The 57,671-nt window shown below is 48.8% G+C and carries 50 protein-coding genes, 1 tRNA gene and 3 pseudogenes (1 of these 54 running past the window's edge); 47 read left to right on the top strand and 7 right to left on the bottom strand.

The window, feature by feature from the left end; translation table 11 throughout:
- Positions 1-9: 9 nt before the first annotated feature.
- Positions 10-468, bottom strand: coding sequence for a PH domain-containing protein (locus EV209_RS02985; protein ID WP_130432902.1), 459 nt, complete (start codon positions 466-468; stop codon positions 10-12).
- 261 nt (positions 469-729) lie between these two features.
- Between EV209_RS02985 and ftsH the strand changes: the two genes are divergently transcribed.
- Positions 730-2,733 carry an ATP-dependent zinc metalloprotease FtsH gene (gene ftsH, locus EV209_RS02980; RefSeq protein WP_330520726.1) on the top strand — a complete coding sequence of 668 codons (2,004 nt, stop codon included), beginning with the start codon at positions 730-732 and terminating at the stop codon, positions 2,731-2,733.
- 141 nt (positions 2,734-2,874) lie between these two features.
- Positions 2,875-3,870: an HD domain-containing protein gene (locus EV209_RS02975; RefSeq protein ID WP_130432898.1), complete on the top strand. Its 996-nt coding sequence runs from the start codon at positions 2,875-2,877 to the stop codon at positions 3,868-3,870.
- Positions 3,871-3,892: 22 nt separating this feature from the next.
- On the opposite strand, the gene EV209_RS02970 is transcribed toward EV209_RS02975, so the two are convergent.
- Positions 3,893-5,143, bottom strand: coding sequence for an MFS transporter (locus tag EV209_RS02970; protein ID WP_130432896.1), 1,251 nt, complete (start codon positions 5,141-5,143; stop codon positions 3,893-3,895).
- 108 nt (positions 5,144-5,251) lie between these two features.
- Here EV209_RS02970 and uvrC point away from each other — a divergent pair, with 108 nt between their 5' ends.
- The 23 genes and pseudogenes from uvrC to EV209_RS17050 form a co-directional block, all read left to right on the top strand.
- Complete coding sequence (gene uvrC / locus EV209_RS02965; RefSeq protein WP_130432894.1) at positions 5,252-7,099, top strand: excinuclease ABC subunit UvrC; 1,848 nt, start codon at positions 5,252-5,254, stop codon at positions 7,097-7,099.
- Between the two features lie 72 nt (positions 7,100-7,171).
- Positions 7,172-8,113, top strand: a complete 942-nt coding sequence (gene hprK / locus EV209_RS02960) for an HPr(Ser) kinase/phosphatase (RefSeq protein ID WP_130432892.1) — start codon at positions 7,172-7,174, stop codon at positions 8,111-8,113.
- 2 nt (positions 8,114-8,115) lie between these two features.
- Positions 8,116-9,027, top strand: coding sequence for a UDP-N-acetylmuramate dehydrogenase (gene murB / locus EV209_RS02955; RefSeq protein WP_130432890.1), 912 nt, complete (start codon positions 8,116-8,118; stop codon positions 9,025-9,027).
- A 10-nt stretch (positions 9,028-9,037) separates the two neighbouring features.
- Positions 9,038-9,919, top strand: coding sequence for an RNase adapter RapZ (gene rapZ / locus EV209_RS02950; protein ID WP_130432888.1), 882 nt, complete (start codon positions 9,038-9,040; stop codon positions 9,917-9,919).
- 9 nt (positions 9,920-9,928) lie between these two features.
- Positions 9,929-10,867, top strand: a complete 939-nt coding sequence (gene whiA, locus EV209_RS02945) for a DNA-binding protein WhiA (protein ID WP_130432886.1) — start codon at positions 9,929-9,931, stop codon at positions 10,865-10,867.
- An 11-nt stretch (positions 10,868-10,878) separates the two neighbouring features.
- The gene (locus EV209_RS02940) at positions 10,879-11,133 is read left to right on the top strand and encodes an HPr family phosphocarrier protein (RefSeq protein ID WP_130432884.1); all 255 of its coding nucleotides are present in this window, start codon (positions 10,879-10,881) and stop codon (positions 11,131-11,133) included.
- Positions 11,134-11,206: 73 nt separating this feature from the next.
- Positions 11,207-14,695, top strand: coding sequence for a DNA polymerase III subunit alpha (locus EV209_RS02935; RefSeq protein WP_130432882.1), 3,489 nt, complete (start codon positions 11,207-11,209; stop codon positions 14,693-14,695).
- A 54-nt stretch (positions 14,696-14,749) separates the two neighbouring features.
- A complete protein-coding gene (gene pfkA / locus EV209_RS02930; RefSeq protein WP_130432880.1) occupies positions 14,750-15,724 on the top strand; it encodes a 6-phosphofructokinase in 975 nt (324 codons plus the stop codon).
- A gap of 23 nt (positions 15,725-15,747) precedes the next feature.
- Positions 15,748-17,148, top strand: coding sequence for a TrkH family potassium uptake protein (locus EV209_RS02925; RefSeq protein ID WP_130432879.1), 1,401 nt, complete (start codon positions 15,748-15,750; stop codon positions 17,146-17,148).
- Between the two features lie 17 nt (positions 17,149-17,165).
- Positions 17,166-17,813: a potassium channel family protein gene (locus EV209_RS02920; protein WP_130432877.1), complete on the top strand. Its 648-nt coding sequence runs from the start codon at positions 17,166-17,168 to the stop codon at positions 17,811-17,813.
- A complete protein-coding gene (locus tag EV209_RS02915; RefSeq protein ID WP_130432875.1) occupies positions 17,810-18,586 on the top strand; it encodes a TrmH family RNA methyltransferase in 777 nt (258 codons plus the stop codon). The genes EV209_RS02920 and EV209_RS02915 overlap by 4 nt, the downstream gene beginning before the upstream one ends.
- Before the next feature lie 211 nt (positions 18,587-18,797).
- Entirely contained in the window at positions 18,798-20,231 is a 1,434-nt protein-coding gene (locus tag EV209_RS02910) for a cell wall hydrolase (protein WP_130432873.1), read from the top strand.
- 180 nt (positions 20,232-20,411) lie between these two features.
- Positions 20,412-21,401 (top strand): ornithine carbamoyltransferase, encoded by a 990-nt coding sequence (gene argF, locus EV209_RS02905; RefSeq protein ID WP_130432871.1) that lies wholly within the window; start codon positions 20,412-20,414, stop codon positions 21,399-21,401.
- Between the two features lie 8 nt (positions 21,402-21,409).
- Positions 21,410-21,706, top strand: a complete 297-nt coding sequence (locus EV209_RS02900; RefSeq protein ID WP_130432869.1) for a DUF6637 family protein — start codon at positions 21,410-21,412, stop codon at positions 21,704-21,706.
- A gap of 1 nt (position 21,707) precedes the next feature.
- Positions 21,708-22,682 (top strand): biotin--[acetyl-CoA-carboxylase] ligase, encoded by a 975-nt coding sequence (locus EV209_RS02895; protein ID WP_130432867.1) that lies wholly within the window; start codon positions 21,708-21,710, stop codon positions 22,680-22,682.
- Positions 22,683-22,728: 46 nt separating this feature from the next.
- Positions 22,729-23,070 (top strand): DUF6145 family protein, encoded by a 342-nt coding sequence (locus tag EV209_RS02890; protein WP_130432865.1) that lies wholly within the window; start codon positions 22,729-22,731, stop codon positions 23,068-23,070.
- A complete protein-coding gene (gene dusB, locus EV209_RS02885; protein WP_130432863.1) occupies positions 23,067-24,056 on the top strand; it encodes a tRNA dihydrouridine synthase DusB in 990 nt (329 codons plus the stop codon). Before EV209_RS02890 ends, dusB begins: the two co-directional genes overlap by 4 nt.
- Before the next feature lie 99 nt (positions 24,057-24,155).
- Complete coding sequence (gene greA, locus EV209_RS02880; protein ID WP_130432862.1) at positions 24,156-24,641, top strand: transcription elongation factor GreA; 486 nt, start codon at positions 24,156-24,158, stop codon at positions 24,639-24,641.
- A 17-nt stretch (positions 24,642-24,658) separates the two neighbouring features.
- Positions 24,659-26,599: a lysine--tRNA ligase gene (gene lysS, locus EV209_RS02875; RefSeq protein WP_130432860.1), complete on the top strand. Its 1,941-nt coding sequence runs from the start codon at positions 24,659-24,661 to the stop codon at positions 26,597-26,599.
- Positions 26,600-27,081: 482 nt separating this feature from the next.
- Entirely contained in the window at positions 27,082-27,276 is a 195-nt protein-coding gene (locus EV209_RS17055) for a hypothetical protein (RefSeq protein WP_330520704.1), read from the top strand.
- A gap of 51 nt (positions 27,277-27,327) precedes the next feature.
- Positions 27,328-27,792 carry a VOC family protein gene (locus EV209_RS02865; protein WP_130432858.1) on the top strand — a complete coding sequence of 155 codons (465 nt, stop codon included), beginning with the start codon at positions 27,328-27,330 and terminating at the stop codon, positions 27,790-27,792.
- A gap of 152 nt (positions 27,793-27,944) precedes the next feature.
- A complete protein-coding gene (locus EV209_RS02860; RefSeq protein WP_130432856.1) occupies positions 27,945-28,697 on the top strand; it encodes an inositol monophosphatase family protein in 753 nt (250 codons plus the stop codon).
- A 36-nt stretch (positions 28,698-28,733) separates the two neighbouring features.
- A pseudogene (locus EV209_RS17050) lies at positions 28,734-28,965 on the top strand (DUF3795 domain-containing protein); the annotation flags it as partial.
- Positions 28,966-29,146: 181 nt separating this feature from the next.
- On the opposite strand, the gene EV209_RS02850 reads toward EV209_RS17050, so the two are convergent.
- On the bottom strand, positions 29,147-30,610 hold the full coding sequence (locus EV209_RS02850) for a GntR family transcriptional regulator (RefSeq protein WP_130432852.1): 1,464 nt from the start codon (positions 30,608-30,610) through the stop codon (positions 29,147-29,149).
- Positions 30,611-30,952: 342 nt separating this feature from the next.
- Between EV209_RS02850 and EV209_RS02845 the strand changes: the two genes are divergently transcribed.
- The 14 genes and pseudogenes from EV209_RS02845 to EV209_RS02780 all read left to right on the top strand — a co-directional run bounded on the left by EV209_RS02845 (position 30,953) and on the right by EV209_RS02780 (position 43,158).
- Positions 30,953-31,315, top strand: coding sequence for an Hpt domain-containing protein (locus EV209_RS02845; RefSeq protein ID WP_130432850.1), 363 nt, complete (start codon positions 30,953-30,955; stop codon positions 31,313-31,315).
- A 5-nt stretch (positions 31,316-31,320) separates the two neighbouring features.
- Positions 31,321-33,879 carry a hybrid sensor histidine kinase/response regulator gene (locus EV209_RS02840; RefSeq protein WP_130432848.1) on the top strand — a complete coding sequence of 853 codons (2,559 nt, stop codon included), beginning with the start codon at positions 31,321-31,323 and terminating at the stop codon, positions 33,877-33,879.
- Positions 33,880-33,914: 35 nt separating this feature from the next.
- A pseudogene (locus EV209_RS17045) lies at positions 33,915-34,049 on the top strand (GNAT family N-acetyltransferase); the annotation flags it as partial.
- 92 nt (positions 34,050-34,141) lie between these two features.
- Positions 34,142-34,372: a winged helix-turn-helix domain-containing protein gene (locus tag EV209_RS02830; RefSeq protein WP_130432846.1), complete on the top strand. Its 231-nt coding sequence runs from the start codon at positions 34,142-34,144 to the stop codon at positions 34,370-34,372.
- Between the two features lie 205 nt (positions 34,373-34,577).
- A complete protein-coding gene (vanR-D, locus tag EV209_RS02825; protein ID WP_130432844.1) occupies positions 34,578-35,276 on the top strand; it encodes a vancomycin resistance response regulator transcription factor VanR-D in 699 nt (232 codons plus the stop codon).
- Complete coding sequence (gene vanS / locus EV209_RS02820) at positions 35,266-36,411, top strand: vancomycin resistance histidine kinase VanS (protein ID WP_130432842.1); 1,146 nt, start codon at positions 35,266-35,268, stop codon at positions 36,409-36,411. Before vanR-D ends, vanS begins: the two co-directional genes overlap by 11 nt.
- A gap of 124 nt (positions 36,412-36,535) precedes the next feature.
- Complete coding sequence (vanY-D, locus tag EV209_RS02815; protein WP_130432840.1) at positions 36,536-37,588, top strand: transpeptidase-like D-Ala-D-Ala carboxypeptidase VanY-D; 1,053 nt, start codon at positions 36,536-36,538, stop codon at positions 37,586-37,588.
- Between the two features lies 1 nt (position 37,589).
- Positions 37,590-37,730, top strand: a pseudogene (locus EV209_RS02810) (NAD(P)-dependent oxidoreductase); the annotation flags it as partial.
- Between the two features lie 339 nt (positions 37,731-38,069).
- Entirely contained in the window at positions 38,070-38,798 is a 729-nt protein-coding gene (locus EV209_RS02805; RefSeq protein WP_165388792.1) for a sce7726 family protein, read from the top strand.
- Positions 38,792-39,457 (top strand): hypothetical protein, encoded by a 666-nt coding sequence (locus EV209_RS02800; protein ID WP_130432836.1) that lies wholly within the window; start codon positions 38,792-38,794, stop codon positions 39,455-39,457. Before EV209_RS02805 ends, EV209_RS02800 begins: the two co-directional genes overlap by 7 nt.
- 200 nt (positions 39,458-39,657) lie before the next feature.
- Positions 39,658-40,104 (top strand): Hsp20/alpha crystallin family protein, encoded by a 447-nt coding sequence (locus EV209_RS02795; protein WP_130432834.1) that lies wholly within the window; start codon positions 39,658-39,660, stop codon positions 40,102-40,104.
- Between the two features lie 299 nt (positions 40,105-40,403).
- On the top strand, positions 40,404-41,243 hold the full coding sequence (locus tag EV209_RS02790; RefSeq protein ID WP_130432832.1) for a helix-turn-helix domain-containing protein: 840 nt from the start codon (positions 40,404-40,406) through the stop codon (positions 41,241-41,243).
- Positions 41,233-42,126: a DMT family transporter gene (locus tag EV209_RS02785; RefSeq protein ID WP_130432831.1), complete on the top strand. Its 894-nt coding sequence runs from the start codon at positions 41,233-41,235 to the stop codon at positions 42,124-42,126. The genes EV209_RS02790 and EV209_RS02785 overlap by 11 nt, the downstream gene beginning before the upstream one ends.
- Before the next feature lie 84 nt (positions 42,127-42,210).
- Positions 42,211-43,158, top strand: coding sequence for an L-lactate dehydrogenase (locus EV209_RS02780; protein WP_130432829.1), 948 nt, complete (start codon positions 42,211-42,213; stop codon positions 43,156-43,158).
- 648 nt (positions 43,159-43,806) lie between these two features.
- Here EV209_RS02780 and EV209_RS02775 read toward each other — a convergent pair.
- Positions 43,807-43,879, bottom strand: a tRNA-Ala gene (locus tag EV209_RS02775).
- Between the two features lie 205 nt (positions 43,880-44,084).
- On the opposite strand from EV209_RS02775, the gene EV209_RS02770 reads away from it, so the two are divergent.
- A complete protein-coding gene (locus EV209_RS02770; protein WP_165388791.1) occupies positions 44,085-45,557 on the top strand; it encodes a UDP-N-acetylmuramoyl-L-alanyl-D-glutamate--2,6-diaminopimelate ligase in 1,473 nt (490 codons plus the stop codon).
- 122 nt (positions 45,558-45,679) lie between these two features.
- Positions 45,680-47,017 (top strand): tagaturonate reductase, encoded by a 1,338-nt coding sequence (locus tag EV209_RS02765; protein WP_130432826.1) that lies wholly within the window; start codon positions 45,680-45,682, stop codon positions 47,015-47,017.
- Positions 47,018-47,114: 97 nt separating this feature from the next.
- Here EV209_RS02765 and EV209_RS02760 read toward each other — a convergent pair whose 3' ends face one another.
- Positions 47,115-48,524 (bottom strand): L-fucose/L-arabinose isomerase family protein, encoded by a 1,410-nt coding sequence (locus tag EV209_RS02760; protein WP_130432824.1) that lies wholly within the window; start codon positions 48,522-48,524, stop codon positions 47,115-47,117.
- Positions 48,525-48,744: 220 nt separating this feature from the next.
- On the opposite strand from EV209_RS02760, the gene EV209_RS02755 reads away from it, so the two are divergent.
- Genes EV209_RS02755 through EV209_RS02740 form a run of 4 tightly spaced genes read left to right on the top strand, consistent with a single transcriptional unit; the run spans position 48,745 to position 53,041 of the window.
- Positions 48,745-49,566, top strand: coding sequence for a transketolase (locus EV209_RS02755; protein ID WP_334295313.1), 822 nt, complete (start codon positions 48,745-48,747; stop codon positions 49,564-49,566).
- A gap of 1 nt (position 49,567) precedes the next feature.
- The gene (locus EV209_RS02750; RefSeq protein ID WP_130432821.1) at positions 49,568-50,509 is read left to right on the top strand and encodes a transketolase family protein; all 942 of its coding nucleotides are present in this window, start codon (positions 49,568-49,570) and stop codon (positions 50,507-50,509) included.
- A gap of 13 nt (positions 50,510-50,522) precedes the next feature.
- Positions 50,523-52,007 (top strand): glycerol kinase GlpK, encoded by a 1,485-nt coding sequence (gene glpK, locus EV209_RS02745; protein WP_130432819.1) that lies wholly within the window; start codon positions 50,523-50,525, stop codon positions 52,005-52,007.
- A gap of 11 nt (positions 52,008-52,018) precedes the next feature.
- A complete protein-coding gene (locus EV209_RS02740; protein ID WP_130432817.1) occupies positions 52,019-53,041 on the top strand; it encodes a LacI family DNA-binding transcriptional regulator in 1,023 nt (340 codons plus the stop codon).
- An 84-nt stretch (positions 53,042-53,125) separates the two neighbouring features.
- Here the strand turns inward: EV209_RS02740 and EV209_RS02735 are convergent, their stop codons facing one another.
- Positions 53,126-53,833, bottom strand: coding sequence for a zinc ribbon domain-containing protein (locus tag EV209_RS02735; RefSeq protein ID WP_130432815.1), 708 nt, complete (start codon positions 53,831-53,833; stop codon positions 53,126-53,128).
- A 218-nt stretch (positions 53,834-54,051) separates the two neighbouring features.
- On the opposite strand from EV209_RS02735, the gene cysK reads away from it, so the two are divergent.
- Positions 54,052-54,996 carry a cysteine synthase A gene (gene cysK / locus EV209_RS02730; protein WP_130434137.1) on the top strand — a complete coding sequence of 315 codons (945 nt, stop codon included), beginning with the start codon at positions 54,052-54,054 and terminating at the stop codon, positions 54,994-54,996.
- 2 nt (positions 54,997-54,998) lie between these two features.
- Here cysK and rho read toward each other — a convergent pair whose 3' ends face one another.
- Positions 54,999-56,777, bottom strand: coding sequence for a transcription termination factor Rho (gene rho / locus EV209_RS02725; protein WP_130432813.1), 1,779 nt, complete (start codon positions 56,775-56,777; stop codon positions 54,999-55,001).
- A 270-nt stretch (positions 56,778-57,047) separates the two neighbouring features.
- Here rho and EV209_RS02720 point away from each other — a divergent pair, with 270 nt between their 5' ends.
- Positions 57,048-57,671, top strand: the 5' portion of a protein-coding gene (locus EV209_RS02720) for an asparaginase (protein WP_130432811.1). 402 nt of this gene lie beyond the right edge of the window; only the first 624 of its 1,026 coding nucleotides appear in the window; the start codon lies at positions 57,048-57,050; the stop codon falls past the right edge of the window.

Genomic DNA, 57,671 nt, shown 5'->3' with positions numbered 1-57,671 from the left:
TCTTCCTGACTACAGGGTCAGATCTTCATCGGCATCGCCGCCGCCTTCATCATAACCGTAGCCATCGTCATGGGCATGGCCGGCGGAACCATAGAATTCTTTGCCGACCACCCGTTTTTTGCTGCGGGCCTGTTCGATCATATCAGAAAGCATGCGGTTAACATTCCTGCAGTTTTTAATATTGATCAGTTTTACATCCTTTGAGGTGTCTACTTTCGTGCAAAGAACGATGGTGCCGGTCCCGAAAATTTTCTGGCCCAGAGTCCTGGTCATTGTAATATCCACGATCCGGTAGAGCAGGACTTCGTCATGCTTGGTATTCAGCAGTCCGCGGTCCTCGTAGAGACGATCCTGATCCAGAGAATACTTCGTGAAACTCCAGGGAAACCACATAAAGTGTTTCCTGTCTTTCCATATATACGTGCTTTCAGGCGATTTACTGCCGCCCCCAGACTTCTGATGATCCATTTTTCCCTCCTGGTGTATCAATTCTGCATGCTGTTTTACTAAAGTGATTATACATAAAAAACAGCGCGCATGCAAGGGTTTCAGGAAAAATCTTGTTTACGGATCCCTTGAGGCCAGGCGGTTCCCAGGATTTATTTCAAAAATCTTTATACAAAATTTACAAATTACAGAAAACAGCCACTTGATTTCTGCCGGAACACTCTTTATAATGGAATATCATGTCCCTTTTGGGGCAGAATGGAAAAAGAATGGAGGGATAGCTTGAATACCCCAAATCAAAACAATAATAAAAACAATCCTAATAACGGAAATCCTCATAAATTTCCGGGCGGTCAGACTGCAATTCTGCTGATCGTGGCTGCCATTGTGATGCTGGTTCTGGTATCACTGATGGGCCGTTTCTGGTCTTCATCTACTAATAAAGAGATTACATTCAATGAACTGATCAGGATGGTGGACGAAGACGAGGTGGACCAGGTGGCGCTGACCAGCACAAAATATCAGGTCAAGCCAAAGTCTCAGATGATGTTCATGCAGATCACCTACTATACCGGAAGAACAGAAGCCTTTGATGATATCCTGATTCCGAAACTGATGGATAAAAATATCCCGGTGAATAAGGAGGAGGAGAGCAATGGCTTCGGCATTATGGATTTCCTGCTGTTTTATGGACTGCCGATAGGCCTGCTTTTTGGTTTTCTTTACCTGATGATGCGCCGCGCCAACAGTGGAGGCGGCGTGATGGGCGTGGGCAAGAGCAACGCTAAGGTCTATATCCAGAAGGAGACCGGCGTGACTTTTAAGGATGTTGCCGGACAGGACGAGGCGAAGGAGTCCCTGACGGAGATCGTGGATTTTCTGCACAATCCCGGAAAATATACGAGAATCGGAGCAAAGCTGCCCAAGGGCGCTCTGCTGGTGGGCCCTCCCGGAACGGGTAAAACTCTGCTGGCTAAGGCTGTGGCCGGTGAAGCAAGAGTTCCCTTTTTCTCTTTGTCCGGTTCCGATTTTGTGGAAATGTTTGTGGGCGTGGGCGCATCCCGCGTGCGTGACCTTTTCAAACAGGCGCAGCAGAACGCGCCGTGTATTATATTTATTGATGAAATTGATGCAATCGGAAAGAGCCGTGACAGCCGTTATGGCGGGGGCAATGACGAAAGGGAACAGACCCTGAACCAGCTGCTGGCGGAGATGGACGGTTTTGATACCTCCAAAGGCATCCTGATCCTGGCTGCTACAAACCGTCCTGAGATCCTGGACCCCGCTCTGCTCCGCCCCGGCCGTTTTGACCGCAGGATTATTGTGGATAAGCCTGATCTGAAAGGGCGGGTGAATACCCTGAAGGTGCATTCCAAAGACGTGCTGATGGATGATACGGTGGATCTGGAAGCGATCGCTCTGGCAACTTCCGGTGCAGTGGGTTCTGATCTGGCGAATATGATCAATGAAGCCGCCATCAATGCGGTGAAAAACGGTCGCCATGTGGTATCCCAGGCAGATTTGCTGGAAGCCGTGGAGACTGTGCTTGTAGGAAAGGAAAAGAAAGACCGCATCATGAGCGCCGAGGAGCGCCGGATTGTTTCTTACCACGAGGTTGGCCATGCGCTGATCAGCGCGCTGCAGAAGGACACAGAGCCGGTGCAGAAGATCACCATTGTGCCCCGTACTATGGGCGCCTTGGGATATGTGATGCATACCCCGGAAGAAGAGAAGTTCCTGAACACGGAAAGCGAACTGAGATCCATGCTGGTGATGGCTCTGGCCGGCCGCGCTGCGGAGGAAATTGTGTTTGGCAATGTGACCACCGGCGCGGCGAATGATATCGAAAAGGCCACTTCTATAGCCAGGGCGATGGTCACCCAGTACGGGATGTCCCAACGGTTCGGGCTGATGGGATTGGAAACCATTGAGAACCAGTACCTGACCGGGCGCACTGTGATGAACTGCGGCGACGCCACTGCTGCAGAAGTGGACCAGGAAGTCATGCGAATGCTGAAATCCGCTTACGAAGAAGCGAAGCGCCTGCTTTCAGATAACCGGGGGACCATGGACCGGATCGCCGCGTTCCTGATTGAGAAGGAAACCATAACCGGCAAGGAGTTTATGAGGATATTCCATGAGGTCCAGAAGGAAGAACACCCTGATAAATATCTGACGCAGGAGACCGGGGAGACTGCCGCGCTGCCTGAAATGGAAGGCAGGGAAGAAGCGCAGGGGAACGCTTCGGAAAACCTGTCCGGAGATTTCCATCTTGGAAACAGCTGACTGCTGCCCCGGCTGAAAAATACTGTAAAAATTGACAGGCCTGTTCCGTATCCGTGAGGATATGCGGAACAGGCTATTTCATAGGAAACTGCGTTCCCTACGCAGCAAACCCCTCCATTTTATGAGATGAGGTGAGACAATTTGTATACTTCCATTTATTCTACTGAACTTCCGCCTGTGCTGCGGAAAATGGCTTCCGTGCCGGAAATGCTGCGGCTAAAGGATGTGGGGATGCACTGCGGGTGTGAATACACATCGCTGCCTGTCTACAGCAGTGCCCTGGAATATTCCAGGTATATACACAGCCTGGGAGTGGCCGGGATTGTCTGGAATTTTACAGGAGACATCAAGCAGGCGGCGGCAGGCCTTTTTCACGATATTGCCACGCCGGTATTTGCCCACACCATTGATTTTATGAATGACGACCATATGAAACAGGAATCCACGGAAAGCAGGACCAGGGCGATCATTGAGAATTCCCCGGAGATCAGGAAGCTGCTTCAGGACTGCGGGGCGCAGGTGGAGGATGTGGACGATTATCACAAATATCCGATAGCAGACAATGATACGCCGATGCTGTCCGCAGACAGGCTGGAATATACTCTGGGAAACGCCAGCCTTGTTTTTCGCTGTCCCCTACAGGAGATCAGGGATATTTATAAGGATCTGGTAGTTTCGGAAAATGAATTTGGCACTGAGGAGCTTTGTTTCCGCACCATGGAAACAGCAAAGCTGTTTACAAAGATATCGCTGCGGAACTCCTGGTGGTTTGTATCTGATGAGGAACGGTTTGCCATGCAGTTTTTAGCGGACCTTATGCGGGCCGCTATCCAAAAACAGGCAGTGGATCCGGAAGCCCTGTATCTTACAGAAAAAGAAGTGATCCAGAAGATGTGCCGGGACGATGCTGTCCGCAGGCTTTGGGAAGAATTCGTTCATATTAAGGGGGTGGGTGTTTCGGGCGGGAAGCTTTCAGACCGGTACTGCGTCAAAGTTCCTGCCAAAAAACGTTACATTAATCCCCTAGTCCTGACCGGAGATACGCCAAAAAGAGCTGCGGACGCCGACCAGGGCATCCGCAGCGAAATGCAGGCTTTTTTGGAGGACAGTTATGACAGGTGGCTGTACTGCTGCTGAACAGATGAGTGGAGCTTCTGAACTACATTGCCGCGGCCCGCTCTTTGGGCCTGTGCATCATGATCCAGAAACAGATCACTCCGGCCAGCAGCACGCCGCAATTCACGAAGACAGTGGCGCGGACGCTGAAAACTTCAATCAGCACGCCGGACACTGCCGTGCCTGCCGCATTGCCCAGGTTGCCGGCGATGTTGTAGCAGGTCTGTCCCTTGATTTTGTTCTCTTCGGGGATATTTGTATTGATATAGTAAACTGATGCAGGCAGGGACAGGGCGTAGGTGATCATCTGGAAGGTCTGCAGCCCGGCCAGCAGCCAGGCGTTGGTCGCCATGCCCACCAGCAGCCACCGGATCAGGTGAAAGACGGAAGAGGCAAAGAGCAGCTTCTCCATGCTGTACCGCCGGGACAGACGGGGGAAAATGATCGCCATCATAGGCATTTCAATGAACGCGCTGACGAACATGGCAAACCCCAGGACGGTGTTGTCCCCTCCGGCATTGGAAATCAAGGTGGCCATAAAATTACTGCATGGACAAAAACCCAGGCAGATGATAAAATTAGCAATCAGCAGCCAGCGGTATTGAGGCTGGTTCCTGAGCATTTTCAGGATGCTTCCCTGTCGCGGCATGACCTGGTAATGGCGCATAGATGGCTTTGCACTGTCCTCTGTCCCGGCCGGAATGCTGCGGAAGGTGAGAAAGGTCACTACGGAAACCACATACAGGGCCAGAACAACGCCATGCACTGTCACCACAATGTCAGCGCCCAGCATGTCGATGGCCCGGCCCAGCAGCACGCAGGTAAACGCGTAGCAGACAGAGCCGGTAGCCCTGCAGGCGCTGTAGTTCATTGGCACGCCCAGATTGATGAACTGCAGGGCCAGCGAGTCCATCAGAGAGACGATGGAGCACTCTGTCAGCCCCAGAATCAGGAACAGCGCCATCATCCCGGCAAAATCCGGAGAGGAAAACTGCAGCACGCCGTTGGCACAGATACTGACGCCCATCACAACAGCAATGATGTACTTCAGAGGCAGCTGCTTATACCGGTCTCCCAGATACGCATAAAACAGCTGGGCCAGCACTGCCATGCCGGTGCGGAAGGCGTTGATATATCCGATTTGCGCGGTGGAGAAGCCTCTGGCGTCCAGAAAAACGACCAGAAAGGCGTACATGGAGGCTGAAGCGATCCAATAAAGTCCCTGGATCGACGCATAATGGATGTTCAGTCTGGTGGTAAGGTGCATTTTGCCCTTGTATCTGGATCGCTTCATGGCGTCCTCCTTGAGACTTTAGAATTTGCCCATATTATAGCAAAAACATGCTGAATTACAATAGAAAAATTACTTCTTTTGTGTAATTAAATTGAAAGAGGAAATGGTATGGAATTTGATATTCAGGAAGAACTGAAAAAGCTGCCGGACTCCCCGGGCGTATATCTGATGCACGACGCGGACGACACGATTATCTATGTGGGAAAAGCCATCAGCCTGAAAAACCGGGTGCGCCAGTATTTCCAGAACAGCAGGGATAAAACGCCGAAAATTCGGAAAATGGTTTCTAAAATCCACCGTTTTGAATACATCATCACCGATTCGGAGATGGAGGCCCTGGTGCTGGAATGCAATCTGATCAAAGAGCATTCGCCCAAATATAATACCATGCTGAAAGACGACAAAGGATATCCTTATATCCGGGTCACCGTGGATGAGGCTTTTCCGAGAGTGCAGCTGGCCAGGACCATGAAGAAAGACAAATCCAGGTATTTTGGCCCCTATCCCAGCGCGGGAGCGGTAAAAGATACCCTTGATCTTCTGCGCAAGCTGTTCCAGATCCGGACCTGCAGCAGGGTGCTGCCCAGGGATGCGGGAAAGGACCGTCCCTGCCTGAATTACCATATCGGGCAGTGCTGCGCGCCCTGCCAGGGGACTGTATCAGAAGAGGAATACCGCCAATCGGTGGAGCAGATCCTGGATTTCCTGAACGGGAAATATGAGAAGCTGCTGAAGCTGCTGCAGGAGCGGATGGAAAAGGCGTCTGAAGATATGGATTTTGAGACGGCCATCCGTTACCGGGAGCTGATCCGCAGCGTCAAGGTCATTTCCCAGAAACAGAAAGCTACAGACAGCTCGTCCCAGGGAGACCGGGATGTGATCGCCATGGCCAGCCAGGGGCCGGACGCGGTGGTGCAGGTGTTTTTTGTGCGGGAAGGCCGGCTCATCGGCCGGGACCATTTCCACCTCTCTGTGGCGGAAGGGGATTCTCCTGCAGAGATCCTGGGGAGCTTTGTAAAACAGTTTTATGCGGGCACTCCCTTTCTGCCCAGAGAACTTTTTTTGCAGCATGAGATCGCGGAGCAGGAGGCAATCGGCGCCTGGCTGTCCGGAAAGCGGGGACATAAAGTGCAGATTACTGTTCCCAAGAAGGGGCAGAAGGAGCGGCTGGTGGAGCTGGCCGCCCGCAATGCGGAGCTGGTGCTGAACCAGGATAAAGAGAAAATCAAACGGGAAGAAGCGAAGACAATCGGAGCCATGCGCCAAATCGAGAACTGGCTTGGGCTGGCCGGGCTCTGCCGTGTGGAAGCTTACGATATTTCCAATATCAGCGGGTTTGAATCCGTGGGATCTATGGTCGTCTATGAAAACGGGCGGCCAAAGCGCAGCGATTACCGTAAGTTCAGGATCAAGTGGGTCAAGGGGGCCAATGATTATGCCTCCATGGAGGAAGTACTGACGCGCCGTTTTTCCAGAGGCCTTTCAGAGGAAAACCAGGGCTTTGACCGTCTGCCTGACCTGATCATGATGGACGGAGGCAGGGGACAGGTAAATATCGCTTTGGACGTCCTGGGGAAGATGGGCCTGAGGATTCCTGTGTGCGGCATGGTGAAGGATGACCGGCACAGAACAAGGGGGCTGTATTATAATAATGTAGAACTGCCTGTGGATACGCACAGCGAGGGATTCCGGCTCATCACCAGAATCCAGGATGAAGCGCACCGGTTTGCAATCGAGTATCACCGCAGCCTGCGGGGAAAAAAGAATGTGCATTCTGTGCTGGATGATATTCCCGGAATCGGGCCCAAGCGCCGGAATGCGCTGATGCGGTCCTTCGACAGCCTGGAAGACATCCGCAGCGCTTCCGTAGAGGAACTGGCGCAGATAGAGGGGATGAACGAGGCTTCGGCCAGGGCCGTGGCGGATTTTTTCCGGATTGATACTTTACAGGAATGAGGATTTAAGATATACTTTTGATAATTGTACAGTACGCTGAAGCATATATTAACACATAAAAGGAGCGGGAAAATGAAGGGAGTACCAGTAAGCAGTCTGATTGAAAAGATGAATCTGGATAATCTGACCCGGGAAATTAATGCGGATAAGATCAGGATCGTTCATCCGGATATCAACCGTCCTGCACTGCAGCTGACGGGGTTTTACGATCATTTTGATAATGAACGTGTGCAGATTATCGGATATGTGGAGTACGCATATATCAATAAGCTGAGCAGAGAGGAGAAAATCCGTACTTTTGACAAGCTGCTGAGCAGCAAGATTCCCTGCCTGGTCTGGAGCCGGAGCCATAAGCCGGATGAGGACATTCTGACGCTGGCCAGAAAGTACGGCGTGCCGATTCTGATGTCCGACAAAACCACTTCTGACCTGATGGCGGAAATCATCCGCTGGCTGAAGGTGGAGCTGGCGCCCACCATTTCCATCCATGGCGTTCTGGTGGATGTGTACGGCGAGGGCGTGCTCATCATGGGAGAGAGCGGGATCGGCAAGAGCGAGGCTGCGCTGGAGCTGATCAAGCGGGGACACCGTCTGGTGACAGACGACGTGGTGGAGATCCGTAAAGTCAGCGACGACACCCTGGTGGGGACAGCGCCTGATATCACCCGGCATTTCATCGAATTGCGCGGCGTAGGCATTATTGACGTCAAGACACTGTTCGGCGTGGAAAGTGTAAAGAACACCCAGGCCATCGATATGGTGGTGAAGCTGGAGGACTGGAATAAAGATAAAGAATACGACAGGCTGGGGCTGGAAGAGCAGTATACTGAACTGCTGGGCAATAAAATAGTGTGTCATTCTATTCCTATCCGTCCGGGCAGAAACCTGGCGATCATTGTGGAGTCTGCGGCGGTAAACTACCGCCAGAAAAAAATGGGGTATAATGCGGCCAGAGAGCTGTACAACCGTGTGCAGCAGAACCTGGCGAAAAGAATGAAGGAAGACGAGGAATAGGGATGTCAGATTTTTCAGAAAAGCTCATTACTTTACTGGGAGAGGAAAATCTGTGTACTGATGAGCCGCTGTCCGCCCACACCAGCTTTCAGGTGGGCGGGCCTGCGGATTACTGGGTTTCTCCTGAAAACGCGGAGCAGCTGGCCGGGGTGATGGCGCTGTGCAGGGAGGAAAGTACGCCCTGGTATGTGTTTGGCAGAGGGAGCAATGTTCTGGTGAGCGACGAAGGATTCCGCGGAGTGGCGATCAGCCTGAAAAAGGGATTTTCATCCTGCCGGGCGGAAGGAAACCTGGTATACGCCGGAGCCGGAGCCGGCCTGGGAGCGGTGGCAGCCGCAGCGCTGCAGCACGGACTGTCCGGTTTTGAGTTCGCGGCTGGAATCCCGGGCAGTATGGGCGGGGCAATGGTGATGAATGCCGGAGCATATGGAGGAGAGCTGAAAGATGTGCTGACGGGAGCAACGGTGCTGACGCCGGAAGGAGAACTGCTCAGTCTGACCGGGGAGGAGATGGAGCTGGGGTACAGAACCAGCTGTATTCAGAAAAAAGGATATATCGGGCTGGAGGCCCGGATCAGCCTGGAACCGGGAAATCCCGAAGAAATCCGGGCCAGGATGGATGAGCTGGCCGACAGGAGGAAGAGCAAGCAGCCATTGGAATATCCAAGCGCTGGGAGCACCTTTAAGCGCCCGTCCGGGTATTTCGCTGGCAAACTGATTGAAGAAGCGGGGTTGCGAGGGTTTCGTGTGGGCGGCGCCCAGGTATCAGAAAAACACTGCGGATTTGTGATCAACCGGGATCATGCCACTGCGTCTGAAATTCTGGAACTATGCCGGCAGGTGCAAAACAGAGTGAAGGAACATTCCGGAGTGGAACTGGAGCTGGAGGTCCGGCTTTTGGGCTTCGGACAATGATGGAGAAATCATGAGATTTGTTGTCGTTACGGGAATGAGCGGCGCGGGGAAGAGCACTGCGCTGAAAATGCTGGAGGATATGGGGTATTACTGCGTGGATAATCTGCCCATTTCTCTGATCCTGAATATGGCGGAATTAACCTTTGATCAGGATTCCGCTATAACCAGGGTGGCTCTGGGGATCGATATCCGAAACGGGAAGGCTCTTTCAGAATTGGAAAAGGTGCTGGAGGAAATGCCCCGCCGGCACTATGACTATGAGATTCTGTTTCTGGACGCTGCGGACGCCTGCCTGGTGAAACGGTATAAAGAAACCAGAAGATCCCACCCCCTGTCCGGGCAGGGCAGAGTGGAGGACGGAATTTTCCAGGAGCGCAGAAAGCTGGAATTCCTGCGGGAGCAGGCGGACTATGTAATTGATACCAGCAAGCTTTTGACCAGGGAACTGAGGCCTGAACTGGAGAAAATTTTCATTCAGGGCCGGGAGTTTCAGAGCCTGTTTGTTACAGTGCTTTCTTTTGGATTTAAGCATGGGATTCCCGAAGATTCAGATCTTGTTTTTGATGTGCGTTTTCTCCCAAACCCATATTATGTAGAAGAGCTGCGCCCTCTGACAGGGAATGACGCGGCGGTGCGGAATTATGTAATGCAGTTTGATATGGCAAAAATTTTTCGCGATAAACTGGTGGATATGGTCCGTTTTTTGCTGCCTAATTATGTGCGGGAAGGGAAAAACCAGCTGGTGATCAGCATTGGCTGTACAGGCGGGAGGCACCGTTCTGTTACACTGGCTAATGCGCTGTATGAAGCGCTTTCCGACGGAGAGGCTTCTTATGGATTAAAACTGGAACACCGGGATATAGACCGGGACGTCCATATAAAGAAAAACTGAGGTGAGGGCATGTCATTTTCAAGCCGTGTCAAAGAAGAGCTGTCCCGCCAGATGAGCCAGGCCAGGCATTGCAGAATTGCAGAACTGGCTGCAATGGTGAGCTGCTGCGGGCATGGCTTTCAGTCAGATCGCGGAGAGATCTGCCTTCGGATACAGACAGAAAATATTACAGTTGCAAGAAAGTGCTTTACTTTGCTGCACAAAACGTTTAATATAAATACTGATATATCTGTGAAAAGAAACGCATACCTGAAAAAGAACAGGATTTATACGCTTTGGATTCGTGACGGCGCAGAGGCGCGCCTGGTGATGCAGGCGCTGAAGCTGAAAGAAGCGCCGGACGCCGGCGGAGAACTTCTGGCGGAGAGCCTCATCGTGCAGCAGCCCTGCTGCCGCAGGGCATTTATCCGGGGCGCGTTTCTGGCTTCCGGTTCCATCAGCGATCCGGAAAAGTTTTATCATCTGGAGATGGTGGCTTCCAGCCAGATGAAAGCAGAGCAGCTGAGGGATATTGTGAATACTTTTGCAATGGAGGCTAAGATTGTTACACGCAAAAAATATTTTGTGGTCTATCTGAAAGAGGGAAACCAGATTGTTGATTTACTGAACATTATGGAAGCATATGTTTCCTTAATGGAGCTGGAAAATGTGCGTATCCTGAAAGAAATGCGCAATTCCATCAACAGGCAGGTGAATTGTGAAACTGCCAACATTCATAAAACTGTTTCAGCAGCCGTGTCCCAGATAGAAGCGATCGAATATATCCGGGATATGATCGGGCTGGATGGGCTTCCTGAAGGACTGGAGGAGATCGCCAGAATCCGCCTGGAGCAGCCGGAAGCGACCCTGAAAGAGCTGGGGGCTGCATTAGATCCGCCGGTAGGGAAGTCGGGGGTCAATCATCGTTTGCGCAAGCTAAAGACAATCGCGGACAGTTTGCGAAAATAAGGAGGAGAATTATGATTACAAAAAAAGTCAAAGTGGAAATGACCGCATGCGCGGACCCTACGCCGGTCGCCATGCTGGTGCAGGTTGCCAGCCAGTATAAAAGCAAGATTTATCTGGAATGCGACAATAAGAAAGTGAATGCAAAGAGCATCATGGGGATGATGTCTCTGGCGCTGGGTACAGGAGATCATGTGACATTAATTGCCGAGGGGACAGATGAAGGAGAAGCGCTGGACAAGATTGAATCATATCTGATCGGTGCATAATTGATACATAGAGGGGCAGAAACCGGCCGGATTGGCCGGTTTTTGCCGTTACAATACAGGAAAGGATAAAAGAATGGCGTTTACACATCTGCATGTGCATACAGAGTACAGCCTGCTGGACGGTTCCTGCAAAATCAAAGAATTGGCCGCCCGGGTGAAAGAACTGGGCATGGACAGCCTGGCAATTACGGATCATGGCGTGATGTACGGGGTCATTGATTTCTACAGGGCCTGCCGGGAAGAGGGGATCAAGCCTGTCCTGGGATGCGAGGTCTATGTGGCGCCGGGCTCCAGGTTTGACCGGGAACCTGGGGGAAGCGGAGACGACAGGTATTATCATCTGGTGCTGCTGGCAGAAAATGACACAGGATATCACAATCTGATGAAGCTGGTGTCCAGAGGATTCCTGGATGGTTTCTATTATAAACCCAGGGTGGATCTGGAATCCCTGCAGGAATTTCATGAAGGCATTATTGCTCTGTCTGCCTGTCTGGCGGGCGAGGTACAGCGAAGCCTTGCCAGAGGCAGGTATGAGGAAGGAAAAAATGCGGCGCTGCGTTACCAGGATATATTCGGAAAGGGGAATTTTTTCCTGGAGCTGCAGGATCACGGCCTGCCGGATCAGCGAACCGTGAATATGGGGCTTTTGCGCATGAGCGAGGAGACCGGAATAGAGCTGGTGGCTACAAATGATATTCATTATATTAAGGCAGAAGACGCAGCAGCCCATGATGTGCTGCTGTGCATCCAGACAAATAAAAAAGTCAGTGATGAAAACAGGATGCGGTATGAAGGGGGGCAATTCTACTGTAAATCTGAGGAAGAAATGCGCGGGCTTTTCCCTTATGCCCTGCAGGCGCTGGAAAATACCCACAAAATTGCGGAGCGCTGTAATGTTGAGATCGAATTCGGCGTTACAAAGCTGCCCAGATTTGACGTGCCGGAAGGATTTACTGCCTGGGAATATCTGTGCCGTCTCTGTGAAGAGGGGCTATCCAGACGATATCCCGGCCGGGAAGAGGAGCTGCGGCCAAGGCTGGAATATGAGCTGAACACCATTAAAAATATGGGTTATGTGGATTATTTTCTGATTGTCTGGGATTTTATCCATTTTGCCAGGGAACATGATATTATTGTGGGGCCTGGCCGGGGCTCAGCGGCAGGAAGCGTGGTTTCTTATTGTCTGGAAATTACAAGCATTGATCCCATGCAGTACCAGCTGCTGTTTGAACGTTTCCTGAATCCGGAACGTGTTTCCATGCCGGACATAGATATTGACTTCTGCTTTGAACGGAGGCAGGAAGTCATAGACTATGTGGTGGAGAAGTACGGCAAGGACCGGGTGGTGCAGATTGTTACCTTTGGAACTCTGGCTGCCCGGGGTGTGATCCGGGATGTGGGACGGGCGCTGGATCTCCCCTACGCCCTTTGCGATACTGTGGCTAAAATGGTGCCAATGGAGCTGAATATCACCATTGACCGGGCCCTGAAAGTGAACCCGGAGTTTAAGTCAGCTTATGAGACGGATGAACAGGTGCGCAATCTGGTGGATATGGCCAGGAAGCTGGAGGGCCTCCCGAGGCATACTTCCATGCACGCCGCAGGCGTGGTGATCAGCCAGGCGGCGGTGGACGAATATGTCCCTCTGTCCCGAGGGACAGACGGAGCGGTGACCACGCAGTTTACCATGACGACTCTGGAAGAGCTGGGGCTTCTGAAAATGGACTTTTTGGGGCTGCGCACGCTGACTGTGATTCAGAATGCCGTGCGTCTGGTCAGTAAGAGCAAAGGAATTGCTCTGGATATAGAAAAAATTGATATGAACGATCCCGAAGTACTGGCGTCTATCGGTACCGGAAGGACCGAAGGAGTGTTCCAGCTGGAAAGTTCCGGCATGAAAAGCTTTATGAAGGAACTGAAGCCGGAGAGTTTGGAAGATATCATCGCCGGGATCTCCCTGTACAGGCCTGGCCCCATGGATTTTATCCCGAAATATCTGAAAGGGAAAAATGACAAAGGTTCCATTTCCTACGACTGCCCGCAGCTGGAACCGATTCTGGAACCTACCCATGGCTGCATTGTGTACCAGGAGCAGGTGATGCAGATTGTGCGCGATCTGGCAGGATATACCCTGGGCAGAAGTGATCTGGTCCGCCGGGCGATGTCCAAAAAGAAAGCCTCCGTTATGGCGAAGGAACGGCAGAATTTTGTTTACGGCAATCCCGAGGAGGGCGTTCCGGGCTGCATCAGCAGGGGAATTGATGAAAAAACAGCGGATCTCATTTTTGATGAGATGACGGATTTTGCCAAATATGCATTCAACAAGTCCCATGCGGCTGCATATGCCGTAGTGTCATATGAGACTGCTTTTCTGAAATATTATTATCCGGTGGAATACATGGCCGCGCTGATGACTTCAGTGATGGATAATGTGGGCAAGGTTTCGGAATATATTCTGACTTGCCGCCAGATGGGAATATCTATATTGCCTCCGGATATTAATGAGGGGGAAAGCGGGTTTTCCGTGTCCGGCGGGGCGATCCGTTACGGCTTGTCCGCGATCAAAAGCATCGGCAGGAACGTGATCGACGCCATTGTGGAGGAACGGGAGGCCAGGGGTCCCTATACCAGCCTGAAAGATTTTATTAGCCGCCTGTCAAACAAGGAAGTGAACAAACGGACTCTGGAAAATTTTATCAAGGCCGGAGCTCTGGACGGGCTGGGCGGGACCAGACGCCAGAAGATGATGGTTTACGTGATGGTGATGGATGAAGTGGCCAGAGAGAAAAAAGAAGCTGTCACGGGGCAGATGAGCCTGTTTGATTTTGTAGAAGCAGAAGATATGGGGGTGAAGGATACAGAATATCCTGATGTAGGTGAATTTGATCGCCGGGATCTGCTGGCATTTGAAAAAGAAGTGCTGGGGATTTACGTCAGCGGGCACCCCCTGGAAGAGGACGCGGCTGTAATTCAAAAACATGTGACAGCGTTCAGCAGCGCTTTTCATGTGGAAGAAGAAACAGGGGAGGCGGAATTGAAGGACGGAACCAGGGCCACAGTGGGGGGGATCCTGTCCGCCAAGACCATAAAAACTACAAAAACCAATAAAATGATGGCGTTTATCACCATAGAGGATATGACGGGCACTGTGGAAGCGCTGCTGTTTCCAAAAGATTACGAGCGTCTGAGAGACGTGCTGACGCCGGACACGAAGGTACTGGTCCAGGGCCGGGTGAGTATTGGAGATGAGGAGCAGGGGAAACTGATCGCAGACCAGGTCATCCCTTTCGAGGCCCTGCCCAGGGAACTGTGGCTGCAGTTCGAAGACATGGAATCTTTCCGGGACATGGAGGAAAAGCTCTATGAGCTGTTGGCCCCCTATGACGGAACAGATGAAGTGGTAATTTACCTGAAAAAACAGAAGGCATATAAAAAGCTTCCGCCCAGCAGAAATGTTAAGGTCTGTGCGCAGTTAAAAGAAGCGGTCTGCGGATGGCTTGGGGCTGAGAATGTCAAAATTGTTGAAAAAAAGACTATTGAAATGCAGCGTAAAATGCATTAAAATAGTCGGGAAGCACATAACAGTAAAAAGCATGAATCCGAACGGAGGCGTACCATGACTAAAAAGATAAAGACAATCGGTGTATTGACAAGCGGCGGTGATGCGCCCGGAATGAATGCGGCGATCCGCGCAGTTGTGCGGACCGCATTGACAAAGGGCTTAAATGTAAAAGGAATCATGAGAGGATACGCGGGACTTCTGAAAGAAGAGATTATTGATATGAACGGGACCAGCGTGTCTGACATTATCCAGAGAGGGGGCACCATCCTGTATACAGCGCGGTGCGAGGAATTCCGCCATGAGGAAGGGCAGAAGCTGGGTGCGGAGATCTGCAGGAAGCATGGCATCGACGGCCTGGTCGTGATCGGCGGTGACGGTTCCTTTAACGGTGCCTGCAAGCTGGCAAATCTGGGGATCAATACCATCGGACTGCCGGGCACCATTGATCTGGACATTGCCTGTACTGATTATACGATAGGATTTGATACCGCGGTGAACACAGCGATTGAAGCCATCGATAAGGTCAGGGATACCTCCACTTCCCATGAGCGCTGCAGCATCATTGAGGTGATGGGGCGCCATGCGGGATATATCGCCTTGTGGTGCGGCATTGCCAACGGAGCGGAAGATATTCTGCTGCCTGAGCGTTACGATCATGACGAGCAGACGCTGATTAATCATATTATAGAAAACAGAAAACGCGGGAAGAAGCACCATATCATCATTAACGCAGAAGGAATCGGGCATTCTGCAGCAATGGCAAAGCGCATCGAAGCAGCTACCGGCGTTGAAACAAGAGCTACAATCCTGGGACATATGCAGCGAGGCGGCACGCCTACGGCGAAAGACAGGGTATATGCGTCTATCATGGGCGCCAAAGCCGTTGATCTTCTGCTGGAGGGAAAGAGCAACCGGGTTGTGGCGTATAATCATGGCGATTTCGTGGATTTTGATATCAACGAAGCCCTGGCTATGAAGAAGGATATTCCGGAATACCAGTTCAATGTGAGCAAATGGCTGGTGCGCTGAGGTAAAAATCAGGAGAATAAATTATGCTGGATAATAAGGGAGCGGGCCCTCTGGGGAAACGCAGAGTGCTGTTCAGCTCCACACAGATCATCGCTCTGGGATTCCTGGGGGTGATATTCCTGGGTTCCCTGCTGCTGTCTCTGCCGGTTGCGGCAGCCAGCGGACAGGGGACTTCTTATATAGACGCCTTTTTTACGTCCACCACCAGCGTGTGTGTGACGGGGCTAACAACTGTGACCACGGCGGCGCATTGGAGCTTGTTTGGCAAGATCGTGATTCTATGCCTGATTCAGCTGGGCGGATTGGGTATCGCAACAGTATCCATTTCCTTTCTGGTGCTGCTGGGCCGCAGAATCACCATGAAAGAACGCCAGCTGATCCAGGAGACTTATAATCTGGATTCCATGGAAGGGATGGTGCGGCTGGTATACCGGATTCTGAAAGGCACCGCTGTGGTGGAAGGAATCGGCGCAGTATGCTGTTCTTTTGTCTTTATTCCCGAGTTTGGATTTTGGGATGGAATTTGGAAATCTGTGTTTCACGCAGTCTCATCATTCTGTAATGCAGGATTGGATGTTTTCGGTGAAACCAGCATGGCTGCCTATTCGGGAAATCCATGGCTGATGGCAGTCACCATGGCGCTGATCATCCTCGGCGGCATAGGTTTTCCTGTCTGGTGGGATGTGATCCATATTTGGCGCAGAAGAAAAACAGATATCCGCTGCAGGAAACATCCATTTCGTTCTCTGGGCCTTCATGCAAAAGTTGCGCTGACCACCACCGGAATACTGCTGGTTGGGGGGACGGTTCTGTTCTGGATTTTTGAATTCCAAAATCCGGATACACTGGGACAGATGGGGCCGGGGAAACAGGCTCTCAATGCGGCGTTCCAGTCGGTGACCACCAGGACGGCCGGTTTTTTTTCCATTGATCAGGGGGCGCTGAGGGGAAGCTCTGTGCTGCTGACTGTAGTGCTGATGTTTATCGGCGGTTCCCCTGCGGGCACCGCCGGAGGGATTAAGACCACTACAGTGGCTATGCTTGCGCTGACGGCATTGTGTACGGTCAGGGGCCGCAAAGATACGGAGATTTTTGGACGGAGGATTCCGGAAGAAAATATCCGCAAGGGGCTTGTGGTATTCATGATCAGTATGATTGTGGCTCTCACCGGGCTGATGGTGATCCTGGCGGCTGACGGGCACAGCTTTGCAGATTGCTCATATGAAGTGGCGTCCGCGATCGGAACAGTGGGGCTGACCAGGGGTATTACGCCGGAACTGTCTGTTATAGGAAAATTGGTGATTATTCTGTTGATGTACCTGGGCCGTCTGGGGCCTGTAACACTTGCGTTCGCTATGCTGAAGCGCAGGAAGACGCCTGCGAATCTGCGGGATCTGCCGGAGCAGCGCATGATAATCGGATAAACTGTTAGGAGAAGATTATGACGAGAAAAGCATTTGGCATCTTTGGCCTTGGGGATTTTGGAAAAAGTGTGGCTGTCACGCTGGCAAAGAATGGCGCAGAGGTGATGGCTGTAGATATTCGGGAGGATAAGGTACAGGAAGTGGCTGATCATGTGACAATGGCTGTGCGCGCCGATGTGACAGATCCGGACGCCATGAAGGCGCTGGGGATCCACAATCTGGATGCGGTAGTGATTTCCAGCGGGGCTAATCTGGAAACCAGCATTATGGCCACAATCATCGCCAAAGAATCCGGAGTCCCGTATGTGATGGCCAAGGCGCGCAGCGAGCTCCATGCAACAGTGCTCAGGAAGCTTGGAGTGGACGAGATTATTTTTCCGGAAAAGGCCATGGGCGAACGGGTGGCGAAGAGCTTCCTGTCCGGTAATTTCATTGATATTATAGAACTTTCGTCCAAGTTCAGCATGGTTGAGATTCTGGCCCCTCAGGGATGGGCGGGAAAGACGTTGAGGGAGCTGGATCTCAGGAAAAAGGGCCTGAACGTCATTGCCCGGAAAAACGGAGACGAGGTGGAAATGCAGCTGGACCCTGACCGGACTCTCAGCGCAGAGGACAAATTTATTCTTGTCGGCGACAATAACGCGCTGGAAAGGCTGTACGCATGATTACCAGCAGCGCGAATCCGAAGATGAAATATGTGATGCAGCTTCAAAAAAAATCCAGGTTCCGCAGGGAAGAGGGGGCTTTTGTTGTGGAAGGCCCCAAAATGTTTCTGGAGCTGCCCCGGGAACGCATCCGGCAGAGCTTTGTATCCGAAAGCTTTGTGCCCGGGCATGAGGAACTGATAGAGAAATATGGCTGTGAAATAGTAAAGGATGCGGTTTTCCGCGAGGTTTCGGATACTCAGACTCCCCAGGGGGTGCTGGCTGTGGCGGAACAGTACCGGTATACGGCTGAGGACATGCTCTCTGTCCGGCCGGCTCAGCTTCTGGTTCTGGAGAATATTCAGGACCCGGGAAATCTCGGAACAATGCTGCGCACCGGGGAAGCTGCCGGGGTGACCGGCGTGATCATGAGCAGAAATACAGTGGATATCTACAGCCCCAAGGTAGTACGTGCGACGATGGGGGCTGTTTTTCGTGTTCCATTTGTGACGGCTGAGGATCTGGAAGGCGGGCTGAAATGGCTGAAGGAAAAGGGCGTCAGGCTGTATGCCGCCCATCTGCAGGGGGCTGTGGACTATGACGGCCCGGATTATTGTCAAAACTGCGGTTTTCTGATCGGAAACGAGGCTTCCGGTCTGCGTGAGCAGACAGCAGCTCTGGCAGATGCCCGTATTAAAATTCCCATGTGCGGAAAGGTTGAGTCATTAAATGCGGCTGTCGCGGCTTCGGTGCTGGTATTTGAAGCAGCAAGACAGAGAAGGAAAAAGTCATAAATATGTAAAAAATCTGTTCAATCCCACAAGGTATTGTGGAAAATGGGTTTTGGACGTGTAAAAAAAGGTCGAAAACCGCCTTTAGTGGGGAAGGGTTGACAAAAGTTGTTAAGACTGGTATAATATCTCTGTAACAAAATTGTAACAAACGTTGCAAGAGTTTTAAGAGGATAGGAAAAATCTTCCTGTCCCGCATAATGGGAGGTAGGAAATGAAGTCGAAAAGTAAGTGTATCATAGGAGGCGCAGCCGCCGGTCTGGCAATGATGGCAGCAGTGGTCGGCATCAATGTGCTTCCAGGTGGTACGGGTACTTCTTCTGATGAAACTGTGCGTCAGGCGTTCAGTTCCGACAGCCTTAGAAGGCTGGATGACAAATTGCTGGCCGTACAGGAATTAGAACTGGCTTCAAAAGAAGAATTTCAGTATTTCGTGTCTACAACCAAGATAAAGGGAAATTCTTTAGCTGATCTGACCGGCAGCAGCGAACCGGAGGCTAAAGAGACAGAGACAACTGCGGCTGAAAAGGAAACGAAAGAGACTGAAGGAGAGTCTTCCACCAGTGGGAAGGCAGCAGAAGAAGATACAAAGAAGGAAGACGCCCGGTCTGAGAAAGAAAAGATGTTTGATCAGCTGGCCCTGGCCGATCCTTCCAAAGCAGAACCATATCTGAATATGCGCGCGGTGCCGGATACTTCCGGAGAAGTGCTGGGCAGGCTTTATCCCGGGGACGGCGGAACCGTGCTGGAGCAGCAGGGAGGCTGGACCAGAATGAAATCCGGTTCGGTGGAAGGCTGGGTATTTTCAGATTGTCTGCTTTACGGTGAAGATGCGCTGAAGGCATCGGAGGAAAACAATTTTGGGCAGATGGTGGCGGCTGTCAATTCTGAAGCGAGCATGAATATCCGCCAAAAGAAATCAGTCACCTCCACAATTATCGATATGGCGCTGCCCGGTCAGGTTTACCCTGTAGCCGAAGTCACAGAAGATTGGATAGGGATTCAGTATAATGAAAATACCATCGGATATTTATCCGCGCCTTATGTGACTGTGAGATTTGATCTGGGATATGCCGAATCCATGGAGGCGATCCGCAAGGCAGAAGAAGCGCAGCGCCAGAAGGCAGCAGCAGAGGCGGCCCGTCAGGAAGAGGCTGCAAAACAGCAGACTCAGGCGACTGCTCCGCCGCAGACGCAGCCGTCCACACAAACCCCGTCCCAGCCGGTGATAAACGGGAATCAACAGACTGCATTGAATTATACCCAGGCGGCTCCGGTGAGCCTGACGCCGGAACAGCGCACGCTTATGGCGGCGGTGGTTCAGACGGAGGCCGGTTCCAGAGCCTGCGAAGGGCAGTTGGCAGTGGCAAATGTAATTCTTAACCGGCTTCGCAGCGGAATCTGGGGAGGGACCCTGGAAGGGGTGCTGTATGCGCCTTACCAGTTCACCTGCGTGAGCAACGGCGCGGTGGCCGAAGCGCTTGCGACAGGAATTTCAGCCGCTTCTTACAACGCGGTGGATCAGGCTTGCGCCGGCGTGAATAATATCGATGACTACATGTATTTCTGCAGTCAGAGAAAAGCACAGCCCGGCCTGTATGTGAAATATATTCTGGTAAATGGCAATTGCTTCTATAAGAAAAGATAATATGAGTACATGAGCGAGAACAGCCCCGGGATGCCGGGGCTGTTTTTTGTTGCATGCAACAAAACCCTCCGGGGGGAATCTGCTTCTTACTTTACAGTATTAACTTGACTTTTAGAGGGAGGAAAGCTAGAATAGAAAAATAGTTAATGCAGCTGGATGAGAAATGAGGAGGGAGCAGGGATGAATCTGAAAGGACGCCATTTTCTGACACTGAAGGACTTTACCCCCGGTGAGATAGGGGAATTACTGGAGCTGGCCGCCAGGCTGAAAGCAGAAAAGAAGCAGGGAATCCGCCACGATAATCTGAGAGGCAGGAACATAGCCCTGATTTTTGAGAAGACCAGCACCAGAACAAGATGTGCGTTTGAGGTGGCTGCCCATGACCTGGGAATGCAGGTTACGTATCTGGATCCTGCAAGCTCCCAAATCGGCAAAAAAGAGAGCATTAAAGATACTGCAAGAGTATTGGGGCGGATGTTCGACGGTATTGAATACAGAGGCTATGGCCAGGAAATTGTAGAAGAGCTTGCGAAATACGCAGGCGTTCCTGTATGGAACGGCCTCACTAATGAATATCACCCAACGCAGATGCTGGCGGATTTATTGACGGTGCAGGAACAGTTCGGGCGTCTTAAAGGTGTGAAGCTGGTCTACATGGGCGACGCCAGATATAATATGGGAAACTCCCTGATGATTGCCTGTGCTAAAATGGGAATGCATTTTGTGGCCTGCACAGCAGAAGAATATTATCCTTCACGGGAACTGGTGGAGCTGTGCTGCGGGTATGCCCGGGAGTCCGGCGGCAGTGTAACCCTTACAGAGGATGTGGAAGCCGGGGCTTCCGGGGCTGACGTGATATATACGGATGTCTGGGTGTCCATGGGAGAACCGGAGGAGGAGTGGGCCCGCAGGATCAAAGCTCTGTCCCCGTACCAGGTAAACTCCAGGGTGATGGAGCTGGCTGGAGAAAAGGCGGTTTTTATGCACTGCCTTCCTGCCTTTCACGACTGGGAAACAAAGGTAGGAAAAGAAGTGGGACAAAAATACGGGATGCAGGCTCTGGAAGTGACGGATGAAGTCTTTGAAGGGCCGCAGTCGGTGGTGTTTGACGAAGCGGAAAACCGCATGCATACCATTAAAGCGGTTATGGCAGCTACGCTGCAGGAGTAATAATGCATATGGAGAACAGAAACCGGATATACCGCCGCAGAAGGATGGCAGAAGGAATGCAGGTAATCTGTGCGGTGCTGATCGTTATTGTGGCAGCTCTGGCATTTTTATATCAGGAAGATTACGCATGGTCGTTCCCGGTTGTTTTTGGACTGGCGGCCGGAATGAATATTTGGCTGGGCGTCAGGAGGCTGAGGAGCGGAAGAGGTGAAAAAAAGCTGTGGGCCCGGGCCTGGATGCACTTTATTTTCGGCGGTATCATGGCTTTGACTTTTATGATCAGTTTGGTTATGCTTTGGAGGTAAAATGAAAACCAGAATTCTGACGCTGCTGCAGGAAGCGGAAGGCTATCTGTCGGGACAGGAGCTGTGTGAAAAGCTGGGAGTTTCCCGGACTGCAATTTGGAAATGGATTAAAAAGCTGAAGGAAGAAGGATATGAAATTCAGGCGGTGCCCAATCGGGGGTACCGCCTGGTTGCGCGCCCGGATAAGGTAACAGAGGAGGCTTGCCTGAGCCAGATGGATACGGCCTGGGCAGGGCGGAATATCCGGTATTTTCCGATCACGGACTCCACCAATACCAGGGCCAGGGCGCTGGCTGAAGAAGGCGCTCCTCACGGAACGCTGGTGATAGCGGAGGAACAGACCGGAGGAAAAGGCAGACGAGGGAGGAACTGGTCTTCTCCAGCAGGCACGGCTGTCTATATGACAATTCTGCTGCGCCCTGTAATAGCGCCTCAAAACGCGTCCATGCTGACGTTGGTGATGGCTCTGGCAGTAGAAGAAGGCATCCGCAGGGTGAGCGGCCTGGATACAATGATCAAATGGCCCAATGATGTGGTTGCAGAAGGGAAAAAGCTCTGCGGGATTTTAACAGAGATGAGCGCCGATATGGACGGCATCCGCTATGTAGTGATCGGGGCCGGGATTAACGCGAATCAGGAAGCTTTTCCGGAAGAGTTAGCTGCAGCATCTTCTCTGCGCATTTTAAAGGGCAAAAAGGTGGAGCGCAGCGTTCTGATCGCTGAAACCATGAAGGCATTTGAAAAATATTATGAAATATTTGTCCGGACCCAGGACATGAGCGGACTAAAGGAGGTTTATGAACGCCGCCTTGCCAATATGGGCCGTCAGGTCCGGGTGCTGGATTCGCAGCCCTGGACGGGGACGGCAAGAGGGATTGACAGAAGCGGCGAGCTTCTGGTGGAGGACGGAGAGGGCAGAGTTCATACTGTTCTTTCCGGTGAGGTGTCTGTCCGTGGAATTTACGGATATGTGTAACCGCGAGAAGAAAAGGGGCCCGTGTCCCTGATGACAGGAGGAAGATGTGGAACAGGAGAATCTGGTGCTCTGCGGAGCCAATTCATATGAACAGAAGTATTACCTGAATCAGCAGTTTTCCGGGCTTCCGGAGCAGGTGCGCCAGGAGCTGCAGATCATGTGTGTGCTCTATACGGAAGAAGTGGGCGGAGTTCTTACGCTGGAATTCACGCCTGAAGGAGAGTTGATTTTCCGCACCCAGGCGGATGATTCCGACTATTTATATGATGAAATCAGCGGAGGTCTGAAAATCGGTGAGCTGCGCCGGGAAAAACAGGAGCTGCTGGAAGCTCTGGAATTATATTATCAGGTATTCGTTCTCGGAAAAAAGCCGGAGGATCTGCCGTGAAGCCGCTGAAAATAGGCGGCCTGACGCTGGAAAATCCGGTGGTGCTGGGGCCTATGGCCGGAGTGACGGACCTGCCGTTTCGTGTGCTCTGCCGGGAACAGGGAGCCGGGCTGCTGTATACTGAAATGGTCAGCGCTAAAGCGATCTATTATCATAACAGGAATACGGATGCGCTGCTTCAGGTTTCGGAGAAAGAACGTCCGGTGGGCGTGCAGCTGTTCGGCTCTGATCCTGATATGGTCGGTGAAATGGCAAAAAGGATTTCCGGCGGCCCATATGATATCTTTGATCTGAATATGGGCTGTCCGGTGCCAAAGGTAGTGAACAATGGAGAAGGTTCCGCCCTGATGAAAAATCCTGTACTGGCAGGAAGGATTTTGGAAGCCCTGGTGAAAGCAGTTCCTCAGCCGGTTACAGTGAAAATCCGGAAAGGGTTTGACGAGGAGCATGTGAACGCTGTGGAAATCGCAAAGATTGCCGAGAGCTGCGGGGTGGCCGCCATTACAGTGCATGGGCGGACCAGGGCGCAGTATTATTCAGGAAAAGCGGACTGGGATATTATCAGGCAGGTAAAAGAGGCAGTTTCCATTCCGGTAATCGGCAACGGCGATATCTGTTCGCCCCAGGATGCGAAGAGGATGATAGAAGAGACCGGCTGCGACGGTGTTATGGTGGCGCGGGCGGCCAGAGGGAACCCCTGGCTCTGCGGCCAGACAGCGCGTTTTCTTATAGCCGGGGAACTGCCCGTGGAGCCGGAGCTGGAAGAGGTGAAGGAAATGATGCTTCGTCACGGCAGGCTGCAGGCGGAATATAAGGGGGAATATCAGGGAATGCGGGAAATGCGCAAGCATATTGCCTGGTATACGGCGGGATTCCCTCACAGCGCTGCGGTCAGAAGGCAGTGCAATGAGCTGGAAACCATGGCTGATCTGGAACAGCTTGTACAGCAGGTGGGCCGGAACGCGGAAAATGTCAGGAAAACCTGAATGCGCGAGGGTTGACAGACAGTCGGGTTTCAGCTATAATACTTTGAATGTACCCGGTAAACAGAATGTCAGGGACATATTTTCAGGAGGAAATGACCAATGGCGGATGTAAAGAAAAATATTTTAACTTATGCAGGCCTGAAACAGCTGGAAGACGAGCTGCAGGATCTGAAGGTGAACAGAAGAAAAGAAGTCGCTGCGAAGATCAAGGAAGCCCGGGAACAGGGAGATTTGTCCGAGAACGCGGAATATGATGCCGCCAAAGATGAACAGCGCGACATTGAGGCGCGGATAGAAGAACTGGAGAAGATTCTGAAGAATGCAGAGGTCGTGGTGGAAGATGAGATCGACCTGGGCAAAATTAACATTGGCTGTAAGGTGAAATTGTACGATAAAGAATTTGACGAAGAAATAGAGTTTTATCTGGTGGGATCCACAGAGGCTAACAGCCTGCAGAATAAGATTTCAAACGAGTCTCCTGTAGGCCACGCGCTGATCGGCCACAAAGTAGGGGATACCGTGGAAGTGGAAACCCAGGCCGGAATGATGGAATACAACGTTTTGGAAATCATCAGAGTGAGCTGACAGAAGGAGTGTACAACGTGGCAGAACAGAACCAGACAAAGGAACAGGATATTCATCAGCTGCTCAAAGTCCGCCGGGATAAGCTGGCGGAGCTGCAGGCGGCGGGGAAGGACCCTTTTCAGATAACAAAGTATGAGCCGACAGCTCATACGGCAGAGATTAAGGATAATTTTGAAGAGAATGAAGGCAGGGATTTCTCTGTAGCCGGCCGGCTGATGAGCAAGCGGGTGATGGGAAAGGCTTCTTTTTGCAACCTGCAGGATGTATCAGGAAATATTCAGGCATACGTAACGAGAGATGACCTGGGAGAAGAAGCATATAAAGAATTCAAGCGCATGGATATCGGCGACCTTGTGGGCCTGGAGGGCTTTGCTTTCCGCACCAAGACCGGCGAGATATCTCTGCATGCCAGGAAAGTAACGCTTTTGGCCAAGAGCCTGCAGATCCTTCCGGAGAAGTATCATGGCCTGACCAATACAGATCTGCGCTACCGCCAGAGATATGTGGATCTGATTATGAACGAAGAATCCAGAGATACTTTTATTAAACGTTCTAAAATCATCTGGGAGATCAGGAATTATCTGAACGGCGAGGGCTTCCTGGAAGTGGAGACGCCCATGCTGGTATCCAATGCCGGAGGAGCTGCGGCAAGGCCATTTACCACCCACTATAATGCTTTGGACGAAGATGTAAAGCTGCGCATTTCCCTGGAGCTCTATTTGAAGCGCCTGATTGTAGGCGGTCTGGAGCGGGTATATGAAATCGGCCGGGTATTCCGCAACGAGGGCGTGGATACCCGCCACAATCCGGAGTTTACGCTGATGGAGCTGTATCAGGCTTATACAGATTACCACGGCATGATGGATCTGACAGAGAACATGTACCGCACTGTGGCTCAGAAGGTGCTGGGAACCACCACGCTTCATTTCGGCGATCTTGAAATAGACCTGTCCGGGCCTTTTAAGCGGGTGACCATGGTGGATGCGGTGAAAGAATATACCGGTATTGACTGGAACGAGATCCATACCCTGGAGGAAGCAAGAAAGGCAGCGGATGAAAAGGGGATTCATTATGAGGAACGCCATAAAAAGGGCGATATCCTGAGCCTGTTTTTTGAGGAATTTGTAGAGGAACATCTGGTTCAGCCTACTTTTGTTATGGATCATCCCATAGAAATTTCTCCTCTGACGAAGAAAAAGCCGGAGAACCCGGAATATGTGGAGCGCTTCGAGCTGTTCATAAACGGGTGGGAAATGGCTAACGCTTATTCTGAACTCAATGATCCCATTGACCAGAGAGAGCGCTTTAAAGCACAGGAAGAGCTGCTGGCCCAGGGCGATGAAGAAGCCAACCATACGGATGAGGATTTCCTGAATGCCCTGGAAATCGGGATGCCGCCTACAGGCGGGATCGGTTTCGGAATTGACCGGATGATCATGCTGTTTACAGATTCTCCTGCAATCAGGGATGTGCTGCTGTTCCCCACAATGAAGTCAATTGGCGGGTCAGATACTCCGAAGAAGGCGGAAAAGGCAGTGACTGAAACAGCCTGTGCTGATGCCGATAAAATGGCGGAAGCAATTGATTTCTCTCATGTGAAAATCGAGCCGCTGTTCGAAGAAATGATAGATTTTGAGACTTTCAGCAAGTCTGATTTCCGTGCAGTAAAGATTAAAGAATGTACCGCGGTTCCCAAGAGCAAGAAGCTGCTTCAGTTTACACTGGATGATGGAACAGGAACGGACCGCACAATTTTAAGCGGAATCCACGAGTATTACGAGCCGGAAACGCTGATTGGAAAGACTGCAATCGCCATTGTAAACTTGCCGCCTCGTAAAATGATGGGAATTGATTCCTGTGGTATGCTGATTTCTGCGGTGCATGAAGAAGATGGAAAAGAAGGGCTTCACCTGCTGATGGTGGATGATCACATTCCGGCAGGAGCGAAACTGTACTGATCTTCATTTACAAGAAAAAATCAGTATTATATCAAAGATTTATTAAGGGGGTGCCGGTTAATACCGATTTTTAACCTCTGACAGCCAGGGAGGAGACAATCCCATAGAATTCGGGTTTCTTTTAGCCGGAATTCTCTAGGGGATCGTCTTCTCCTTTTTTCCTTCGTACTTTTCGGTTTCTTGATGTATGAGCCGATGGTGTATGAATATAGAATGTTCTGAGGATGGATTTAGGAATACAGAAGAGATAATAAGAAAAAGCAGCCAATCCGTGTGAGCGCTTTACTTCTTGCTGTTCAGTTTTTTTATAATGCCGGGGATATATGCCATTAATTTGGGATCCAAAAATAAACTCATAATAATGATGGTGGATACAAATTTAAATCTATTAAACTGAGAAACCTAATGGAAGAAATGACCTGTTGTATCACAGGACACAGAGATATACCGGATGAACAGCCTGTGCCAAACGCAACCGTTACATGGTGGAACATTCAGACCGTGTAATTGCAGTGCATGACGGTCGGGAAAAAGGCGGTAAGTTAGAAGATTTGTTTTACGCACTAATTTCGGAAGGAACTGCGGGAAATACCGATAGGGCTAAACTTGGACAAAAACAGGACAAAACCGGAGATAAAAAAGAGGAGGTACAGGCTGCTCTATGGTATAATAAATAATCAATCAACTTTTATGAAAACTGGAAACCACAGTTTGAAAGGAGCAATTGCATGAAACACGTATGTATGCTTATATCTGTGGCTGATATAGACGCCGCGAGAAAATTTTATGAGGATCTGTTTGGATTAGAGGTGTTTCAGGATTACGGAAAGAACATCGTCTTTACCTGCGGCCTGGCATTGCAGCAGGATTTTGACTGGCTTGTGAATCTGCCGAAAGAAAAGATATTAAAGAAATCTAACAATGCGGAAATCGTTTTTGAGGAACAGGGCTTTGACACTTTCCTGAACAAGCTGAAAGAATACCCGGAAATTGAATATTTGGGAGAAGTGGTCGAACATAGCTGGGGCCAGCGGGTGATCCGGTTCTACGATTTGGATGGCCATATCATTGAGGTTGGAGAGGATATGAAAATGGTAATAAAGCGTTTTCTTAATTCCGGCATGGCCATGGAAGCGGTTTCTGTGAAAATGGATGCTTCCGTAGAGGACTTAACGAAACTTCTGAATAGTTAATGTACGGCAGGTGAATAAACAAATTTATATTTTCGGAGGTGTGTAAAGGATTGTTTCTTAAAGCTGAAAAGTAACAATATTAAGAAGCTTCTGTTGCAAAAACTCTAATGATATTTTGTAACCAGTGATTGTGGCTGACGGAGGAAACGAATATGGATGTTCAGAAAATTATCAGCTTAGTAACAAAGACGCAGGGGTTCATAAAGAACCGTGAAATGGCTGCTCATGTGAAAGAAAAGGGTTTTGCAGACTATGTAACGCAGGTAGATATTGCCGTGCAAAATTTCTTAAAGAAGGAACTGTTTGCCCTTGCACCGGATATTCAGTTTCTTGGGGAAGAAACCGGTTTGCAGGAAATGAAAGCGGATAGTTTTTGGATTTTAGACCCGGTTGACGGGACTACAAACCTTATGCACGATTATCAACACAGTGTTGTATCTTTAGCCCTTTGCCGCCGGGGGGAAATTGTTATGGGGATCGTGTATGACCCCTTCCATGAAGAAGTGTTTTCAGCGGTTAAAGGGGAGGGCAGCTTCCTAAATGGACAGCCCATACATGTATCAAAAGCAGAAAAACTATCCGACACGATGATTGGACTTGGAACAGCAAAAAGGGAGCTGGCCGATGAAAACTTTGCCCGGTTCCGCAGAGTGTTCAGCCAGTGCCAGGATGTCCGCAGGATTGGTTCTGCCGCTCTGGAACTGGCATATACCGCCTGTGGCAGACAGGGAGGATATTTCGAGATATATCTGAATCCCTGGGATTATGCTGCCGGCTTGCTGTTGATTCAGGAGGCTGGCGGTCAAGTGACCGATTTTACGGGGAATCCCCTTGATCCGAGGAAAGGCAGCAGCGTTGTGGGAACAAACGGATATATCCATACAGAACTGCTAAAGTTGATATAACGGGTAAGAAACAGCATTCGGAGAAAAGTATATGATATGATTGCATACTGTGGGCTGGATTGTGGAAAATGTAACGCATATCCTGCAACAATCAATGATGATCAGGCGTTGCGTGAGAAAACTGCAAAACGGTGGGCAGAGTTAAATAATGCTCCCATTTTGCCTGAATATATCAATTGCGAAGGATGTTGTGTTGATGGAATTAAAACTGTATTCTTCGAGAGCCTTTGCGGAATTCGTCAGTATGCATTGAAAAAAGATGTGACGGCATGCGGTGGCTGTCTGGACATGGAAAGATGTCAGATTGTTTATGAGACTACATCAAATTATCTAGAAACTTCGGACAATCTGACAACTTTCGTTTTTATTGAGGATAACACAAATGAAATTATTTTTGCTCTTGAAGATGGAGAAGAGGTTGGATTGCTTGCGAGTTTAGTACAACAGCACTAGTATTTTTCTGGAACCCGAATATTAGCTACATTACGAAATCTATATTTTTCTACCATATGCTTCTTCATACGAACCAAATTGTAACGGTAACAATCTGCTATGCCATCCGCAAAGGAGTCTGCATTACCTTTCCTTAACTGTTGGAGCGCAAGAACGACTTGCTTGTTGAGATATGAAAGTGCATGTTTCTTAGACGGATAATAAGCAAAATGGTGCCCCCATTCAAGAAGATGATTGGTTTCAGATAATATAACATATAAAGGCTCTAACGTGGTATGTTTCATTATGGCTTCCAAAATATCTGCCAAATAAACAGAGTCAGAAGAAGTAAATCTATCTGTCAACTCGTCCAGCTCTTCACCAGTAAACTGTGGAGCTGCAGCTAAAGCGGCCGGGCGAATAATTAGCACCATTAGCTGCAGGGCGTGAAGGTAACGTAGTGATTTTTCTACAAAACCAGAATTAAGAGCCAGCTGATGAAGTTTTGTACTATCGGGTTCTATCACTATAGTGCCTTTACCGTTTAATGTCTTTACGAAGCCTCTTTGTTCAAGTTCTGACAAAGCCTTTCTGACTGTGGATATAGAGACATCATACTGGCCGGCCAGTTGCTTTTCATATGGAAGGAACATTCCAACAGAATATTCTCCAAGGCCGATTTTTAGATTCAGGTCATCAACAATTTTTGAGTAACAATAATCCTGACCACGCATGGGATTCCACGAAAACTTCAAACTAGTTTGTGAAGGGCATAGGGGAGTGTCCTCTGACAGATGATTTAACGTATTTTCAATGAAATCTGTAAGTTTCTGATACATATCTGAGAGCAGGTTGTACTTTATGAGTGGATCATGGCCTTTTAAAATATCTGGAATGGCCTTGGATGCAGGTACAGCTTCCTGTAAAAAATGCTTAGAGAAATAAGTGTATTCTTCTGTAAAAAATGAAAGTTTGTTATAAAGGCCAAACGTAGAATAGAGTTCGCTGAATAGGGAATTACCGCCTATTCTTAATATATCATATCCTAATTTAGAGGGAGGACGCCATCCACCGGCGGTATATCCTAAACGCAATGCTTTCACTGCCTTTTTATAGTGAGGCAGTACCTCCACATCGCATCCCTGCAATGCAAAAACCAAAAGTGAAGGAAGTATTAGAGCAAAAGTTTGATATACCTGTAAAATCCCTTCCTTTTGTTTTAAAATCTCAAAAACAGTGTTTGAGGAATTACAAATATCTTTTGTTGAAACAACAGTCGGTGAAAGACGAGGCTGAATATCAATTAATCCTTCTTCCCTCAATGCGTCAAAAACGCGGTTAATCGTATATCTGCTAACGTGGAATTGTTCGCAGTACATTCTTGAAGACGGCAAGGCATTTCCATGAGGTATCTGCCCATCTAAAATACTCTGCTTAATTTCGTTATATACAAATGAAAATTTTGTTTCTTGTGGTTTCATAACTCGTCTCCTATCTGCCTGATTATATCATAATGAATCCATTTTGTCAGCATTAAAAAACGCAAACCTATTTGCACACCTTACCAATATGTATATTGCCAGTATGTAAGGATGACATTTATAATATAAAGGTAAAATTATTTGGAAAGAGTTTATGAATCATGGAAAAACAAAAAATGTAAATTGCGGACTAGTCAGAAATGAATCGCGCTCTTTTAGTGGATATTATGGAATAACAATATCATGTATCAATCAAAAAAAGTGAAAAACCAGGTGACGATATGCTTTCTGAACGAGATAGAGGGCAGTACAGACAGCATTTAAAAAGGAGAAATTGTGATCATGAATCTAAAAGATTGTTATATAAAATTTGGCGGTGATTTTGATGAGGTATTGGGCAGACTGCGGCGTGAACAAATCGTACAGAAATTTGTTTACAAATTCTTGGACGATAAAAGCTTTCACTTGTTTGAAACGTCTATGGATAATAAGGATTATGAAGAGGCTCTGAGAGCCGTTCATACACTGAAAGGGATTTGTCAAAATCTTGCTTTTACCAGATTATTTGAGAGCAGTAATATGGTTACAAAAGCATTAAAAGAGAACGATTGGAATACGGCGATCGATATGATTCCGAAATTATCAATGGATTACTATGAAACAATTAATGCTATTAACGAGTTTAAAAGTTCCAGGGAGGAATAACATCAATGGAAAACAGTGAAAAAAAGAATTCTACAACACGTTTTCTAATATGCAGTTTCATTGGGCTTTTGATATTCAGTATTATTATTTTCAGTCTGCTCGGAGTCTATATGAGCCGGAAAAGTAAAAATACTGTTTATGAAATAGGGAATATTTATATGTCCGGAATGAATGAACAGATGTCCAGACATTTTGAAACTGTGATTAAATTACGTTTTGATCAGGTCAGCGGCGTTGTTTCTGTTGTCTCAACAGATAGCAAAGATAGGGAGAGTCTATATGAAGAACTTATTTACAGAACGCAGGTCAGGGGCTTTGACTATTTGGCACTTTGTTCTGCTAAGGGGGATTTTCAGACACTTTATGGACAATCCATACAGCCGCTTAATCCAGAACCTTTTGTTGAAGCATTATTACAGGGGGAGCAAAGAGTCGCTGTGGGCGTTGATGCTGATGGTAAAGAAGTGGTATTGTTTGGCGTTGACGCTGCTTACCCGATGCACAATGGAGATAGGAGTACTGGCCTGATTGCAGCCGTTCCTCTGGAATATATTACTGATTTCCTTTCCTTAGAGGGCGATGGGCAGATGATGTATTATCATATTATCAGGCCAGACGGTAGTTTTGTTATACAGAACCCCAACACGGAGTTGTGGCATCTATTTGAACAACTACAAAAGCAGCTTGATCCTACAGCCAATGAGTTATCTGTTGATAATTCTATTAAAGAATTTGGTGCCGCACTAAAAAATCACCAGGAATTTGCTATGACATTTGAAGTAAAGGGCGAAGAACGGCAAATATACGGTATCTCATTACCCTATTCTGAGTGGTATTTAGTATCTGTAATGCCTTATAGTATATTGGATGATGCCATAAATAATCTGAGCAGCCAGCGTATATTTATGACACTATTATCCTGTGCTTCAGTTTTGATTATTCTTACATTGATTTTTCTTCGGTATTTCTCCATAACCCGTTCTCAGGTGCATGAATTGGAGACAGCCCGGCAGGCGGCTCTTGAAGCGAACAAAGCCAAAAGTGAATTTTTAGCAAATATGAGCCACGATATCCGTACACCCATGAATGCTATCGTGGGCATGACTGCCATTGCCACAACCCACATAGATGACCGGAAACAGGTACAGAACTGCCTTAGAAAAATTACATTATCGAGTAAACATCTATTAGGGCTGATCAATGATGTTTTGGATATGTCTAAAATTGAAAGTGGGAAATTAGCTTTAACAACAGAACAAATTTCATTAAAAGAAGTTGTTGAAGGAATTGTTAATATTATGCAGCCACAGGTTAAGACAAAAAAGCAAACTTTTGACATACATGTTGAAAATATCTTAACAGAAAATATGTGGTGCGACGGCATCCGCTTAAATCAGGTTTTATTAAATCTCTTATCAAATGCAACGAAATATACACCGGAGGGCGGTTCGATACAATTATCCCTTTCTGAAGAAGAATCCCCGAAAGGTGAAAATTATGTCCGAATTCATATCAAGGTCAAGGATAACGGAATTGGTATGTCGCCAGATTTCCTGAAAAAAATATACGAATCCTATAGCCGTGCGGATGGGGCCAGGATACATAAAACTGAGGGCGCCGGTTTGGGAATGGCGATTACTAAGTACATTGTGGATGCAATGGAAGGAGTCATTGATATAAAAAGTGAGCCTGATAAAGGTACCGAGTTTCTTCTCACGTTTGATTTTGAAAAGGCGGCTGCAGTGGAAATGGATATGGTTCTTCCCTCGTGGAATATGCTGGTGGTTGATGATGACGAATTATTATGTGAGACAGCCACGGACGCACTAATATCTATCGGAATAAAAGCTGAATGGACATTAAGCGGAGAAAAGGCGATAGAGCAGGTAATTCAACACCATAAAAAGAGAGATGATTATCAAATCATTTTATTAGATTGGAAACTGCCAGACATGAATGGGATTCAGGTAGCAAGAGAAATCCGGCGTAATTTGGGAGATGACGTACCGATTCTGCTGATTTCCGCATACGACTGGAGTGAATTTGAGGCGGAGGCCCGTGAAGCGGGGATTAGTGGTTTTATTTCCAAGCCCCTTTTTAAATCCACTCTGTATCATGCTTTGCGTCAGTATATGGGCATTGAAACGGAAGATGACCAGACATTGAATCAAGATATCGATCTATCCGGACGTCGTATTCTGCTGGCCGAGGATAATGAACTGAACTGGGAGGTTGCGAAAGAATTGCTGTCCGATTTAGGGGTAGCGTTGGATTGGGCAGAGGATGGCCAGATATGTCTGGACAAGTTCCAAAGTTCACCAGAGGGTTATTACGATGCCATTCTTATGGACATACGAATGCCGCATATGACAGGATATGAGGCCACAAAATCGATTCGGGGCCTGGACCATCCCGATGCCTTAACTATTCCAATCATAGCTATGAGCGCAGATGCTTTTTCTGACGATATACAGCATTGCTTGAAATGTGGTATGAATGCCCATATAGCAAAGCCGATTGATGTGGTAGAGCTGACCCGCTTATTAAAAAGATATTTATCATAATTTACCTTAGACGGTTAAACTGTCATTACAGCAGATGGTTGGGTGACAGATCCATTTATCAGTATTGGGGAAAACGCCCCGGGAAAAGTGACTTAAACCCCGAATTGCTTTTTCAAAAACCGGAAAAACCCACAAAAAGTTTTCATTGGGGTATTGTTCACAAACAAGATTATCCCTGCATTGACGGAGGAGGTGATAACATGGGAAATTAGCTGTATTTGATATATCTGAATCGGGCGGTAAAATTGCAGAAAAATTGCTTATGCTGTTAAATACCCGTCAGAGGCAGGAGTTAGTAAATTATCTTCTTGCTTCAAAAGGGCAGCAGAATAATCTGGCCGACAGCCCATGTGATATTCCAGAAACTTATTGCTCCCGAAAAGCAGTCAACAATCATGTGAGCAATCTGCGGAAGAAGTTGAAAATTACGTCGGATTCCCCGGACCACATCAAAAGCGTTGTCGGCGTTGGTTATAAATTTGAAGCGCCGTAATATAAACCATGAAATTGGCTGGTAGTTGGATGTAGCTAAAGTGTGGCCCCCGGTATCTATCTGCTTCGCTTAATGCGGGTAATCGTCAAGAATGGAAGTAAGCCGCCTTGACGATTATCTGTGATTATGTTACTATTGACCGATGATGTGACAGCGTTTTGCGCATTATAAAGACAGATTGATTGGAGAAGCAAGGAGCAATAAAATGAACGAAAGAATTTTAGTGGTGGATGACGAAAAAGAGTTGGCAGATTTGGTTGAAGTCTATCTGAAAAACGATGGATATACTGTTTATAAATTTTACAATGGTACGGATGCGTTAAGGTGTATTGAGTCTACCCACTTGGATTTAGCCATATTAGATATTATGCTCCCGGATATTGATGGCTTTCAAATTTGCCAGAAAATCCGGGAGAAATTTTATTTTCCTGTGATTATGCTGACAGCAAAAGTAGAAGATGGGGATAAAATCATGGGGCTGTCCGTTGCGGATGACTATATCACGAAGCCGTTCAACCCACTGGAAGTGGTTGCCCGCGTGAAAGCGCAGTTAAGGCAGTATATGAGATACAGACAGCCGCAGATCAAGCAGGAGGATGAATGCAGCGAATATGATATAAGAGGAATGACGATCAGTAAGAAAAGCCATAAATGTATCTTATTTGGAAAAGAGCTTCAGCTGACGCCGACAGAGTTCTCGATTCTCTGGTATCTGTGTGAGAACCAGGGGAAGGTTATCTCAACGGAGGAATTATTTGAAGCGGTATGGGGAGAAAAATACATGGATAACAATAATACTGTTATGGCCCATATCGGCCGGCTCAGAGAAAAAATGAAGGAACGGGCAAAAAATCCGAAATTCATAAAAACTGTGTGGGGAGTGGGATATACCATTGAAAAATAGAAAGAAAACAAATTTTGAAAATGACTATTTACTTTTAGAAAACAGATTATTCATGAAGATGATGCTGATGATGGTATGTTCCCTTCTGGTTATAGCAGGTGTTTATCTGTTTATTTTAAAAGACAATTTTGCGAATGCCGTAGTTGCCATTTTAGAGCATTTTATTTACCACGACCGTGATGAGGCCGCAGTCGTCTACCTGAAAACCTTCAAGAGATATGAATTCTGGCTTTTCCTGCTGGCGATTTTGGGCGTGTTTTTTGTGGTTTTTCGTATGTTTGTGGGCAATGTTTCAAAATACTTTAAGGAGATTAACCGTGGCATTGATTCTCTGGTGAATGAAGATGCCCAGGATATTGCTCTGCCGGCAGAGCTGGCTTCAACAGAAAGAAAGATCAATTCCATACGGCATACCCTGACGAAAAGAAAAACGGATGCCGAGCTTGCGGAGCAACGGAAAAATGACCTTGTTGTGTATCTGGCCCATGACTTAAAAACGCCGCTTTCATCGGTGATCGGTTATTTGACGCTCTTAAGGGATGAGGGCCAGATTTCCGATGAGCTCCGGGAACGGTATTTATCTATATCGCTGGATAAGGCAGAGCGCCTTGAGGATCTGATTAACGAATTTTTTGAGATCACGCGGTTCAACCTTTCCAATATAACGCTTATATACAGTAAAATCAATCTGACGAGGATGCTGGAACAGTTGGCATATGAGTTTAAACCGATGCTGGCCGAAAAGAACCTGAAACTGGAATTTGAAATGCAGCCGGATATTTTTATTTCATGCGATGCAAATAAAATGCAGCGTGTATTTGATAACCTGCTGCGAAACGCTGTCAGCTATTGTAACGCAGACACGAGCATTAAGATAGCTGCAGAGCAGATAGAAGATCATGTTTCAATCAAAGTCATGAATGAGGGAAATACCATCCCGCAGGAACGGTTAGAAAGAATATTTGAGCAGTTTTACCGCCTGGATGTATCACGAAGCTCCGCAACGGGCGGAGCCGGTCTGGGACTAGCCATTGCAAAGGAGATCGTTGTACTTCATCACGGGCAGATTACCGCCCGAAGTGAGGATGGTTTTACCTGTTTTGAGTTGTCATTGCCGGTTGTAGGAAAATCGTAAGAAAGTCCGTTGAAAATCGTATATTATCCGCAAAGGAAAGCGAAAACATAAATCGCTCCATTCTGATATGCTATATATCGGGTGGAACGATTTTTTTACTTCCAGAAAGGAGTTTAAGAGAACCATGGAAAATCAAAACAATAACGGAAACTACGATAACAGGAACAGGAGAAAATCTAAAAAGAAAAAAAGAATTTACCACAAATCTGTATGTATTGTGCTTTGTTTACTCATAGCCATTGCAGCATTGGGAATTGTGAATCTGATAAGGAGCGGCAAAGAGGCCCCTATCCCCGAGAAAAAAGTCACTCAAAACAATGAATCTTTTTCTTTTGGGGACAGCGGACAAAAGGAAACGGTTTCACCCATCCTTGACACTGATAATGCTCTTTCCGTGAATGTCACAGCAGCCAATGCGATTGTAATCAATGCTGATACCAATGCCACATTGTATCAGAAAAATGGTACAGACAAAATTTCACCGGCCAGCACGGCTAAAATGATTACAGCTCTGACCGTACTGGACTACTGTTCCCCGGACGATGAAATAAGAGCAGGCGCAGAGATAGAAATGATACATGATGATTCGTCAAGAGCATGGCTTATAAAGGGTGATACTCTGACCGTCAGACAGCTCTTAATTGCCCTTATGCTTCCTTCCGGCAATGACGCGGCGTATACGCTTGCAGTAAATACGGGAAAGAAAATTGCCGGAGATAAGGATCTGCCTGATACACAGTCCATTGATGTATTCATGGATAAAGTAAATGAGAAGGCAAAACAGCTTGGTGCGAAAAACTCGAATTTTGTAGTACCGGACGGATATGACGCTGATGGACAGTATACCACGGCCTATGATCTTGCCATTATTGCAAAGGCATGTTTGGATGACCCATGTATTTCAGATATTGTGGCAACCTATTCGTCTTATGAAAGATGGACCAATGGCCGGGAGGTCACATACAAAAATACAAATGAACTTCTCAATCCGGGCAGCAAATATTACCGGCCGGAAGTGATCGGTCTAAAAACGGGAACCAGCAGTCGTGGCGGCGCCTGTATCATTTCTGCAGCGGTCATTAACGGAAACACCTATATCTGTGCAGTCATGGGATCAACTGAGAACGACAGATTCCAGGACAGCGTTGATATTATAGACGCAATTAAACTGCAATGAGCAAAACAGGACGGTTGGCGTGACCGGAACCGGACGGATCGGACAGGCAGTTATGGAACGCCTGAAGAAATTTGGTTGTACGGTGCTGGCAGATGATACTTTCCATATGATTGTCCGTGGGCAATTAAACATGATGAAAAAAATTATCTTTCTTAACCGTTTCTGACTAGCACAATATCAGGCAACAGTGAATAAAACCATACGTCGGGTTCTCTAAAATTACAGCTCTGAACAATTGCAGAAAGATGAATATGCTAAGGTGCTTCTGCCGCATTTTAGCTGTCATTTTCTATACCAATGTGACAAAGGGGCTAAAGCGTTCCAAAATTGAAGGCCTTGACTTATATTTCAAAACGATATAAAATATTAAAGCTTTTCTGAATGATTTTGCCGTCTGTTGGCAGCCTTACATCACTAACGGATCTGCAAATTTAGCGTACAGTGAACCATGAAATCAATCACGGACAGATAGAGGTAAAACGTGTTATATGACAAAGATATCCGGGAGCCGTTGTTTGACTTTTTGGAAGTGACTTATGGGAAAACAAGAATACTGGAAGAAAAAACCATGGGACAGTCTCGGGCCGACATTGTTATGGTGACCCCGGAAGCCCTGTATGGCATTGAGATAAAAAGTGATGCGGACACATATGCCAGGCTTGCCAGGCAGATAGAGGATTATGACCAGTACTATGATTACAATATGATTGTGGCCGGAACAAGCCATGCCGCGAATGTTTCAAGGCATGTTCCTGTATACTGGGGGATTATCACCGCTGAAATTGCGGACGGCACAGTAGACTTTTATATGCTGCGCAGCCCATTGCCCAATCCCAGAATGGATTGGAAAAAGAAACTGCAGATCTTATGGAAGCCGGAACTAGCCAGTCTCCAGGAATGGAACGGAATGCCAAAATATAAAGACAAGAGCAAAATGTTTGTGGCTGGTAAGATCGCAGAGCGTATCCCCGGAAAAATCCCAGAAGAAAAGCTGAAAAAAGAGGTCAGTGATATTCTGTTTGAACGGGATTACAATACCGCAGCGGAGGTAGTGGCTGAGTACCGTAAGGGAGAGATACAAAAACTGCTGGAGAAGACAGATGATCTGCAGGAGCGGCTGGAACTCATGACAGAGCAGGCGGCCAGAGGACATACTTTTTCCGGAGGCGGTGTGAGAAAAAGCGGCAGAAGGAGGAAGCAGAAGTGGTGACCAGAAAACAATTTCGAGGATGTATTCAGCGGGGGAAAGAAGAGTCTCCTGAGTTTCAACAGGCGTGCCGGATGGCAGAAGCAGCAGCGGAGGAGCTGGTGAAGGAAGGGGCGCTGCTGACAGCATCTCTTTACCGGCATGGAAATATGTGTTTTCTATATGAGGAAGTGCTGGCAGGGGAGGTGAAACCGGAAAACTATCTGAAGGCCCTGGAACCCTTTCTGGAGAGCTGGCCGGAAGAGGATGGAAATACAGTGTGGGCGCCAATGTATGCAATATACTGGCACAGCGTCCCGGGAGATTCGGGGAGCTGGGAGAAAAACAGAGCCGGAAAGAAACACAGGGTGGGAAGAATTGCTTTCCTGTACCCTGAAAAGCTGTTCTCCTATACATACTGGCATCATGCGATAGTCGAGGAAGGCCTTCTTTTGGGGGATCAGTACCAGTTTATCAGCCTTCACGAAAATATTCTGTTTTCCTATTTTGAAGAACCCAGACAAATGGTGAATATCAAAAACAGACAGGAACCTTCCAGAACTATAGACGGCTGGATGGCTGCAGACCCGGAGAGCCATTTTGACCGGAAAAAAGCGGGAGGGGATAATTTCTTGATTATCGAGTCCCTGCTGTCTGTGGGTAAAGGGGATCATCTATGCTGAAAATGCTGCCAGGAATGTCAAATATAAAAAAAGGATAAAATCGGATCAATCGACTTGACTTTCATTATAATAGGTGTTATATTACAAATAGAACAAAGGAGAGCTGAAAGATCTTCCAAGTTCCCGTAACGAGAGAACAACACCTGGGTTTTCAACCATCGTGCTGAATCATGTTTGTCATAAGAAAGGAGATATGACTTATGTTGATGCCTAGTATTTTTGGAGAGAACTTATTTGATGACTGGATGGATTTTCCTTCGGAGCAAGAATTTTTTGGCAAGAAAAACCCGCTTTTTGGAAAGCATTCCAAGAACCTGATGAAAACAGACGTGCGCGAGGCGGACAGCAGTTATGAGGTTTCAGTGGATTTGCCGGGGTTTAAAAAGGATGAGATCAACGTGAAGCTGGAAAATGGTTATCTGACTATTTCCGCTGCAAAGGGGCTTGACAAAGAAGAGAAAGATAAAAAGGGCAGGTATATCCGCCAGGAACGGTATGCAGGAAGCATGAGCAGAAGCTTTTATATCGGAGAAGCGGTGAAGCAGGAAGAGATACATGCAAAATTTGAAGACGGAATCCTGAAGCTGGATATCCCGAAAGCAGAGGCTGTAGAAGAACAGAAAAATTATATTGCGATCGAGGGGTGAGAAATGATGCCGGCCGGTGTATTTGCCGGTCGGGCTGAAGACACCCGGTAAAAAAGAAAACTCTATGCAGTGGAGTGAGATCCTTTGCATAGAGTTTTTTATTTCTACATAGCAGTGAACTTCTATGAAGTAAAACCGCACCGCGGAGGATTGGATTGATCGCACTGCGGCAAAAATAAAAATGCTTTCTGTCTATAAAAATGTGCGCGGCAGCAGAAAATTGGTGTCAGATCGTTCAAGACTTTATTGAAACAAAGCAGTAAAATATTATTAGTGAAAGGCAGAGAAGGAGACAGCAAATGCGCGATGTACAGGAACAGAGGCATATCTATTATGACCGGGATTTGAAAATAGAAGCATATAACCTGAGCGGGATTGTTCAGAAATTTCCCAATCATTTTCATGATTTTTATGTAATTGGATTTGTAGAGGGAGGAAAACGTCATCTGTGGTGCAAGGGGGATGAGTATGATCTGACCGCCGGAGACTTAATTTTATTTAATCCCAGAGACAATCATTGCTGTGCGCCCATCAACGGAGAAATCCTGGATTACCGCGCTGTAAATATTGAGGCTGGAGTCATGCGTCAGGCAGTGAAGGAAATCACAGGAAGGGATTATCTGCCGCATTTCAGGCAGAATGTAATATACCAGAGCGATATTGCCCAATCCGTGGCAGAATTGTACAATGTTATTTTATATCAGGCCCCAAAAATGAAAAAGGAGGAAGCTTATTTCTTTCTCCTGGAACAGGTACTGCAGGAATATGCAGAGCCTTTTGATGAAGCGGATATCCCGGAACCCAAACCGGAGATAAAAATACTCTGCAGTTATATAGAGGCTCATTTTTCCGAGAATATTATGCTGGACTGTCTGGCCGCTAAGGTGAATTTCAGCAAGTCTTATTTGCTGAGGTCATTTACAAAACAGGTCGGCGTCTCTCCATATCGCTATCTTCAGAATATCCGCCTGGAGCGGGCCAAGAAGTATCTGGAAGAAGGGATTGCTCCCGTGGCGGCTGCATGTATGGCAGGATTTGCAGATCAGAGCCATTTTACCAACTTTTTTAAAGAATATACAGGAGTGACGCCGAAACAGTATCAGAGAATCTTTGTAAAGGAGCCGGGGGATGGGAAATAGGATTGCCGGCGGTCACGGCGCCGCGTTCATTACAATTATAATCTGGGGGACGACCTTTATCTCTACAAAGGTTCTGCTGCAGATCTTTACTCCTGTGGAAATACTGTTTATCCGTTTCCTGACAGGATACCTGGCGCTGTGGTGTGTGTGCCCCCGCAGGCTGAAACTAAGAGACAGGCGGCAGGAATGGTATTTTGCAGCAGCAGGCTTGTGTGGCGTAACGTTATACTATCTGCTGGAAAATATAGCGTTAACTTATACCCTGGCATCCAATGTAGGAGTCATAATTTCTGCGGCGCCATTTTTCACAGTGATTTTTTCCTGCCTGTTTCTTCATGGCAAACGGCCGGGAAAAAGATTTTTCTTAGGGTTTTTGATGGCATTATTGGGTATCCTGCTGATCAGTTCCGGGAGCGGCGAGGCATTTCACCTGAATCCGTTGGGCGACCTGCTGGCAGCGGGGGCAGCAGTGGTTTGGGCAGCTTATTCTACAATTACTAAGAAAATAAGTGAATTTGGCTGCAATACCATACAGACTACCCGGAGAACCTTTTTCTATGGCCTGATTTTTATGATTCCCGCAATCATGCTGATGGATTTTCAAATCGATCTTTCACAATTCATAGATCTGAAGAATATTTTAAATTTGCTTTTTCTGGGTTTTGGCGCTTCTGCCTTTTGTTTTGTCACATGGAACTTTGCTGTAAAAGTATTGGGGTCCGTCAGAACCAGCGTATATATTTATATGGTTCCGGTGATTACAGCTGCAGCTTCATGGCTTATATTACATGAAACGCTGAATGGGATGATGCTGCTGGGGATTTTTCTGACCCTGGCAGGTTTGACCCTGTCACAAAATGGGCAGTCTGATTGCTCTGAATAAAATTGATTTGTCAGTGCACAGCGCTGCATGGAATTCTGCTGCCGGGAGACACTAATTTCATTCACAGTTGAAAGGAGTGTTTTTATGACGAACCCCAGAAAGGTTGCAGTGGTGGGCTGCGGTTTTGTAGGCTCTTCCATTGCGTTCAGCCTGATGCAGAGAGGACTTTATTCAGAAATGGTTCTGATTGATATTAATCATGCAAAAGCAGAGGGGGAAGCTATGGATTTAAGCCATGGGCTTCCCTATGCCGCGTCTATGGATATTTATGCCGGGGGATATGAGGACGCGGCGGACTCTGCGCTGATCATTATTACTGCCGGCGCAAATCAGAAACCTGGAGAAACGCGTCTGGATCTGATCGGCAAGAATGTGGCGATATTGAAGAGCATAATACCGGAAATTACTTCCAGAAATTTTGAAGGAATTTTGATGATTGTTTCCAACCCGGTGGATGTGCTGACCTATGCAGCATACAGGCTTTCGGGCTATGCTCCCTCCAGAGTGATCGGCTCAGGAACAGTGCTGGATACTGCCAGGCTGAAATACTTGTTGGGAGAACATTTGCAGGTGGACAGCAGGAGCGTGCATGCGGTGATTATCGGGGAGCACGGGGACAGCGAGCTGGCGGTATGGTCAGGAGCGAATGTGTCAGGAATTGATCTGGATGATTTCTACCAGCTTCGGGGGCTGAATGCTTATGAAGAAGACAAACAAAGGATATATGAGGATGTGCGGGACAGCGCTTATGAAATCATTGCCAGGAAAGAGGCGACTTATTATGGAATTGCCATGGCGGTCAACCGCATATCTGAAAGCATATTGAAAAATGAAGAAGCAGTTCTTCCCATTTCAGTGGTTCTGGAAGGGCAGTACGGCCTGTCGGGGCTGTGCATGAGTATTCCTTCGGTTGTGGGGAAGAACGGCTGTGAACAGGTATTGGAAATTCCTATGAATGTGCAGGAACAGAGAGCATTGCAGGACTCGGCCAGGCAGCTGAAGGAGGTTATTGAAACGCTTCGGTTGGAGTAGGGGAATTCTGCGGGTGGGAAGGGAGCCGCGGAGAGCCGGAAGAGAAAACTCCGGAGGCTCGATGCCTTACGGCAAATAGCCTCCTGCGTTTTGTCTTCCGTCTCTCTGGCGGGGTTTCTTAACGCTTGCTGGATGCTATGGGGGGAATTCTGCGGGCGGGAAGGGAGTCGCGGAGAGCCGGAAGAGAAAACTCCGGAGGCTCGATGCCTTGCGGCAAATAGGCTCCTGCGTTTTGTCTTCCGGTTCTCTGGCGGGGTTTCTTAGCGCTTGCTGGATGCTATGGGGGGAATTCTGCGGGCGGGAAGGGAGTCGCGGAGAGCCGGAAGAGAAAACTCCGGAGGCTCGATGCCTTACGGCAAATAGCCTCCTGCGTTTTGTCTTCCGTCTCTCTGGCGGGGTTTTCCTGACGCTTGCTGGATGCTATGGGGGAATTCTGCGGGCGGGAAGGGAGCCGCGGAGAGCCGGAAGAGAAAACTCCGGAGGCTCGATGCCTTGCGGCAAATAGCCTCCTGCGTTTTGTCTTCCGTCTCTCTGCCAGGGTTTCTTAGCGTGGCAAAATGTTGTGAAGAAAAAGAGCCGGCGCTTCACGACTTTTTATCGTTAAAGTACCGGCTGCTTCTTTATTGTGTATATGATATTTCATTTGGATGGACCCGAAGGGATTCGAACCCTCGGTCTCTGCGTTGCGAACGCAGCGCTTTCCCAGCTAAGCTACGAGCCCGAACATTTATATTATAGCACTGATTTTTAAAAAGTCAATGGTTTCAGAAGAGATATTAGTTGATGAATCTTTGGGGATAGAGTATAATGTCGTAAGACATTATACGCGCCGAAGCGGAGCGGAGTGCGCATGGGAGCACGAAGTGCCTAATATCTGCAGTGCAGAGGCGACGCTAACGAGGGATAAACAGCGGAGGATCAGTGGGATGAGATTAAGGGATTTACTGGAGGCGGTGGGATATACCTGCCTGCAGGGAGATATAGATACAGAGATTCATGGAATTAGTCAGGATAACAGAAAAGTGGAGCCAGGAAACTTGTTCATCTGCATTGCAGGGAGCAGGTTCGATACCCATGAGCTGACTATGGAGATTGCGGCCAGGGGGGCCGCGGCTTTTGTGGCGGAGCGTCCGGTGGAGGCGCCGTCTGGAACGGCGGTGGTGCTGGTGGAATCCTGCCGCGCTGCTATGGCCAGGATTTATGCGGCATTTTACGGATATCCTGCCCGTGGAATGAAGCTGGTGGGAATCACGGGCACAAAAGGAAAGACAACCACTGCTCAGATGATTGTTTCTGTTCTGAAGGCAGGAGGGCTGAAGGTGGGTTCCATCGGAACTAATGGGACAGATTATGACGGAAAGCATATTGAAAATGGAAATACAACTCCGGATTCCTATGAAATACAGAGGCATTTGCGGGGGATGGCAGATGCCGGCTGCCAGGCGGTAGTATTGGAAGTTTCGTCACAGGCTGAGAAAATGCACCGGGTGGATGGCCTGGAGTTTGATTATAGTATTTTTACCAATATATCTCCGGGAGATCATGTGAGCCCTACGGAACATAAAGATTTTGCAGAATATATGGAATGCAAGAGCATGCTGTTCGATCACAGCAAAGTGGCGTTTGTGAACAGGGATGATGAAAACTGGGAGAAAATCGTGGAAGGAAGATCCTGCCGCGCGTTTACTTATGGGTGTTCTCCAGAGGCTGATTACAGGGCGGAAATACTGGAAAAGGCTCAGGTCCACGGTCTCCCCGGCCTGCGGCTGGTGACATCAGGACAGGACAGCGGGGAATATCTGGTGAATATGCCTGGACTTTTCAACGGCTATAATGCTCTGGCTGCAGTCTGCATCGGCCGCGCATTTGGGATTTCTCAGGAGAAGATGCAGGAGGCGCTGTGCAGGCTCTATATTCCTGCGCGCCTGGAAATGGTCTATGTATCTGATAAATTATCTGTCTGTGTGGATTCGGCCCACAGCGGGTACAGCATGCAGCATTTGATCGAAGCGCTGCGGGAGTATCATCCTAAAAGGGTGATTGTGATTTTTGGCTGCGGAGGGAACAGGTCCAGAGACCGCCGCTTTGATATGGGAGAAGTCTGCGGGAACCTGGCAGATTTCAGCATTGTGACCACAGAACATAACCGTTTCGAAACATTTGAGAGCATTGTCAGAGATATCAGGGAAGGGCTGGGCAGGACGAAAGGCTCTTACATGGTAATTGAAGACAGGGCGGCGGCGATCCGCTATGCCATAGAACGGGCGCAGGACGGGGATATGATTGCGGTTACCGGCCTGGGACATGACAAGCATCAGGCTATTTCCGGAAAAAATGTTCCTTTTGACGATGTGGCGTTTGCCAGAGCCACACTGAAGGAGTTTGGCTATCTACAATAAAATCCGCTTGCATTTTTACAAAAACTGTAGTATGCTGGGATTAGAATGTAAGCGCTTACATTACGGCCTGGCAGCAGGAGGCCGGAAAGCGCCTAATATCATCCGGATGGAGGAACGTAAAAATGAGTGCACAGGTAAAAGAAACAGTGATGCAGTTTGGCGAAGGCGGATTTCTGCGGGGCTTTGTGGATTATTTTTTTCATAAGCTGAGAGAAAAGGGATTGTATGACGGGAAGATCGTAGTGATCCAGCCCATTGAAAAAGGCATGGTGGATCTGCTGAATCAGCAGAAGGGCGAATACAACCTGTTCCTGCGGGGAATCCAGGACGGGGAGGTTGTGAATGAGCATACTCATATTACTTCGATTTCCAGAGGGATCAATCCCTACACCAATTTTGAGGATTACATGGCATTGGCAGAAAATCCTGACCTGCGGGTGATTGTGTCAAATACTACGGAGGCCGGAATTGAATATCTGGGGACAGAGAAGTTGTCAGACGCGCCGGCGAAATCCTATCCTGCAAAGCTGACGCAGTTTTTGTATAAAAGATTTCAGACCGGACTGAAAGGATTCATCCTGCTGCCCTGCGAATTGATCGACAATAACGCGGACAACCTGAAGGCATGCGTGCTGAAATACGCGGACCTGTGGGAGCTGGGCCAGGATTTTAAAAATTGGATTGAGAAAGAAAATGATTTCTGCAATACTCTGGTGGACCGCATTGTGACCGGCTATCCCAGAGACGAGGTGGAAGCGCTGACAGAACAGATTGGATATACGGACAACCTGATTGATACAGCAGAAATTTTCCATCTGTGGGTGATAGAAGGCCATCACGAAGATGAGCTGCCCTTCAATAAGGCAGGTTATAACATTGTCTGGACTGACGACGCAAAGCCTTATAAGAAGAGAAAGGTCCGCATTCTCAATGGAGGGCATACTTCCATGGTGCTGGGCGCATATCTTTACGGCCTGGAAACCGTGGGAGAGTGCCTGAAGAATGAAACGGTCAGCGCATTTTTGAAAAAATGCCTGTTTGAAGAAATCGTTCCCACCCTGGGCAATACAGAAACAGACAAAAATTTTGCAAAGGCTGTATTGGACCGTTTTTCCAATCCGTTTATCAAGCATCTGCTGCTGTCTATCGCGCTCAATTCTGTGAGCAAGTTCCAGGTTCGCGTGCTGCCGACAATCCTGGAATATAAGGAGCAAAACGGAACATACCCGAAGGCTTTGACATTTTCCATGGCGGCTTTGATCGCGTTCTACAGAACGGATAAGGCAAACGATGGTGCGGAGATCATGGAATTTATGAAAAACGCATCTGTAGAGGAAATTCTGAAGAGAGAGGATTACTGGCATGCGGACCTGACAGAGATGATTCCCATGGTGGAAGGCTTCTACAATCTGATTCAGGAAAAGGGAATGGCAGAAGCTTATCAGGCAGTCCTCGCATAATAGGATAGAACACAGCCGTGTCTGAAAAGTGCGGCACAATAAAAACCCTGCCTTAAATGCTAATAGCATTGGCAGGGTTTTCCTGTTCGATTATGTATTATTCTCCCCGGAGAAAAGCCCTAATTTCTTCCTCGTTATCATCATAGAGATCAGGTTTAATGCCGGGAATATATTTCAGCGCCTCATAAACGGCAGGAATCACGTCGCCATGAATCCCTACGCAGTGATGCACATATGGGCCGGTCACAATTTTTTCTTCCAGCTTCACCAGGTTTTTCACCTCAACCCAGGCATAAGTACCTTTGGTTCTGGGGCCTTCGATTCCTCTGGCGCTGCCCATCAACATGGAGTATTGACCATTATCGCCATCAAAACGCAGCAGGGACATTTCACCGCCTTTCAGTTCAGCGCTGACAGACCCGGGATGGGAATAATTAAAAGCAAAGGGCGCTTCAAGGGTAGGCTTTTCTTTTGCCAGAGAAAACGGCCAGGGTCCGCAGTGCTGAAGGAGCTCACCGTTGTCGTTTTCAGGATGGCGGACAGTCCAGTCCGCAAAAAAAGTGGGAGCTTTGCCCATTCCGGCAGACTGAACCATGACGGCTGTTACAGCGCCGTGAATGTCAGTTTCACATACTACCGGGATTCCCTCTTCTGTCATCAGGGAATTAGCAACGCAGGGGAAGCATCCCAGCGCATCCTGCATGGCGTTCCAGCACTGGATCGCGATTGCTTTACAGCCGTAGCGCTTTACAAGGCGGGTCATGGCGGCTTTCATAGCGGCCAGTTTTTTCACAGCATCTTCTTTTACACAGACGTTCATATTCTCTGTCATCGTCTGTTGCGCTGCGGCAGCTTCTTCAGAGTCTGCGCAGGATTCCATTTCTGTTTTGAGCTCCTCCAGGCTGATGGGATGGATTTGAATGCCGAATTTCTCCAGCAGTTCGCCTTCGTTGCACATCATTGTCCAGAAACCTGCGGGGCGCGTGGAAATCTGGAGGATGCGCAGGCTGCGGAATTCTTTTACCACATTAGACGCGGCGATAAAATTGTGGATTCCTCTCTTAAAAGCTTCATCTTCCAGACGGCAGTTCTGAATATAGGTAAAAGGGATACGGAACCGGCGCAGAACTTTGCCGGTTGCGAACAGGCCGCACTGGCTGTCCCTCAGCCGTTCCCCGGTAGGAATGGGGGCTTCGTCCCTGGGCCCCCAGATGCAGACTGGCAGGTTCATTTCCTTTGCAACCTTACAGACCAAATCCTCTGTTCCAAAATTAGTGTGAGGGAAAAACAGCGCGTCCACTCCTGCACGGCGGAATTTCTCTACAACAGGTTTGATATGGGATTCATCGAACAGCAGCCCCTCTTCATTGATATCCTCGATATCCACAAAATCAATCCCCAGCTCGGTCAATTTCTGCAGCGTCATATTCTTATATTTGACTGCGTCTTCTTTCGAAAAAATAAAGCGCCTTGTACATGCGACGCCCAAACGTACATGATATTCCATGATACATTCCTCCTCCTGAATTAAGTAATTCTATTATAGTTAAATTTTTCTTCTTTTGCAATAGCGGGACATATATTTTTTTAAATAATTTAGGCATATTAAATCTGCAAAAACCGTATTATCCTGCATTTATCTTTAGATTTCATTGACTTTTTGAATGGAATGTGATAAATTTTAATTAAATAATTTAGCACTTAAAGGAGGCAAATATATGACCAGCATTACTGACCTTCGAAAAAAGGCCATAGAAATACGGAAAGGCCTGCTGCAGATGATCTGTGACGGACAAACGGGGCATACCGGAGGAGCTTTATCTTCGGCGGATATTCTGACTGCTCTTTTTTACTATAAAATGAAACATGATCCTGCCAATCCCAAATGGGAAGACAGGGACCGTTTTATTTTGAGCAAGGGGCACAGCGTGGAAGGATATTATAACATTCTGGCAGATATGGGATATTTTCCGAAAGAAGAGCTGAAAACCTTCAGCCATTTTCAATCAAGGCTGATCGGACATCCCAGCACCAAGGTGCCCGGCGTGGAGATGAATACCGGCGCACTGGGCCATGGGCTGCCCATAGCAGTGGGAATGGCGCTGGCCGGAAAACGTGACCAGAAAGATTACCATGTCTATGTGCTGATGGGAGACGGAGAACAGGCGGAAGGCTCTGTATGGGAAGGGGCCATGGCTGCGGCCAACTACCAGCTGGATCATCTGGTGGGCATTGTAGACAGGAACCATCTGCAGATCAGCGGAGATACGGAGGATGTGATGGCGCTGGGGGACTTTGCCGCCAAGTGGCGGGCCTTCGGCTGGGAAGTTGTTGAAATAGACGGCAATGATATGGAACAGATTGTGAAAACTCTGGATGAACTGCCTGCCGGGACTGGCAAGCCGCAGATGATTATTGCGCATACCGTGAAAGGAAAAGGCGTTTCCTTCATGGAAAATGTGGCAAAGTGGCACCACGGCGTGCCCACCCCGGAACAGCTGGCACAGGCGCTGGCTGAATTAGATGCTTGTGAAAAGGAGTTGGACTGAGATGAAAAAAATACCTTGCAGAAAGAGTTTTACAGAAACCCTGCTGGAGCTGGCCAGGAAGGATCCTTCTATTGTTGCGCTGGCCTCGGATTCCAGAGGGTCGGTAACGTTGGGGGAATTTGCAGAGGCGCTGCCGGAACAGTTTGTGGAATGCGGCATCGCGGAACAGGATGAAGTGGGCATTGCCGCAGGCATGGCGTCCTGCGGTAAAAAGGCATTTGTCTGCGCCCCTGCCTGTTTCCTGTCCACCAGAAGCCTGGAGCAGGTGAAGGTGGATGTGGCTTACAGCCATACAAATGTGAAAGTGATCGGCATCAGCGGCGGAATCAGCTATGGCGCTCTGGGAATGTCCCATCATTCATTGCAGGATGTAGCGGTAATGCGGGCGATTCCCGGCATGACAGTCATTCTTCCCGCGGATGAATACCAGACCAGGGAGATGACAAAAGCTCTGGCAGAATTCGACGGCCCCGTATATGTCCGCATGGGCCGCGGCGCTGTGGAGAATGTATATACAGATGAATTTGTGCCCTTTGAGATCGGAAAGGCGAATCAGCTGACAGAGGGAGATGATCTGGCCATTATTGCCTGCGGAGAAACAGTGGTTCAGGCTGTGCATGCTGCGGAAAGCCTGAAGAAGGCAGGGATCCATGTCCGTGTTCTGGATATGCATACGATCAAACCCCTGGATGAGGAAGCGGTGGTCAGAGCCTGTAAGGAATGCAAGGCTATCCTTACTGTCGAGGAATCCAGCCCCCACGGAGGCCTGGGAGAGGCAGTTTCTCATGTGGCGGCAGAAAATCATCCGGCGCCCATAAAGATTATCGGTCTGCCGGATGAACCGCTGGTATCCGGCACCTCCACGGAACTATATGAGTATTATGGGCTGGATGCTGCGGGGATTGCCGCGTCAGCCAGGGCGCTTCTCGAGAAGCTGTCCTGAGAGGGAGGGTGTGATGCCGTATATACTGAGTATCGATCAGGGGACTTCGGGAACAAAAGCAGTCCTGTTTGATGAAACAGGTTCTTTGGTCCACAGACATAATGAAAATCACGGGCAGTTTTACCCGCAGCCGGGCTGGGTGGAGCACGACCCAGTTGAAATTTTTGAAAAAACCTGTCAGGCAGTGGACGCTTGTATCAAAGAGGCGGGCGTCAGCCCTGCCGGTGTGAAGGCAGTATCCATATCCAACCAGCGGGAAACCGTTGTGGTATGGGACCGCCGTACCGGCCAGCCGGTATATCCTGCCGTGGTCTGGCAGTGCAGCAGAGCGGAAAATATCTGCAGAGAGCTGGATACCCCCGGGGTGCGCAAAATAGTATTGGAAAAAACAGGACTGGTGCTTTCTCCGTATTTCTCCGCGGCGAAAGTGAAGTGGATTCTGGATTATGTGGAAGGAGCCAGAGAGGCGGCTGAGGCCGGCTGGCTGATGGCAGGCACTATTGACAGCTGGCTCATATATAAACTGACCGGAGGAAGGGTGCACGCCACCGAGCCTTCCAATGCCAGCAGGACGCAGCTTTATAATATTCATAAACGCTGCTGGGACAGGGAACTGCTGGAACTTTTCACAATACCCGGTTCCATGATGCCGGAGGTTATGCCATCAGACAGCATATTTGGGCCCCTGGCGGTGACCTGTCTGGCGGATCAGAGCACGCCCCTGGCTGGAGTTCTGGGAGATTCCCAGGCAGCCTTGTTCGGACAGCAGTGCACCCGGCCGGGAATGACAAAAGTGACCTATGGAACCGGGTCTTCTATCATGCGCAATATTGGGGCGAAGCCATATATTTCCCGGGAAGGGCTGGTGACCTCTGTGGGATGGCAGCTGGGAGATGATCTGACCTATGTGGCGGAGGGGAATATCAACTGTTCCGGAGCGGCGATTAAATGGCTGGTGGATGATCTGGAACTGATCCCGGATTCCAAATGCACAGAAGCGCTGGCGGCCGGCGTTAAGGATACGGAAGGCGTTTATCTGGTTCCGGCATTTGTTGGACTGGGCGCTCCGTACTGGGACAGCGATGCGAGGGCTGCGCTGGTGGGGATGACCCGCGGCACAAAAAAAGCCCACGTTGTCAGGGCAGTTCTGGAATCCATGGTATATCAGGTCCGGGATATTCTGGATCTTATGCAGGAAGAGTCCGGCACGCCCACCGAAGAAATCAGGGTAGACGGAGGTCCGACCCGCAACAGTTTTCTGATGCAGTTTCAGTCTGATATTTCCCGTATTCCTGTAGTAGTCAACGAGCTGGAAGAACTTTCAGCGATTGGGGCCGCATACATGGGAGGGCTTTCAGCAGGCGTGTGGCCGGATATGGATACATTGTGCAGCCTGCGCACAAAGGATACCAGATTTCTGCCTGATATGGCGGAGCAGCGCCGGGAACAGCTGTATCATGGCTGGAAAGCGGCGGTAGCAAAAGTATTAACCAAATAGGGAAGGTGTTTATGAAAGTTAAATCAAAGGATATCGCAAAAAAATTAGGGCTTTCTCCGGCCACGGTTTCCCTTGTGCTGAATAATAAGCCGGGTATCAGTCCGGAAACCAGGGACCGGGTTTTTTCTCTGCTTCAGGAATATGGTTATGAGCAGCCGAAAGCGCCTCAGCTTACTCCGGCTTCCAACAAAACCTTACAGTTTGTGATTTATCAGAAGCATGGCCTGGTGGTTTCGGATACCCCGTTTTTTTCCACGCTGACTGAGGCCATCAACCGGGAAGCGCGCGCCAGTGGGTATTCCCTGACCATCACATATATTGATGAGCAAAAGGATGATATTGAGGCGATTCTGTCCGATATGGTACAGAATTCTCCAAGCGGCCTGCTGATTCTGGCTACAGAAATGTTTGCAGAGGACATCGGACCATTCCAGCGGCTGGGGATTCCTCTGCTGCTGCTTGACAGCCAGTTCGACCATGTGGATATAGATACAGTCTGTATCAACAATGCTGACGGCGTTTATAAAGCGATGGATTATTTTTACCATCTGGGCTACAGCAATATCGGTTATCTGCGCAGCAGCATCAGGATATACAATTTTGACCAGCGATTCACACGGTTCCGGGCATATGCTGCGGATAGGAAAGTCAGAATAGAGGAGAGCAATATTTTTCCTCTGGAATCCACCACCGAAGGAGCGTATCAGGATATGAAGCGCCTGCTGAAGGAACGCCGGGATACGCCGGACGCTCTGTTTGCGGATAATGATATCATTGCTTCAGGAGCCATCCGGGCGCTGAAAGAATTTGGACTGTCTATACCGGAAGACGTATCGATTATTGGTTTTGACGATATGCCCTTTTGCGAAATGCTGGAACCCAGCCTCACAACGATCCGCGTCTTCAAGCAGGAGATGGGTACCACCGCTGTGCGCAGGCTGATCGATGTAATTGAAAATCCTCAGAGCAAGCCTCAGAAGATCTACATCAGCACAGAACTGGTGCCGCGCAGGAGCACAAGAGAATATGCCTGAATGAAAAAGGCTGAAAAGAAAGCGCATGTATTGGGAGATTTCACCTATACACGCGCTTTCTTTATGTAACCAATTAAATTCAGATCAATTCAGCTTTGCTCCACATTTTCCGCAGAAATTTTCTCCCGGAACATAGGGGGCGCCGCACTGGCGGCAGATCGGGTCAGGCGCAGGAGCTGCGGCTTCGGGAGACGGAAACTCCGGGCCCTGGTTCTGCATGGGGGGATACGGGAATCCGGGATCCTGCATGGGAGGAGCCTGGAAATCCGGGTTTTGGTTCTGCACAGGCGATCCCTGGAAATCGTGCCCCGGATTCTGACCAGGACCGGGAAAATCATTACCGGGCTGGGGCGGAACAGGAAAGCCGGAACCAGGATGAGGCTCTTCCGGAGGCAGCAGGCGTTTCAGCGAATGATTGATTTCACTGGTATTCTGACACATGATCAGAAACGCCAGAATGATTTCATAGGAGAGACGGAGCAGAATATTGCCCATCACCAGAAGCATCAGCCCGGAACCGAAGCTGACAAATAAGGTGAAAAATCCCATGAGTGTGATGAAACAAGCCAAAATAAGGTAGAGCACATTTAAAACAGTATTTAACACCAGTTTCTTAAAGGACAGAAAATCATACATCCAGCCAAGAAAACCTGTGAATTTCCCCTGGTTTTTGGGGGATAAAAACAGGAAGTAGAGCAGGATGCCGCCGGCCACGGCTATAATGACTGAGATGATAGCCAGCACAGACATGACTCCCAGGGCGGAAGATGCGCTGTAATAAGAATTAAACATGAAGAAACCACCTTTCTTTTTTCTTTTTGCTGTGCCCGCAGAGTAAAAAGGGCGGACAGCTGCTTCCAACTGTTTTCAGTATACAGCAGCAGTTATGAAAAAGCAAGAAAAATACGTGCTGAAACAGTTAAGGTATTGGAAAACAGTGGTATTGTCCTGCTTAAAGCGCTATAATAGAAGAAATGAGCAGATAACACCACAGACAGGAGGAATTTATGATGGCAGGAATCAGAAAAAGTTTGACAGAGCTGATTGGAAATACGCCTTTGCTGGAATTGCAGCATTATAATAAAAAACACGAGCTGAAGGGACGTGTGCTGGCAAAGCTGGAATACCTGAATCCGGGAGGAAGTACAAAGGACCGGGCGGCTTTGTCCATGATTGTGGACGCTGAACTGAACGGCAGTCTGAAACCAGGCGCGGTTTTAATCGAACCCACCAGCGGCAATACAGGGATCGGCCTGGCCTGTGTGGCAGCTTCCAGGGGATACCGGGTAATTTTGACTATGCCGGATACCATGAGCCGGGAACGGCGCAGCCTGCTGAAAGCTTATGGGGCGGAGCTGGTGCTGACAGACGGGGCAAAAGGGATGCAGGGCGCTGTGGAGATGGCGGAACAGCTGGCGGAGAAGATTCCCGGAAGTCTGATCCCGGGGCAATTTGAGAATAAGGCGAATCCTGCGGCACACTATAAAACCACGGGCCCGGAGATCTGGAGAGATACCAACGGAATGGCGGAAGCTTTTGTGGCCGGGGTAGGCACTGGGGGAACAATTACCGGAGCGGGGAGATATTTAAAAGAGATGAATCCCAATATCCATATTGCGGCTGTGGAGCCTGCCGCGTCCCCACTGTTGGAAGGAGGAGAGGCGGGACCCCATATGCTTCAGGGTATTGGCGCTAATTTTATCCCGGAAATCCTGGACAGGAAGATATATGATGAAGTGATTCCGGTGGGAAATGAAGAAGCCATGCGGACTGCCAGAGAGCTGTGCCGCCTGGAAGGAATCCTGGTTGGGATCACTTCCGGCGCAGCAGTCTGGGCAGCAGCACAGCTTGCGAAACGGCCCGAATTTGCAGGGAAATACATTGTGGCGCTGCTCCCGGATTCCGGAGACCGCTATCTGGCGGACCTGTTTGGGGACGGGGAGCAGGATGGCTGAAATCAGTTCAGCCTGGTTTTTTTCAGCATTGCGATGAATTCGCTGTTATTGCGGGTGCGGGCAAAGAGATCCAGAATCCGTTCTACCGCGTCGTCGGCCCGCAGACCGTTGGTGGCTTTGTGGATGATATCTGCGGCCTCCTGTTCCTGGGGGGTCAGCAGCAGATCATCCCGCCTGGTGCCGGATTTTAAGATATCAATTGCCGGGAAGATCCGGCGTTCGGAAAGCCTGCGGTCCAGGACCAGTTCCATATTGCCGGTGCCTTTGAACTCCTCAAAGACCACATCGTCCATGCGGCTGCCGGTATCCACCAGGGCGGTAGCCAGAATTGTCAGGCTGCCGCCTTCTCTGGTGTTTCGGGCGGCGCCGAAGAAGCGCTTGGGCATATGCAGCGCCGCGGGGTCCAGGCCGCCGGAAAGCGTGCGGCCGCTGGGCGCTACGGTCAGGTTATAAGCCCTGGCCAGACGGGTGATGCTGTCCAGCAGGATCACCACGTCCCGCTTATGCTCCACGAGTCGCTTCGCGCGTTCGATGACCATCTCAGAAACGCGTTTATGGTGTTCAGGGAGTTCGTCAAAAGTAGAATAAATTACTTCTACACTGGGGCCGGCTATGGCCTCTTTGATGTCCGTCACTTCCTCCGGCCGCTCGTCGATCAGGAGCACGATTAAATGGATTTCCGGATGAGTCCTTTTTATAGAGCTTGCCACCTGCTTCAGCAGCGTGGTTTTGCCTGCTTTGGGCGGGGAGACAATCATGCCTCGCTGGCCTTTCCCGATCGGGCTGAGAAGATCCAGAATCCGCATGGGAATCTGGTCCCTGCCGCCGTCAGGCATTTCCAGGCGCAGCCGGGAGTCCGGGAAAACCGGGGTAAGGTCTTCGAAAGAGGTGCGGGACTCTGCTTCAATGGTGGGCAGATCGTTGATCTGATTTACATACAGCAGCGCGGCAAATTTTTCACCGGAAGATTTAATCCGGGTGGCGCCGCTGATGATATCGCCTGTCTTTAAATTAAACCTTCTGATTTGAGAGGGAGAGACGTAGACGTCGTTCTCTCCGGGGAGAAAATTCTCACACCGGATGAATCCATAGCCGTCGGGCATCACTTCCAGAATGCCATGAGCGGGAATGCCGCTGTCCAGCTCCGCCAGATCTCCGGGCGGCGTAACTGGGACAGAAACGCGGGAAGGCGCGGAGGGAACCGTTCCGGCAGGGGCCATGGAACTGCCGCTGGGAACCGGGGCCGGATTGGACGCCTGATATGTCTGCCGGGAAGTGACAATAGGGGTGGAGTGGCTGTTGTAGCCGCTTTGGTTATAGCTTGGACGGTATCCTCCGCCCGGCCGGACGGCAGCGGTTCTGTCCGCCGTTCTGGGAGCGGAATAAGCTCTGGGCTGCGCGGTATGGCCGGCCGATGTATTGGAAACGGAAGGGGCGGCGGTACGGGGATATACCTGGCGGACGCCTGAAGGACGGCCGCGGTGGGGACCAGCGTCACTGGCCTGGCGGGAAACTGCCTGTGCAGGCTGGGATTGTGCGGAAACCTGAGGAGAGGAAGCTTCCGGGCTGCTTTCAGATATATGCCCTGCTTCACTGACAGGCTCAGCCGCGCTGACCGGCAGATCGTTTTTTTGATGTGCCCGCGCCTCTTCTTTTTCTGCAAGAGATGTCAGGATCTGGATCAGCTCAGATTTGCGAATTGTTGTTACCCGGCGGATCCCTTTGGATTTGGCAATTTCACGCAGCTGGGGAAGCTGCATGGATGCGTAATTTTCGGTCATAAGAATCTCCTTTTATTATGTTTCATAGATTTGCTCGCTTTGTTTTACTGATTGTATGGAAAATATTTCGATTATCTTATTGTGGGGGCTGGATCTTAGATGATAAATCTGAAGAAATAAAATGTGAGTGCGTTCCTGCCTTTGTAAACAGTCTTATTATACAATATCTGGAAGGGAAAAGTAAAGAGCTATTTTTTATGGCCCCTTTTTATCAGAATAGTTGACCGCCCCGGGTGGGAGGTGATAAGATATTTTCAGAAGGAGAATGACATGAAAAAAATACTGATGATTGGCACCGGGGGGACCATTGCTTCCCGGCAGACAGAGGGCGGCCTGGCTCCCGGCCTGACTACGGAAGAACTTTTGAGCTTTATTCCTCAGGCGGCGGAAATCTGCCGGATTGAAACAATGCAGTTGTGCAGCATAGACAGCACGAATATGACGCCGGGAATATGGCTGGAAATTGCCGGGGCAGTGGAAGCGCATTATACGGAATACGATGGATTTGTGATCTGCCATGGCACGGACACTTTGGCATATACATCGGCCGCGCTGTCATATTTGATTCAGGATTCAGCAAAGCCCGTGGTGATTACCGGGGCGCAGAGGCCCATTGATAAAGATATTACTGACGCCAAAACAAATCTGCTGGACAGCTTTTTGTATGCGGCTGACAGTGATTCCACCGGAGTGAACATTGTGTTTGACGGGAAGGTGATTGCCGGTACCAGAGCCAGAAAGATGCGGGCCAAGAGCTATAACGCCTTTTCCAGCATCAATTTCCCCTCTCCGGCAGTAATCCAGGATGGGAAGGTAATCCGGTATTTTAAGGAAGAAAAGCCGGAAGGGCCGGTGCGGTTTTATCATAAGATGAGCGACAGCATCTGTGTGCTT

The sequence above is a fragment of the Cuneatibacter caecimuris genome (genome assembly GCF_004216775.1).
Taxonomy (GTDB): domain Bacteria; phylum Bacillota; class Clostridia; order Lachnospirales; family Lachnospiraceae; genus Cuneatibacter; species Cuneatibacter caecimuris.
This window is presented reverse-complemented; position numbering and strand designations above follow the sequence as displayed.

What these genes read in the sequence shown, in the direction of transcription:
- EV209_RS02985 (WP_130432902.1), bottom strand. Translation starts at nt 468, where the DNA reads ATGGATCATCAGAAGTCTGGGGGCGGCAGTAAATCGCCTGAAAGCACG.
- EV209_RS02970 (WP_130432896.1), bottom strand. Translation starts at nt 5,143, where the DNA reads ATGAAGCGATCCAGATACAAGGGCAAAATGCACCTTACCACCAGACTG.
- uvrC (WP_130432894.1), top strand. Translation starts at nt 5,252, where the DNA reads ATGGAATTTGATATTCAGGAAGAACTGAAAAAGCTGCCGGACTCCCCG.
- hprK (WP_130432892.1), top strand. Translation starts at nt 7,172, where the DNA reads ATGAAGGGAGTACCAGTAAGCAGTCTGATTGAAAAGATGAATCTGGAT.
- murB (WP_130432890.1), top strand. Translation starts at nt 8,116, where the DNA reads ATGTCAGATTTTTCAGAAAAGCTCATTACTTTACTGGGAGAGGAAAAT.
- rapZ (WP_130432888.1), top strand. Translation starts at nt 9,038, where the DNA reads ATGAGATTTGTTGTCGTTACGGGAATGAGCGGCGCGGGGAAGAGCACT.
- whiA (WP_130432886.1), top strand. Translation starts at nt 9,929, where the DNA reads ATGTCATTTTCAAGCCGTGTCAAAGAAGAGCTGTCCCGCCAGATGAGC.
- EV209_RS02940 (WP_130432884.1), top strand. Translation starts at nt 10,879, where the DNA reads ATGATTACAAAAAAAGTCAAAGTGGAAATGACCGCATGCGCGGACCCT.
- EV209_RS02935 (WP_130432882.1), top strand. Translation starts at nt 11,207, where the DNA reads ATGGCGTTTACACATCTGCATGTGCATACAGAGTACAGCCTGCTGGAC.
- pfkA (WP_130432880.1), top strand. Translation starts at nt 14,750, where the DNA reads ATGACTAAAAAGATAAAGACAATCGGTGTATTGACAAGCGGCGGTGAT.
- EV209_RS02925 (WP_130432879.1), top strand. Translation starts at nt 15,748, where the DNA reads ATGCTGGATAATAAGGGAGCGGGCCCTCTGGGGAAACGCAGAGTGCTG.
- EV209_RS02920 (WP_130432877.1), top strand. Translation starts at nt 17,166, where the DNA reads ATGACGAGAAAAGCATTTGGCATCTTTGGCCTTGGGGATTTTGGAAAA.
- EV209_RS02915 (WP_130432875.1), top strand. Translation starts at nt 17,810, where the DNA reads ATGATTACCAGCAGCGCGAATCCGAAGATGAAATATGTGATGCAGCTT.
- EV209_RS02910 (WP_130432873.1), top strand. Translation starts at nt 18,798, where the DNA reads ATGAAGTCGAAAAGTAAGTGTATCATAGGAGGCGCAGCCGCCGGTCTG.
- argF (WP_130432871.1), top strand. Translation starts at nt 20,412, where the DNA reads ATGAATCTGAAAGGACGCCATTTTCTGACACTGAAGGACTTTACCCCC.
- EV209_RS02900 (WP_130432869.1), top strand. Translation starts at nt 21,410, where the DNA reads ATGGAGAACAGAAACCGGATATACCGCCGCAGAAGGATGGCAGAAGGA.
- EV209_RS02895 (WP_130432867.1), top strand. Translation starts at nt 21,708, where the DNA reads ATGAAAACCAGAATTCTGACGCTGCTGCAGGAAGCGGAAGGCTATCTG.
- greA (WP_130432862.1), top strand. Translation starts at nt 24,156, where the DNA reads ATGGCGGATGTAAAGAAAAATATTTTAACTTATGCAGGCCTGAAACAG.
- EV209_RS17055 (WP_330520704.1), top strand. Translation starts at nt 27,082, where the DNA reads ATGGTGGAACATTCAGACCGTGTAATTGCAGTGCATGACGGTCGGGAA.
- EV209_RS02865 (WP_130432858.1), top strand. Translation starts at nt 27,328, where the DNA reads ATGAAACACGTATGTATGCTTATATCTGTGGCTGATATAGACGCCGCG.
- EV209_RS02860 (WP_130432856.1), top strand. Translation starts at nt 27,945, where the DNA reads ATGGATGTTCAGAAAATTATCAGCTTAGTAACAAAGACGCAGGGGTTC.
- EV209_RS02850 (WP_130432852.1), bottom strand. Translation starts at nt 30,610, where the DNA reads ATGAAACCACAAGAAACAAAATTTTCATTTGTATATAACGAAATTAAG.
- EV209_RS02845 (WP_130432850.1), top strand. Translation starts at nt 30,953, where the DNA reads ATGAATCTAAAAGATTGTTATATAAAATTTGGCGGTGATTTTGATGAG.
- EV209_RS02840 (WP_130432848.1), top strand. Translation starts at nt 31,321, where the DNA reads ATGGAAAACAGTGAAAAAAAGAATTCTACAACACGTTTTCTAATATGC.
- EV209_RS02830 (WP_130432846.1), top strand. Translation starts at nt 34,142, where the DNA reads ATGCTGTTAAATACCCGTCAGAGGCAGGAGTTAGTAAATTATCTTCTT.
- vanR-D (WP_130432844.1), top strand. Translation starts at nt 34,578, where the DNA reads ATGAACGAAAGAATTTTAGTGGTGGATGACGAAAAAGAGTTGGCAGAT.
- vanY-D (WP_130432840.1), top strand. Translation starts at nt 36,536, where the DNA reads ATGGAAAATCAAAACAATAACGGAAACTACGATAACAGGAACAGGAGA.
- EV209_RS02795 (WP_130432834.1), top strand. Translation starts at nt 39,658, where the DNA reads ATGTTGATGCCTAGTATTTTTGGAGAGAACTTATTTGATGACTGGATG.
- EV209_RS02790 (WP_130432832.1), top strand. Translation starts at nt 40,404, where the DNA reads ATGCGCGATGTACAGGAACAGAGGCATATCTATTATGACCGGGATTTG.
- EV209_RS02785 (WP_130432831.1), top strand. Translation starts at nt 41,233, where the DNA reads ATGGGAAATAGGATTGCCGGCGGTCACGGCGCCGCGTTCATTACAATT.
- EV209_RS02780 (WP_130432829.1), top strand. Translation starts at nt 42,211, where the DNA reads ATGACGAACCCCAGAAAGGTTGCAGTGGTGGGCTGCGGTTTTGTAGGC.
- EV209_RS02770 (WP_165388791.1), top strand. Translation starts at nt 44,085, where the DNA reads ATGAGATTAAGGGATTTACTGGAGGCGGTGGGATATACCTGCCTGCAG.
- EV209_RS02765 (WP_130432826.1), top strand. Translation starts at nt 45,680, where the DNA reads ATGAGTGCACAGGTAAAAGAAACAGTGATGCAGTTTGGCGAAGGCGGA.
- EV209_RS02760 (WP_130432824.1), bottom strand. Translation starts at nt 48,524, where the DNA reads ATGGAATATCATGTACGTTTGGGCGTCGCATGTACAAGGCGCTTTATT.
- EV209_RS02750 (WP_130432821.1), top strand. Translation starts at nt 49,568, where the DNA reads ATGAAAAAAATACCTTGCAGAAAGAGTTTTACAGAAACCCTGCTGGAG.
- glpK (WP_130432819.1), top strand. Translation starts at nt 50,523, where the DNA reads ATGCCGTATATACTGAGTATCGATCAGGGGACTTCGGGAACAAAAGCA.
- EV209_RS02740 (WP_130432817.1), top strand. Translation starts at nt 52,019, where the DNA reads ATGAAAGTTAAATCAAAGGATATCGCAAAAAAATTAGGGCTTTCTCCG.
- EV209_RS02735 (WP_130432815.1), bottom strand. Translation starts at nt 53,833, where the DNA reads ATGTTTAATTCTTATTACAGCGCATCTTCCGCCCTGGGAGTCATGTCT.
- cysK (WP_130434137.1), top strand. Translation starts at nt 54,052, where the DNA reads ATGGCAGGAATCAGAAAAAGTTTGACAGAGCTGATTGGAAATACGCCT.
- rho (WP_130432813.1), bottom strand. Translation starts at nt 56,777, where the DNA reads ATGACCGAAAATTACGCATCCATGCAGCTTCCCCAGCTGCGTGAAATT.